We start from the raw sequence: 57671 nt of genomic DNA, 5'->3' as shown, positions 1-57671 counted from the left end.
GTGATGGAGAGGTCGTACAAGCCAGACTGATCTTCCAGCGGCTCCCCGGCCTGGTTAGCACGGTATATGTGCCCGTGCTCCAGCACATAGCCATTATAAGGAACTGTTTCGTGGTTGTCGTTATAGAAATTGTGAGACGAGAAAACTTTCAGTTCTCCTTTGTCTACCAGTATAACCGGCAGGTACAATACGGCCCCATCAGCGAAATGCCAGGTATAATCATCGGCAATGTGATGCGTAATCATGTCACCTGGCTTGAACTCTCCGCCTTCAACAGGTGCCTCAGCAAACGCAGTCAGCGTTAGGAAAGAAAACAATAGAACGAATAACCTCTTCATTAAGAATGATTTAGAAGTAATGTTTTAGAAGCAGCACTTACCGTTACTTCTGCTTTTTCAAATTGGGCCGCAAGTTACTCAACAAACTGTAAACTTCAAACCCAGTAAAGAGAAAATAAAAGGCAAAGAAGTTGAAAACGAACATCAAGCGGTTTTCTTTGAAGAAGTAAACGTACAGGGCCACCACCCCCAGGCTAAGCACCATCCGGAAGCCCATGGAGGCAAAGTAATACACATGCAGGTTTTCGGGGTCGTTCTTGTTCCCCAATGCTACAAGGTAATAGGTAAAGCCCGTAATAAATATGAAGAAGATAAGCGTGTACCACACAAGCGGATGCACCAGCGCATAACCTGTAAACTGCAGCAGGGCACCAATCACAACACAAAGCACAGCCGTAAGTATGGCCAGGTTTCGAAAGAATTTCACGTATACTACTTTTTATTGATAGATATGATTGTCAGCACCATTGTTCCTATCACTGCCAACAGCAGCAGCACAATGGTTATCCAAGGCTTCTCATTGCCCGCATAATCATCCAGCCACCGGCCTGCCCATGCTGCCAGCACCAGCGCGCCTATCATTTGAAAAGCCATACCGGAATATTTGACGTATGGCTTGATGCTGTCCCCGCGAGAGGATTTAGGCTTCTGGTCCGGTGTATTGTCCATGTCTGACAGGAATTTACAAAGGTACTTAATTTACAGTGAACTCTGCTGCTTGTACGTAAAAGCAGCATTCCGGGAAAGTATCGCCCGGTCTGAAACCATTTGTAATTTTGTATAGTTCAATAGCAGGCTGTAAAACAGTCCCTTGTTTACAATTGGCAGATTATTGTATTTTTGTAGGAGGTGCTTTGCATTTAAGTTGAAGGTAAGTTTTTAGGCTGCTTTGCCTCATACTTTAAGCATAGGCTACAACGTTTATACCTTATATAAAGTGCTAAAATACCCTGCACAGGCTACTACCTTGAACAAAAACTCACTGCACATACTCTTTCTTCTGGTTGGTGTGCTGCTGGCGGCATGCTCGGTGGAGCGTAATAACCCGCTAAGCAAGACCTACCACAACACCACAGCGCGTTATAACGGCTACTTTCTCGCCAAAGAGAAAATGCGCCTGATTGAACAAGGGCTGCAGGAGCAGATGCAGTACGATTACAACCAGGTACTTTCCCTTTACCCTACCATCGACTCTACCACGGCGAAAGCCTTTGAGGCGGACTTAGAGGATGTGAAGAAAAAAGCTTCGCACCCCATCCAGTACCACCAGAACAGCAAGTGGATAGACAACAGCTATATTGAAATAGGCAAGGCAAACTATTACCAGCTGAACTTTGCAGAGGCTGTGCGCACCTTTAAATATGTAAATGCCACCAGCAAGGATGCCAATGACAGGCACGAGGCGTTGGTGTGGCTGATGCGCGCCTTTATGCAACTGGATGAGATGGAGAACGCACAGCAGGTGTCGGAGTACCTGCGCAAGGAGCGCCTGAACAGAGCCAGTGCCCGTGAATTATACCTGGCACGGGCACATTACTACCGCCTGCAGAACGACACAGCGCGGGTAATAGAGAACCTGGCGCTGTCGCTTCCCAATTTTGAAGAAAAAGATGACCAGTCGCGGGTGCGGTATACACTGGCCCAACTCTACCAGCTTACAAAACAGAACAAGGAGGCTTACGCGCACTACAGCAAGATACTGCGCCGCAACCCGCCTTACGACCTGGGTTTCTTCAGCAGGCTGAACCTGGGGCAGGTATCTGAACTGTCGGATGAGCAGGATAAGGAGCGTATTGCCGGCTATTACCAGAAGATGCTGAAGGACGATAAGAACCTGGAGTACCGCGACAGGATCTACTATGAGATGGCGCAGTTTGAGCTTCGCCAGCAAAATTATGATAAGGCGCTGGCACTTCTGCAGCAGTCGCTAAAAACAAAAGGAAACCAGTCTAACCAGAAAGCCTACAGCTACCTTTCGGCGGGAGTGATTTACTTTGATAAGTTGCAAAAGTATGAGTTAGCCGCGGCTTACTACGACAGTGCCGTGCAGGTGTACCCGCAGCGCGCGCCGGAGTATGAGGCTGTGGCCGAAAGACGGGATGTGTTGGCTGATTTCGCGAAGCAGTACAGCACCATTCAGACGCAGGATAGCCTGCAGCGCCTCGGGCGGATGAGCGAAGCAGAGCGGGTGCAGTTTGTAGAGGCGCTGGTGCAGCGTGAAGAGGAGGCCCGCCAGCAGGAAATGGCACTGCAGCAGGAGCGACAGCTTTTGGCTGAGAAAGAAGGCAACAGAAATAACAACAGACGTGCTCAGGAGAGCGATGCCTTTGCAGCAGCAAACAGCACAGGCGGCGTGTGGTATTTTGATAATCCTACGGCCATGGCCTCCGCGCGGGCTGAGTTCGTGCGCCGGTGGGGCGACAGGCCACTGCAGGACTTCTGGCGTAACCGCACCCGTGGCGAGGCCGGTAGTAATCCGGCAGATGTGGCACTTGCCCCTGTGCCTGCAGCAGCTCAGGAAAACCAACCGTCGCCGGAGGAACGTGCATCGGCTCAGCTACAGCAGTACCTGAGGGATATCCCGGTGACAACAGCTGATATGCTGCGATCGGAAAAGCTGGTAGAAGAGGCGCTCTTCCGGCTGGCCAACATATACGCACAAAACCTGAACGACCAGGAGCGGGCTATTCAGGCATACCTGCAACTGCTGCAGCGCTTTCCAAAATCAGAGCACGCCGCAGAATCTTACTACAGTTTGTACCTGCTCTACGGTAAAGCTAGAGGTGCTGCACAAAGGCAGGTTTACTACAATAAGGTAAAGCAGGAGTTTCCAAACACTACCTACGCCCGTTTGCTCGATGATTCAGATTTCATGTCGAAAAACGCAGCTGAGAACCTGAAGGCGCATGCTCTTTACGACTCCGCTTACAGCTTTTATGATGGAGGCGAGTATGAGAAGACAACAGAGATACTGAACCAGGTCATCAGCCAATACCCGCTGAACGACATTCAGGACAAAGTAGCCTTTCTGAGAACGATGGTAACGGCCCGTACGCAGAAGCCGGAAATGCTACGGCAGCAACTGCAGCAGTTTAAAGCGGCCTACCCTAAAAGTCCGCTGCTGCCACAGGCTGATCAGCTGCTGGCAACCTATCAGGATTTAGAAAAAAAGAACTTGTTGCGCCAGGAAGCTCCTGCCCCGCCAGAACCAAAAGAACAGAAAGCAGCTGTCGCTTTGACTCCGGAGGAAAAAGTTAGCACAAATATTGCTACTGCTACAGCGTCGGTAACTGCTACGCCGCAAATACTGCCGCCTGCCCCTGTGGCACAGCCAGAGGAGGCAGAGCCACAGCAGCAACCGCAGGACGAGCCGAAGAGCCCGGTAGCAGCAGCAGATGCACCTGCTGTTGCTGCTGAAACGCAACAGCCTTTTGCTGCTGCCACAACAGCTGCAGTACCAGCCGATTCAGGAAGCACGACAGTGCCTGCCGCTCCGGCTGCAGATCCGCTGGCTTACGATGCGACGGGTGATACAGCTTTTTACTTTGTGCTGATTTACCCAGCTGATGCTGCTGCTTTTAAAGATGTACAGCCGAAATATGAGAAGTATAACAATACCTATTACAGGAATCAAAACTTAACGATAGATTCTGTTGCTTTATCAGACGGGAAAGCAATGCTGCTGATGCGCACTTTTCATGATCCTAAGCTGGCACTGACTTATAACATAAAACAAAAAGCACCGCAGGCTCCTGTAGGTAGAATAAGAGGAGTAGATTTCACTACCTTTGTCATCTCTTCTGCTAACTATCAGAAGTTTCTGCAGAAAAAAGACCTGGAGGCTTACCTGGCCTTCTTTAAAAACAATTATTAAGTAAATGGCTACGCGTCAAAAGAAATCTGCACCCACTACCTCCAATAAAGTTTATCCCAAAGTAATTTCTGCGCTATGGTTGTTCTTTGTTGGCGGCCTGGCCCTGTTTATCCTGTATCTATATGCCGTTAGTATCAACTTCCTGAACCTGTTTGGAGAGTTGCCTAGTACGCGTGCGCTGGAGAATCCTAAAAGCGAACTTGCATCTGTTGTGTATTCTGCCGACAACGTGCAGTTGGGAAGCTACTTCCGCGAGAACCGCACCCCGGTAGAATACGAAGACCTGCCCGAGAACCTGATTAATGCCCTGATAGCGACCGAAGACATCCGCTTTGAGGAGCACTCTGGCATAGACCCGGAGGCAATGGCGCGTGTAGCTGCTGCTATTGTTACAGGCCGGTCAAAAGGAGGTGGTAGTACCTTGACGCAACAGGTAGCAAAGAACCTTTTCAGAACGCGTGGTGATGAGTTGAACAACGGCGTGCTCAACGATGTGCCGGGCGTTCGGACACTTATTCATAAGACAAAGGAGTGGCTGATGGCTGTGAAGCTGGAGCAGTCTTATACCAAGCGGGAGATTCTGGTGATGTACCTCAACATCTTTGAGTTTGGTAGTAATGCTTTTGGTATAGAGTCTGCATCTAAAACCTTTTTCAATAAAAAACCAGCGCAACTGGAAGTACAAGAGTCTGCTGTGCTGGTGGGGCTGTTCAAAAACCCTACCTACTATAGCCCCCGCTATAACCCTGAAAATTCAAAACGCCGTCGCAATGTTGTGCTGTCGCAGATGGTAAAGTACGGCTTCCTTGACCAGGCCGAATACGATAAATTAAAAGACAAGGACATTGACCTGGATTATAAGGTAGAGAACCAAAACGTTGGCCTGGCTCCTTACTTCCGCACCGAGGCCAGCAAGTTTCTGCGCCAGTGGTGCCGCGAAAACGGCTACGACTTATATGGCGATGGCCTGAGGATATACACCACCATCGACTCCAGAATGCAACAGTATGCTGAGCAGGCGGTGGCTGAGCACATGAAGGAACGCCAGAAAGCATTCTTTGCACACTGGAAAGGCCGAAACCCTTGGGTGGACCAGAATTACCAGGAAATCAAGAGCTTTCCGCAGCAGGCCATCAAACGGACTGCACGTTACCGCAGCCTGCACCAGCTGTTCGAAGGCAATGAGGACTCTATCAATTTTTACCTCAACAAGAAGATCCCAATGACAATCTTTACCTGGGACGGTGAAAAAGAGGTGATGATGAGTCCAATGGATTCGCTGAAGCACTATAAGCATTTCCTACAGACTGGTTTCATGGCCATGGAGCCTCAGACCGGCCATATTAAAGCCTGGGTGGGAGGTATCAACTACAAGCACTTTAAGTACGACCACGTGAAACAGGGAGCACGGCAGCCTGGTTCCACGTTTAAGCCTTTTCTGTACACGGCGGCCATTGAAAGTGGCTATTATCCGTGCTATGAGGTGATTGACACGAAAGTGTGTGTGCCGCTGCCTGATGGTACGCAATGGTGCCCTGATAATGCAGATAACAAGTACAGCGGTGAGAAGTATACGTTGCGCAGAGCCCTTGCTGAGTCTGTCAATTCCATTTCTGCTTTCCTGGTAAACAAGCTGGGAGCTGAAACGCTGGCTCAGACAGCCAGACGCATGGGTATAACTACGCCGCTTGACCCTACGCCTTCCCTTGCCTTAGGTGCAAGTGACGTGTCGCTTTATGATATGGTGGGTGCTTATGGTACTTTCGTAAATGGCGGTACCTGGGTAGAACCTAACTTCATTACCCGGATAGAAGATAAGCACGGGAACCTGATTTATGAGCACACCCCTAAAACAGTAGAGGCGTTAAGTGAGGAAACTGCCTACATGATGGTGCACATGCTGAAAGCTGCTGCAGAGCCGGGTGGTACCGCCTACTATGGCTTGCGCTACCGTAATGGACTTAAAAATGAGATTGGTGCCAAAACCGGTACTACCCAGAATTATTCTGATGCCTGGTTTATGGGTGTGACACCAAATCTTGTTACTGGTACCTGGGTGGGTGGTGAAGATCGTTCTATCCACTTCAGAACGATGAGTGAAGGCCAGGGTGGTAAATTAGCCATGCCTATCTATGGTGCTTTTATGCAGAAGGTGTACCAGGACAAGTCCTTGGATGTATCTAAAGAACCGTTTCCTAAACCTTTAGCGCCTTTATCTGTAGAATTAGATTGTGCCAAGTACAATCAGGGGGTACCGTTAGACTCTACTGATCAAGATGAGTTTCTGAACCTCCCGACAGAGATTGACTTGGACGCTGAGATCTAAGACTAATGTTATATGCCAGCGAACGAGAAGCTGAAGGAGAAGATATCGCACCTGCCGCACAAGCCCGGCATTTACAAGTTTTTTGATGACAATGGTATTATTTATGTAGGCAAAGCGGTTGATATCAGGAAGCGTGTCAGCTCCTATTTCAACCGTTCTGCCCAGCATAATAAGAAAACACTCAAGCTCGTGTCCCAGATCAAGGACATTGAGTTTACCATTGTGGATACCGAAGCAGATGCTTTCCTGCTGGAGAACAACCTCATTAAGCAGTATCAGCCTAAGTACAACATCCTGCTGAAGGACGGGAAGACTTACCCGTATATCTGCATCGTGAACGAGCGTTTCCCGCGTGTTATCAGCACCCGCAATAAGTTGAACGATGGTTCGCGTTATTTCGGCCCTTACCCTAGCATTACCACCATGAATGTGGTACTGGACCTTATCCGGACGCTTTACCCGCTTCGCACCTGTACCTATAACTTATCTCCGGAGAATATAGCAGCCGGCAAGTTCAAAGTGTGCCTTGAGTATCATATTGGTAACTGCAAAGGCCCCTGCGAGGCTTTGGTGGATGAAACTGAATACAATGCCGCCATTTCGCAGATCAGGAACATTCTTTCTGGCAACCTTTCCGTTGCTAAGAACTACTTCAAAGAGCGTATGGCCGCCGCCGCAGCGGATTATCAGTTTGAGCAGGCACACCAGTTTAAGCAGAAGCTGGACATGCTAGATGATTTCCAGGCCAAATCCACTGTTGTGTCTAACACGCTTTCTAACATTGATGTTTTTACCATTACCAGCAACGAAGACTGTGCCTTTATCAACTACCTGAAGGTAATGAACGGCTCTATTATTCTGACGCAGTCGCTGGAGATACAGAAGAAGCTGGATGAGGATGACGCTGACATACTTGCCTCTGTGGTTGTACAGTTGCGGCAGGAGTTTGAGAGTACTTCCCGTGAAGTTATCACAAATATAGAGTTATCGCTTCCGCTGGATAACATTACTATCACCTATCCGCAGATTGGTGATAAGAAGAAACTCCTGAACCTTTCGCTTAAGAATGCCCTGTACCTGCGCAAAGAGCGTGAAAGCCGCCAGGAGAAGAACAAGGACCTGAGTGAGAAGCGTGAACTGCGGGTTCTGGAGACCCTGAAGAAAGATTTGCGCCTGACAGAACTGCCCCGGCAGATTGAGTGCTTTGACAACTCTAATTTTCAAGGGGATAATCCAGTGGCGTCAATGGTATGCTTCAAAAACGGAAAGCCCAGCAAGAAAGACTACCGCCATTACAATATCAAGACTGTAGTTGGAGCCAACGATTTTGAATCTATGTACGAAATCGTGACGCGCCGCTACAGGCGCCTTCTAAATGAAAACCAGCCGCTGCCACAGCTCATTATCATTGATGGTGGTAAAGGGCAGTTAGGAATGGCTGTTAAGGCGTTGAAAGATCTTGAGCTATATGGTAAGATTGCTGTTGTTGGCATTGCCAAGCGCTTAGAGGAAATATTTTATCCCGGAGATACTCTCCCGCTATACATCGATAAGAAGTCAGAGTCCTTAAAGCTGATTCAACGCCTGCGGAATGAGGCCCATCGTTTCGCTATTACCTTTCACCGCAGTAAGCGTGATGCAGGTACTTTAAAAACAGAGCTTACCGATATCAAAGGCTTAGGCCCCAAAACTGCTGAAGCTCTTCTTGCCAAGTACAAGTCGGTAAAAAAGCTGAGAGAGTTGTCGCAGGATCAATTGGCTGAAGAAATAGGAAAAGCGAAAGCCGCCACGCTCTATAGTTACTTTCACGAGCCCAAGGAAGCAAATTAAGTTTAGCTTTCCTTTAAAACTCTCTGTAGCATAAAAAAAGAGGGCGACTCAACCGAGCCGCCCTCTTTTTTTATATGCCTCTTTGTGCTGTTAATAGCTCCAAAGGCTGTACTCATACTCTATAAGTGCTTCAAGTGCATCCTGTGCAGCCAGCAATCCTTTTCTGCCACCACCGTAGATATCCGCAAGGCCTCTGTCGCCAGGGTTAGAAATTTTAGTGATGTAAGAGCTGAACAACCATAAATCGAAGGCATCAGCCAAGTTCTTGTGCTGTGCATCGTTCTGTGCGTTGTACCAAATAGCCATTTCTGGGTTATTACGGAATATACGCACCAGGTCATTCATCCTGAAAGATCCTACTGTCTGTTCAAAACCCAGCGGGTTTAGTGTAGACGGCACTTTAATGCTGATCGTCTGGATATCGTGGTACATGCGCGAACGCTTTTTATCAAATACCACATTTTCCTTCAGTTCCAGCAGATACAGTTGCTTTGGAAAGTACTCGTTACTTACCGGAGTTGATGATGTTGCAACGGCGTCACTGCCCAGGGCTGCTCCCCATGCATCCAGCTCCTCCTCCTGTTGCTGCTGCCCAAAACCTGCTGCAATCTCTTCTTCGCTCAGGCCACCACCAGATTCCTTTGGAGTCATATTCGCTATGAATTCCTCACGTGTCAATGGTGTGTTAACAGAGTCAGATTTATAAGCTGTCAGTTCACCGCTTTTCACCGCATTGATGATGATTTTGGTGATCTCTCTGTTTTCTGAGAACATTGGCTTGTTCTGCTTTTCACGCAGGTCTATTTTACGCCAAACTGTTTTCTTGAACAGAATATCTGATTCCGGGATTGGTCTTGCTGAAGGGTTGCTTGCCGTTGTATTTGAAACCTGTTGTGCCATTGCACCTACAGACATCATAATACCAGCTGCTACACCTATTGCTTTGATTAGTTTCATACTCCTAGTAAGCTTCTAAATTTTAGTTTAGTGGTACTGTAAAGTTACCTTCCACACCGTTTACGTCAACAGCTTCCCCTTTGTAGTTCAGACGCTTCACGTCAACTATCTCCATTACCACTCTGTCTCCTTTGTTTGCTTTTGCAGCAAAGCTGGTCAGGTTAGCAGTTGGGCCATTTACTGTTGTCTGATCGATTGGTTGGTTATTTCTAACCAGGTAAGCATTCCACTTTGTTACTCTATAACGTGCTTCGTTAGGCAATAATTGCTTGAAGCCCTCATCAGGTACTGCCTGTATTTCTACAGCTCTGAATGATGCAGCCGGAACACCACGTTTGAAGTCCAGTGGTTTTCCATTCACCAACGCTACAAGCTCTGGTTTTGGCAAAGGACGAACTTTAAAAGTTTCCTGTCCGATTGCGTTACCACCGCTGCTCACGTTGATTGTTACCTGTGTTGAGTTAGGAATAATGGTTACAGCACCTTTCTTAGCACCTTTGATGGCAGCACCACCGCTTGCGCTAAAGCTTGGGTCATACACAGCACCTAATGCAGGAACCTGGATGTTCAGCTCGTTCGCGCACTGGAAATACAGTGCCTGTACTGCTGCAGATTGTACCTGTATTACAGGCTTTGCTACCACATATTCTTCTGTTACAGTGAACGTAGTGTCACGACCGTTTTGGTTGATTGTCACTTGGCCTTTCCACGTTTGCTTTGAGTTACCGTCTGCATCATAGTTAGAGGCCGATGCTACGAACTCTACCTGTCCCATGCCATTGGCAACCTTTACCGGCTTGCCCTGGAAACTCATTTTAGGAACGATGTTGTCAGAAGAGGCAGCGATAAACATGTCTGCCTTATACTTTGTACCAGCTGCTACTGTCTTTGACTCAGCACGGGCCATTGCAAAGATTTTCTCAAACTTGATGATGTCAGCACCAACTTCTGCTGCAAGCTTCTGCAAGGCATCAGCTTCATACTTCAGTATCTCATTCTCTTTCTGAGAAAGTACAGCCAAAGCAGCCACTAATGGTGTCTCTTCGAAGTTTAGCTCAGCAAAATCTTTGTTCTTCTGGTTAGGGTCCTGACTTGCTATCGGATCTTCTGAACCATCTCTGGCAAGCTTATCTGGCATGCCTGGGTTATACTGCTTCAGGTACTTGGCATAGCTGTTTAACTTGTCTTTCAACTCGTATGCCAAGCCGTTGTTCTTGTTTGCAGCGCCAATCATAGTGTTGGCTACAATGTCATTTGCTTCAGGGTTTGTGTAGCCGTTGTCTTCTACATTTTTGCCCCCTGTTTTCTCAACCAGCGTCTCACGAATACCCTGAATATAAGTAACCATTTCCGCTGTTTGCTCACGTACTTCCTGTGCTTGTTTCAGCACACGCTGGTCATTTGCAGAAGGATTCTTGTTTTCTGCAATGGCAGCTCTGATATTGGATACGACCCCGGCATTATCTGTTCTTGTTCTCGCATTCACTTCCTGCAAACTTTCGTCCAGGAACTGAAACTTTAACAGGATAGCCGAGCTCACATTTAAGGCAAGCATAGCGGTCAGTACGAGGTACATCATACCGATCATCTTCTGCCTTGGTGTCTCTTTTCCTCCAGCCATTTTATACTATATATAAACTGTTGTTTTCTTTGTTGATTTATAGAACTGAACCGGAATTAGCCTCTCATTGCTGTCAGCATGTTACCGTACACCGTGTTGAGGTTGTGCAGGTTCTGCGTTAAGCGAGATACTTCTTCTTTGAACTGTGCTGTATCCTTGCTGGCATCTGTTAAGTTCTCCATTGCCATGCTTAGGTTACCGTAGAACTTGTTCATTGCTTTCAGGTGGTTGTTTGCATCCTGAAGTTCCATCTCGTAAACAGCATTCAGTGCGCCCAGGTTCCTTGTCATGTTCTGTACCTGACCGTGGTACTCCTGTGCATCTACTGTAGAGCCAGCCATTTGTGCAAGGGCATCAGCAGTAGTAGCATATGCTTTGTTAATCTGGCCTAGCTGGTCTGCAGCAGCTCTAACTTTTACATTATATTCTTCAGTAGCGGCAGTTGCCTGGCTCAGGTCAGCTAATTGAGCTGTTGTATCACTCAATCTGTTCAGGCCAAGACCAAGGTTGTTAATTGTTTCTGGTGTGATGTCAGCATTACGCATCATCTCATCCAGTTTGCCAGTGATGGATGGCCCTTGAGCCACTGCTGCAGCCGGAACAAGTCCTTCGCCAGCATAATCATCGGCTAGTTGTGGGTATACTCTGGCCCAATCCGGTTCGTGTGGTTGTGGCTGGAATGCACTAAGGAAGAAGATAACCGCCTCCGTAAGCAGACCTACTATAAGCATTTCGTTTGCAAAGTCCCAGTGTTGGATTTTGAACAATGCACCCACGATTACGACAGCAGCACCAATACCATAAATTTTGGGCATTAACACGTCGAACAGGAAATTACGACCTCTAGCTTTGCTCATTTTGTTTTCTGATTAATTGTGAACGTTAAAAAAAGGGTTGAAAAGGGTTTGTTTAATTTGGTTATAATAATTTTATCTGAATTCATTACCGGAAGATCTTCCCAGATATATCATCGTGTTTCGGAAGCCTATATAAGATCTGGCTGAATCCTGGTATTCGAAGTTACGCGTACCTGTCTCCAGGAAATATGCGATGTCTTTCCATGAACCACCTCTTACCACTTTGCGCGGCTCGTTAGGGTCATCGTACACAGGGTTCAAATCCCACGTAATCGGAACACTTGCTTCAGCATAAGCATCTGAACACCACTCTGCTACGTTTCCGGCCATATCATATAAACCGAAGTCGTTCGGGAAGAACTGTGCAACCGGGGCTGTGTAAGTAAATCCGTCGCTGTAGTAATCGCCACGGCCTGGCTTAAAGTTTGCCAGCAGACAGCCTTTTGCATTGCGCAGGTATGGCCCGCCCCAAGGGTAAACAGACATGTCACGACCACCTCTGGCAGCATATTCCCATTCTGCTTCTGTTGGCAGACGGAACGCTGGCATTGGTGCCATTCCATTTTCTGTGTTTGCCTGGTTTTTGTGCTTTGTGCGCCACTCGCTGAAGTACTTGGCTGCAAACCAATCTACCCCAACTACCGGATAATCGTCAAATGCCGGGTGAGAAAAATAGTACTCCATCAAGGGGTCACCCATATGATAAGTATAGTCCCTTACCCAAACTGTCGTGTCAGGATACAATTGAGACATCACATATTCTTCTCCTAAAACATCCAAAGAATCTTGCAGCATCACATTGATGAACTGGCGGTATTCGTTGTTAGTGATCTCAGTTTCATCCATATAGAAGCCACCAATCGTCACTTGCTTGTTCAGGTTGGCCATTGACGCTGCTATATCCTGATCTGCCTGGCCCATATGAAAAGTACCACCCGGACAGATTACCATGCCGTAAGGCACAGCCTGTGGATTGTACTCTGGACGGTCCTCTGCTCCTACAAGGTCTCCCTCGGGTCCGCGTCCCATTCCACAGCCTGCAAGCAGTATCACCGCCAATGCGAATGTAGACAGCTTAATTAGTTTGTTCATGATGACTATTAAAAGAAGTAAAAGTTTCGATTATAATTGATAATTACACTTTGACAGGTGTAGCAAATATATAAGAATTACAAACAAATAAAAAAACAATTAGCCGCATCCCGTAGTTATAATTTCTAAACGGGATAAGAGGCTGATTATTATCCTTATAAATAACAAATTTTTTCTGCCCTGTTTGGCTTTTTTATCCGTAAACAGTGCAATATTGAGGGGTGCTCTGCCTAACTATTTAGTAAAATAGTAGCGCGGAGTTCTTACGGGTGGTTTAAATCTGATAACTGGCTCTGGCAGTCGGTAATTCAGCATCACCTCATGCGAGGTAGCTGCTTTCGCCGCCGGGTTAAAAGTAGTCAAATCTATAGCATAACCTACTCGTAGGGCATTGTCCTGAAACAGAGATACTCCCACAAGCGCACTAACAGCTTCTTCATATCTATAATTCAATCCTGCCCAATATTTTTCCTGAAACATCACCCGGCCCCCTACATCAAAGGAGAAAACCTCCGTGTCGTGCTTCAGGAGGAGGGTTGGCGTTACTGTCACATCTGATGTCAATGCATAGTTATATCCTGCTGTTACATAAATATGGTTTTCCCCCAACAGCGTTCCTGCGCCTGTTCTGGTAGAGTCTGCAAACTCGTATTCCGCACGCAGTAGGTTGGATACACCACCGCCTGCATAAAATGTCTCGGACTGATACCATAGGCCTGCACCCAGGTCGAATTTTGTGTCCTCGCTGTTGAACGGTACATTCGGGTCGCCGCCATCTATTGCCCTGTAGTTTCCCTTTCTGTAGTTGTTTACATTGCCCTGCACACCAATTCCTAGTCTGCCGGATTCTCCTATATTAATATGGTAAGCGTAAGATACGGCAGCCGTTAGCACAGTCGTGTTGCCTATCCTGTCGCGCATCAGGTTTAATCCAACACCGCCATGCAACAGGCGCAACGGTGTGCTGGCTGTCAGTAAAAGTGTTCTGGGTGCTCCGCCATCGTCAAAAGAAGGATCATAACCCAGCCATTGGTAACGGTATATAGAAGTGAACTCAGGGCGATTCGTGATGCCGGCGTAAGCAGGGCTAATCTGCATGCCATTAAACCCATAATGTGTAAACTGAGGTTGCTGCTGTGCCATTACTGCAGGTGCACACATGAGCAGGAGCAACATCAAAACTGGTAGAAGCTTTTTCATAGGCCGTGGCAACATGGCGAAGTATGGTTGCAGCGTGTTCGGATAGGCACCCGCTGTCCAAATATAGTTATTAAACAGTTAAACGCAAACGCTGACTATATTCGTATAGTGTGCGTTTGCGTTTAAGTAACTATGCAATACAGAGATAAAGGTTGCGTTAGGCGCTTACTTTTTTAGGTGCTGCATCTGGTTCTGTATGTACACCTCGATGGCCCCCGTCATGGATGGCGCATTTGGCATAGGTGCTTCGATATCAAGTTCCAGGCCGGCGTCACGCACTGCTTTGGCTGTTGTAGGCCCAAAGGCTGCGATGCGGGTATTGTTCTGCTTGAAATCAGGGAAGTTTATGAACAGTGAACTGATGCCAGACGGGCTGAAGAATGCAATGCAGTCGTAGGTCACATCATCCAAATCAGAGAGGTCGGCAGCTACTGTTTTGTAAATGATGGCCTCTGTGTGCTTGATTTTGTTTGCTGTCAAAAACTCCGGTATGTCTTCTTTGCGGATGTTAGAGCAAGGGAACAGGTATTTCTCGTTCTTATGCTTCTTGATTACCTCAAAAAGATCCTTCGCTGTTTTCTCCCCCACAAACAACTTGCGCTTGCGAAGCGTGATGTACTTCTGCAGGTAGTATGCCGTCTGGTCAGAAATACAGAAGTACTTCATGTCAGCAGGCATTTCTATTTTACTTTCCTGGCAGATTCTGAAGAAATGGTCTACCGCGTTACGGCTGGTGAAAATGACAGCCGTATGCGACAGAATATCTACCTTGTCTTTCCTGAACTCTTTAAAAGGCACTGGCTCTACCTCAATAAAAGCCCTGAAATCAACTTTGATGTCATACTTCTCCGCTATAGAGAGGTATGGCGAGTTATCGGTTGTAGGCTGGGGTTGTGTAACCAGTATTGTCTTAATCGGAATTTTGTACCTTTCAGGGTTTGCAGTGCCCTTTGCGTTGCTTTCAGCCATAGTCAGTTGGAACGGTTGTTAAAATTTCACCTGCTGCAATACCCGCTGCTAACGCCGGTTTGTGTTAATAAAAGTTGAAAACGATCAACTTTAGCATTATGGCCAGCGGAATTACTTCTGTGGCGCAAAGGTATGAAAATAAATGCAAATTTAGTACAGGGGCTTTTTTATTTACTGTTGTAAACACGCGCAGCGTGGTGATTACCAGTACGAATGATACCGCAAGGTTTGAAATTAAAAGAATTGTCTCCGGAATGGTGGTGTATAGTGCCAGGTACAGGAGCATAACGAGCGGCAGAAATATTCCCAGAAATAGCATCGATCTTATAAATTCCCGATACTGTAATTGCACTACCTGCTCGAGCCCAAAAATAAAACCCATAATTTTCAGGAAAAGGTACTTGAGCAGGATGATAATAAATATAAGCAAAGTGTAAAATATTACTTTGGTTGTAATATCGGCCTCCGAGACAGGAAAAAGACGGTTAAACAGCTGTATCTGCTGCACATTGGTATGAATGGCGGCAATAAGCAGCGCCAGGGTAAGCGAAAAGGCCAGCACAAACAACAAGCTTGAGAGCGAACCGATGGGTTTCGCCAAAGCGCCTTCTTCCAATGCATTGGTATTGATGAAAGAGTCAAGCCGAAACAAACCGCTGAAGTCATTCGGGAAATTCTTCCGGAGCGCACCGTATGCCAGCCCAATAACCAGCAAAAACAAAATAAAAGCATTTTGATTCACGTACTCGCGCATCCGGATGGAAAGGGGGCGTTCGTGTAGCTCGCTTGCCTGTTCCGGAAAGCGCGGCTGGTTCTGGAAAGAGCTGATGTTGGGCTGCTGATACGGATGCCACACAGTCAGCAGGTATTTACCTTCAATAGGGGCGACACCTTTGCTGTGCTTCGCCAAATCAATGGTGTAGTTGGCAGAAAAATTGGCCTTGAAGATAAGCTGGTTGTTCAGAAACAGGCAAAGGTCCTTTGGAGCAGTAAAAAGAATATTGAATGGCTGTGCCTGCGTAATATTCAGCCATTGGTGCAGCGCATTATACCCCGAATGCCTCCCGGCTACGTAGGGCATCAACTGCGTTCCATTGTCCCGCTGTATCATCCAGTCGGCTGTGATAGTGTTTTTCTGCTCCAGGGGCAGGATCTGCGCCTGTGCGGGCCACAGCCATGTGATACTGTATAAGAAGAATAAGAGGCTAAGCCTTAACCTTCGCCTTTGGAATACTTTGTGCACTATGTGATTTATAAACTCCCAGAAACACACTCAACACCACAGAGAAAGCCAGTAGTACCATCATGATTTCCTGATTGCCCCAGTTGCCGAAACTCACTACAAACGCAATAATCAATAAATTGATCATACCGAGAATCAGAACTGTGCTGATTTGGTTAAAGCCCATTGCCAGCAGGCGGTGGTGGATGTGGTTTTTGTCAGGAACGAAGGGGGAGGAGCCTTTCATGATACGGATAAGCGAAACACGCAGCGTGTCGAAAAGAGGCACAAAGAGAATACCCAGGGCCACAGCAGGAGATGCCTGCTCAGCCCGCATCTCAATGAACTGAATGGCCAGAATGGAAACAATGAAGCCGCAAAGAAGCGAGCCGGTGTCTCCCATAAAAATAGAGGCCTTATGAAAGTTGTACCGCAAGAAGCCAAGCACCCCGCCAATGAGGCAAAAGGCAACAGCTGCATAATTGCTGTAAGCAGCGCCACCAAACAGGTAGAAATAGAGCCCGAAGGTGCTGGATGCAATCAGCACGAGGGTGCCTGCCAAGCCATCCAATCCATCGATCAGGTTGATGGCATTCGTGATGCCGATAATGACAAAGAATGTAAAGGCATAGCTCAGGCCTATAGGCAGTTCTCCTATGCCAAAGATCCCTTGAAAGCTTGTGATACGAATATCTGCCATAAACATGACAATTCCCGTAGCCAAAAGCTGCACAGAAAACTTCTTTAACGCTGAAATGGTGATGAGGTCGTCTTTCAGGCCAATGAAGAAGAGGATAATGCAGCCCGCGAGTAGCTGTTGCACACCGTTATCGAGGTTGGTGAAAATGGTAAGTGCCGACATAAAGCCTGCAAACATGGCCAGTCCTCCTAAACGCGGCGTAAGTTCTGCATGCACAGTTCGGAGGTTTGGTGTGTCCAGGATGTTTTTGAGATGCGCTACTCTAATAATAGACGGAACAGCGAACATGGCAATAAGAAAAGCCCAACTGGAGGCAAGTATGAGGGGTAAAATTCTCTGATCCATAAGCACCAAAATGGAAGTAAAGAGCAGGGTGTACCTTTACTTCTTAAAGTTAACAACAGCACAATCTCTCTTTAGCCAGTGGCTAACAGCGAGGTAAATATACAGCATTTTTGTATAAAAAATAGTTAATGTTTTTGTCTTGAAATCTGCACGGGTGAAATTTAGCTCAACTTACGAGTGTAGTACCCCCTGCATCTGCAGCATACTTATTTCAATCAGGTTGTCTTCCTGTATAGACTCCGGCACGAATACGAACTTCTTATCAAAAATCTGCCTGTCAATGTAGTAGCTCACCCAGTATTCATTGTTGATATGGAAGATGGATGGATCAATCGGCTCAATCTGCACAAAGCTCTTTGCCTCCACGCGCTCAAACATATGCCGCAGCACCGATGTCTTTACCTCGTTTCCGTCCATAACGCCATAGCCTTTAGAGGCTATCAGCACGTTCTCTACTGCAAAGGCATTGTTATTAAGTAAATAAACGTTCCAGATATCTTCCCCGGACTCACTAAGGGAGGTCGCTATCGCCACTGCGATGCCCTCTACTGCTCCAAAATCAATGTCTTTCTTCATGTACTGCTGTGGTAATAGTGGCGCCAAAAAGGGCTGCCAAGTGCTTTTGTAATCTTTCCTCCACCTCTGCCAATGGCACCTCATGCCCCAGTTCCTTTGCAAGTGAGGTTACCTGCTTATCGGAGATGCCGCAGGGCACAATGTTGTTGAAGTAACTGAGGTCCGTGTTGACGTTGAAGGCAAAACCGTGCATCGTGACCCAGCGGCTGCACTTCACACCCATGGCGCATATTTTGCGGGGGTTGCGCTGCACCTCGTGGTCCAGCCACACACCTGTAAGTCCCGGAATGCGGCCGGCGCTGATGCCGTATTCTTCCAGCGTCAGAATGATAGCCTCTTCCAGAAACCGCAGGTACTTGTGTATGTCTGTGAAGAAGTTTTCCAGGTCCAGGATTGGATAGCCGACAATCTGACCGGGGCCATGGTAGGTTATGTCGCCGCCACGGTTTATCCTGTAATAAGAGGCCTTCTTCTCCTTTAGTCCGTCTTCGTTCAGGAGCAGGTGCTCCTCATGGCCGCTTTTGCCCAGCGTGTACACGTGTGGGTGTGAGCAGAACAACAGGTAGTTTGGGGTGGGGCGCTGTGCACCCTCTTCCGCTTTTCGGTTTTGCACCTTCAGCTCCAGAATGCTGTTAAATATTTGCTCCTGGTACTCCCACGCCTCTTTGTAGTCCATCAGGCCGAGGTGCTCGAATTTTATTTCAGTATTTTTCTGCACGCTATTTTTTTGAAAGTTCGCCTTTCAGATAATTAATGTTATCAATGCTGTCTGGGTCCACGCCATTCAGCTCGGCCAGGTAAACCGATACCCAGTCAAACATGTGGATAAGGTGGAACGCCTGCTCCAGGAAAGTAGCCCCACGGGCTTCCATCTCCAGCACATCCTGCACCTTTCCTTCAAAGATTTTCTTTGTCAGGTCCATGCGCAAACGCACACGTGTGTGGTCGTAACTGGTCTTGATGAGCAGCACTACCATTTGGCTGAACAGGCGCTCCGGATGCTGCCAACCCACAATCTCGTTGTAGTTCATCTCCGGGAAAACATTTACATGGCTCAGCTGCTTTGCATTTAAGTTAATTTGCTGCTGAAAACGAGCTGCCACAGGTCCCATTGCGTCGCTAACGTAAAGCATCGGCAGCTTATTATAAAAAGCATTCGCCAAGGCACTGGCCTGCACCTTAATGCTTCCCGACAACTCCTCCAGTAGGTTTATACTCTGCCTTACTTCTGTTTTAAAAGTATTATCCAGCAGTTCGGCATGGTGCAGCAGGTACAGCATCAGTACGACAGAGTAGCCAAGGCAGGCTCTCGGCTGCTGCGATTCACCGGGTATGATAATGAAAGGCATGTTGTTGTCCTTGGCTAGGCGCAACAGCTCCCCGCCAGAGGTAACAAAGCAAACAGAAGCGTCGCTGCGCATGGCGGCTCTTACTGCTGTAAGCGTCTCCTCTGTGTTTCCGGAGAGAGAGGAGGCAATAAAGAGGGTGTCCGGCCCCACAAAGGATGGCACCGCGTAGCCTTTGTTCACTACCACGGGCACAGAAAGCTTGTCGGCCACATAAGCCTGGATGAGGTTGCCTCCAATTCCGGAGCCACCCATACCTGCAATTACTACATTATTATACTTAGGGCCGGAAAAGTTAACAGTGGCCTTCCCCCCGATATCCATCGCATCGCGCAGCTGCTGTGCAAAACCCTCAACGAGTTGCTTCATAATTCGTCTTTAATTCTGATGAACAATCATTTAATCTCAGACTGATGCAAATTACGAGATAATTAATGGCTTCTCAAAAGAACACCCACCTCCACACCGGGCTGGCCGGTGAAAACCGCGCTGCAGCCTACCTGCAGCAGCAGGGTTATTCCATTGTGCGAAGAAACTACAGGCACAGGCGTGCCGAAGTGGACATTATTGCACAGAAAGAGAACCTTCTGGTTTTTGTTGAAGTCAAGACCAGAAGTACTGATAGGTACGGATATCCGGAGGAGGCAGTTAACTACAGGAAGGAGACGATGATACTAAACGCTGCGCAGGCGTTCATTTATAAAATAAACTGGCAACACGACATTCGGTTCGACATCATAGCCATCACCCTGCACGCGCCTGTCACTATACACCATATAGAGGATGCCTTTCATTAACGCTGCGCCTGAGAGCGCCTGTCCAGCTTGTCTTTCTCAAATATAAGCGTGCCGTGGCGGTCATATTCCTTTACCAGGTAAGGCTCGAAGCGCTGGTCATAAACTGTTTTGGGATACTGGAACTCGTGATGACGCCGGCCCCGGAAGTCGTAATAGTGAATCCAGGTGCCTATTTTGCGGCCTTTCTCATACTGCCCGGACCACTGCACCTGCCCGTTTTCATAGAAGCGGTAGTACGTGCCCTGCACTTCGCCGTAGGCATATGGGATTACTTCTTTGATTTTTTCCTGATTGCTGTCGTAGTAAGTGACCACCGCATCGCGTACAAAACCCTTCTCGTAATGCTCCTTTCCTACTAAAGTGCCTTCCTCGTCAGGACGATACTTTTCCCAGCGCAGATGTTTGGTGCCTACATAAAAGTAGCCTTCCTCTACTGTCTGCCCGTCAATCTTCTTTACGTAAGGGCCATGCAACACTTTGTAGCGCGATTGGTCTACCTCGTTGCTGCTGGTGCGGTACAATTTGCGCTTTTTGGTATCGTACAGGTACTTTGCAGGTGCATACGGATTGGGGGCTTCGTGCTCGGGAAGGTAGCTGAACGTCTCCAGCGTCTCGCGGGAGCCACGGCCTGATTTTATGAAGCCGCGCTTTACCTTATAGCCCAGGAAGTAGCGTTTGCTTTGTTTCTTCTTTTTTTTCTTTTTGTTGCCTTCCTCAACATCCTCCCTCTCCAGGGCTTTCCTGACTTCTACATCAGGGTTGATAGTGTCTGCAGAGGCAAGGGCACTGTCAATCTTAGTGCCTCCCTTCAGCCGTGCCTGGTTCAGGTTATAATCGCTGTTCCACTTCGGTTGGCCGCAACCGCCTAAGGTAAGGAGTCCTAGTCCTGTCACAAAAGTCAACGCCAGAAGTACAGAGTGCCTCATGTTCAATATTAGTGAATTTTTAAACGTTAAACTGTCAGATGGCCGGTTTAGCAGAATGTACCTGTAATAACTCAGCCATTGCGTCATTTAACCACTACCCAGGCAATTAATATAGTAAACGTAAAGATGAACATAAATCATATAAGCACCAATACGTTGATTTGCCCTATAACTTTACCTGTGGCGGGTTAGTTTCATGAGCAGTGCCATTAAAAGCAAAAAAGGCAGCACCCAACGGGTACTGCCTTTTACTGTAGGTATAATTTTAATTTGTACTATCCGCTGTTATTCTTTCGTCATGAGCTCAAAGCTGCGCTTTACGAAAGAGGTAAGGGCTGCGCCAGAAAGCATGTTCTGCGACAGCAGCGCCAAATCAAATGCCTGACGGGCCACGGCTGCTTTGTTATCGCCATCAGCGTTCAGCACGCGCTGGTTCAGCGGGTGGTTTGCATTAATGGTTACGTTGTACGTATCCGGCATGTCGCCCATGAACATCATGCCACCGCCACCGGTTCTGTTCATGTCCTTCATGCGGCGCATGAACTCAGGCAGCGTAATCACCACCGGTGCATCGTCCGGAGACAGAGGCGCCACTTCAACGTGCATGTGCTGGTTGTTGATAGCCTGCTCGTAAGTGGTCTTCAGCTCTTCCTTCTCCTTGTCGTTCAGCACGCTCTCCTTTGTCTCGTCACGCTCAATCAGCTTGTCGATGGTTTCAGAGTCTACGCGCTTCAGCGTGGTTTTCTCCAGTTTCTGCTCCAGCATACCAATAAAGTGGCTGTCAATAACAGAATCCAGCTTCAGCACATCATAGCCCCTGTTTTGGGCGGCTTCGATAAAAGCATGCTGCTTGTCTGCATCCGTTGTGTACAGCAGTACCAGCTGCTCACTTTTGTTTGTCTGGTTTGCCTGTACCAGCGCCTTGTATTCTTCTAAAGTATGGTACTTGCCCTCAGTGTTCTGCAGCAGCACGAAGTCTTTTGCTTTCTCATAGAACTTGTCATCTGAAAGCATGCCGTACTTCACAAACACGTTGATGTCGTCCCAGGTCTTCTCAAACGTCTCGCGGTCTTTCTTGAAGATATCGTTCAGCTTATCCGCTACCTTCTTGGTAATATAGGTGTTGATTTTCTTTACGCTGGAATCAGCCTGCAGGAAAGAGCGGCTAACGTTCAGCGGAATGTCCGGCGAGTCGATGATACCGTGCAGCAGCATCAGGAACTCCGGCACTACGTCTTTCACCTCGTCGGTGATAAACACCTGGCGGGAGTAGAGCTGGATTTTGTTGCGCTGCAGCTCAAAATCGTTCTTGATTTTAGGGAAGTACAGGATACCTGTCAGGTTAAACGGGTAGTCTACGTTCAGGTGAATCCAGAACAGCGGCGGCTCAGAGAACGGGTACAACTCCTTGTAGAAGTTTTTGTAATCCTCGTCTGTCAGGTCGGCAGGCTGCTTTGTCCAGATGGGGTTCGGGTTGTTGACTACCTCGCCCTCAAACTCTACCGGCACCGGCAGGAACTTGCAGTATTTGTCCAGGATGTTGCGGATGCGGGCTGTTTCCAGGAACTCGTCAGAATCCGGGGCAACGTGCAGAATAACGTCAGTTCCGCGGTCTTCTTTCTGTGCGTCTGTAATTGTAAACTCTGTGCTGCCATCGCAGGTCCAACGGGCCGGTTCAGCACCTTCCTGGTACGACTTTGTCACGATGTCCACACGGTCGGCCACCATAAAGGCAGAGTAAAAGCCCAGACCGAACTGACCGATGATTTGGTCTTTGTCGCCAGAGGCATCTTTAAAGCGCTCCACAAATTCAGACGCTCCTGAAAAGGCTATCTGGTTAATGTACTTTTTAATTTCCTCCGCTGTCATACCGATACCATTGTCGGATATCGTGATGGTGCGCTCGTCTTTGTTAACGGCTACTTTTACTTTCAGCTCGCCCAGGTCGCCTTTATACTCACCGACAGCTGCCAGACGCTTTACTTTCTGCGTGGCATCTACGGCGTTACTCACCAACTCACGCAGGAAAATCTCGTGGTCAGAGTATAAAAACTTCTTGATGATGGGGAAAATATTCTCGGTGTGAATCGAAATATTACCTCTTTCTTCCATGTTTATACTGTATATATTTTGAAAAATCTTTTTGCTCGACAGGATACTGTTGGCATAGGGCTTTCAAATCCTGTTCCAGAGCGGCGGCTGCAGCACTTTTGTGACAGGTTGTCAGAAAAGTGCCCTGTAAAGGGGGAGACTATGCCCGAAAAGCTGCTGCCAGGGAACATTCCGGCGATACATGCAGTAGAAGAGGTGTCTAAAATGCAGGACAAAATTGCTGCAAATGCAACATTGTGGAATTAATTGTACATTTGTAGAGGTTCAAGTATAGAAGTGCAGCTCTTCCTGAGATATATCGCCCTGTTTCTGCTCCTGCTTTTCTGCAGGGCCATGGTACCGGATGCTCTTTTGCTGAAGATGCACCCGCACACCCACACGGTGCATACCGACCACACCGACACACACAAAGCCCAGGTCGGCCTGAAGCACAAGCACTGCCCGGTAGAGGATGTGTTTGGCAAACCTTATCAGGGAAGCTTTCCTGCGCTTGAATTTAAACCTGTTGTACATCGTGCTGTCTATGTCGTTCGCTATACCGGCACGTGGCACAGCATACCATATTCTTCTGCCTTTCTTCGGGGCCCACCTTTAACTTAGTTTTAGCTTGTTTGCCCATTTTGTCTGACCGCGTCATCCCGCACTTTATTATGAGTGTGGCGCCGCAGGCATAGGCATACTTAAAAATTCTACTGTAATAACCCTCCTTAGCTTGCTGTATCTTTTAGAACAGGTAGCTGAAACGGGTTTGGCAGAAGCTTCTGTAGTTTTTGCCGACTATAGCTAAAATTTAAGCCGTGTTTATTTCCAAATTCTTTCAGCAGATTGTGCTGCTGATATTCTTTTTCCTGGCCATGCAGGTGCAGCCGGCACTGGCACAGCTCTTACCCCCTCCAGACCCCGAAACAGGGCCTGAGCAGGACTGTGGACTTACTTTATCCGGGAAGGTGCTGGACCATGACACCCGCGCTACACTGGTGGGAGCCACTGTGTCTATTCCGGCGCTTCATCAGGGTTCCACGGCGGATGAGTATGGGAATTACCATTTCCACCACCTGTGCCAGGGTACTTATACCTTGCAGGTTACCTATGTGGGGTACGAGCCGGAAAGCTTTACCATCCGGCTGACAAGTTCCTCTGTCAGGGACCTGCCGCTACATACAGCAGCCAGAACACTGGGCACAGTAGAAGTGACAGGGCAGCATCTGCAGGAGCAGGCGCAGTCGTCGCAGACGCTGTCGGGCAGGGAACTGGCGGAGACGCGGGGCCGGTCGCTGGCAGAGTCGCTGCGGGGCATAGCCGGCGTTACCACCATTCAAACCGGCCCGACTATTTCCAAGCCTGTTATACATGGCATGCACAGCAACCGTGTGCTGCTGCTGAACAACGGTGTGCGGCAGGAGGGGCAACAGTGGGGTACAGAACATGCCCCGGAAATAGACCCCTTTGTGGCAACAGAGATGAAGGTAATAAAAGGTGCTGCCGGTGTGCGCTATGGTGCTGATGCCATTGGCGGTGTGGTAATTGTAGAGCCACCCGCACTGCGCGCTGCTCCTGGCGTGGGCGGTGAAGTGAACCTGCTGGGCAGCACCAACAACCGCCAGATGGTTGCGTCGGCTACGGCAGAAGGCAATTTTGCCGGTATTCCGCCACTAAGCTGGCGCCTGCAGGGTACCGTGAAGAAAGCCGGTAATACCCGCACCCCAGACTATTACCTGGAGAACACGGGCTTGGAGGAGCAGAACTTTTCGGCGGCACTGGGTTACCAGAAAGAGTCGTTTGGCGGGGAGTTGTTCTACAGCCAGTTCAATACAAAGCTGGGCATCCTGCGGGCCTCTCACATCGGTAACCTGACAGACCTGAACTATGCGATTGCGCGTGGCCGGCCGGCCGGCGCCGAAAACGTGGGTTTTACCTACCACATCGGCCGGCCCTACCAGAACGTACAGCACGACCTGCTGAAGGCAAAAGCCTACCTGCAGACTGGTGAGGCGGGCAGGCTGGAGTTTATATACGGCTGGCAGCGCAACAGGCGGGAGGAGTACGATGTGCATGGCTCTGTAGCCGACAGGCCTGCGCTTTACCTTAACCTGAACACGCATACCACAGAGGCCATCTGGGAACATAAGCCCTTGGGTAACTTTTCCGGCTCGGTGGGAGTGAGCACCATTTACCAGCAGAACACCTACAAGTACAGCGATTTTCTGCCTTTCTATACGGGTATAACGGCCGGCGCTTTTGCCATTGAGAAATGGCGCAAGGACAGGCTGCAACTAGAGGCGGGCCTCCGCTACGACTTCAGGTACCTGCAGGTGAAGCGATTCTCTGCCAACCGGGAGCTGTTAAAGCCGGAGTTTAATTTCAACAACGTATCCGGGACACTCGGGGCTTTGTATGATGTGGGGTATCACCTGACCTTTGGCCTGAGTGCCACCTCCGCCTGGCGGGCACCCAGTGTGAACGAGCTCTTCAGCAATGGCGTGCACCACAGCGCCGCCACTTACGAGATAGGTGACCCGGGGCTGAACTCGGAGCAGGCGTATAACTTTGAGGCCTCCGTGAATTACTTCGGCAACATTCGCCTGAACGGGCAGCTGAGCCTCTACCACAATTTTATTAACAATTACATCTACCTGTCGCCGCTGGCTGAGCCTGTGCTTTCGATACGGGGCGCATTCCCGGCTTTCCGGTACAGGCAAACGAATGCGACGTTTAGTGGAGTAGACCTGAACCTGCAGTACAACCTGCTGCCTAACCTGATTATAGACTCTAAAACAGCTATTGTGCGTGCCAGAAACACCGTGGCAGATGATTATCTTATCAACATCCCGGCTGACAGGTTTGACAACAGCTTGCGCTATGAGTTCAACCATGCTTCAGATAACAGGGGGCGCTTTTCAGGAACGTATGTTTCTTTAGGAGGCACCTATGTGGCAGAGCAGACGCGTATACCGGAAAAAAGCGACGAGGACTTTGCGCCGGCACCGGGTGCTTACTTTCTGATGCATGCGGAGGCGGGCACTACGGTCATGTTAGGAAACCAGCCACTGGAAGTAGGTATAACAGGCAATAACCTGCTCAATACCACTTACCGCGATTACCTGAACCGCTTCCGTTATTTTGCCGACGAAGCGGGCCGCCTGATCATGTTCCGTGTGAGGGTGCCGCTGGATTTCAGTAAATCTTAAAAATCAATTTATCTAACACCAGCAGCATGCTGGTGTATCATGTAACTTATTTTTTACCAATTAAACTTTACCAAAATTTATCAACGTATGAAAAATCTATTCAGACCTTACCTGACTGCTTTTATGATGGGTTCTTTGCTGTTTGCTTCTGCCTCTTGCGGTGGCAATGAGCCAGAGCCAACAAACGATGAAGAACTGATCACCACTGTTACCATAACACTTGTGCCTGAAGGCAAATCGCAAAGTGTGACTGCTATTTTCAGTGATCCAGATGGCCCGGGTGGGAATAACCCTACTATCCAGACACTGAACCTGGAGCCCAACACAGTATACAATGCCACTCTTACCTTCTCTGACGAGAGTAAGACGCCACCGGTGGATATCACAGAGGAAATAGAGGAGGAAGGTGATGAACATGAGATATTCTATCAGGCCTTGAATGGCCTGAATATAACTTCTGTTCAGAAAACAGATATGGACGCCAATAACCATCCGATTGGGTTGGAAGCCACTATTACGACTGGCGCAGCAAGTTCAGGTGTACTCCGTATCACTTTAAAACATCAGCCCGGCCTGAAAGGAAACACCAGCAACATTGCATTGGGTGAAACTGATGTGGAAGCTGACTTCCCAACGGTAATTCAGGAATAACCGAGCGTAAATGAAATGAAAAAGGAGGTGTCTTGAGCTGGCACCTCCTTTTTTTGTCTTCATTTTCTACGCCAGCAGCTCTATTGCTTTATTGATGCGCTTAACTCTAGTTTCGGGCCTCTTCGCCTCCAGCACAGCCATTACATATTCTTTGCGGTGCGTAAACGCCAGCTGGTTGAATTGCTCCAGCAAGCCTGCCTCCTCCAGCGCCTGCTGCATGTCTTCGGGTACGGTGACTGTTTTTGTTTTCCTGTCTATGCCTGGCATATCCACTCCAAAAGTAGAGGCTTCTTTACGCTCTGACTGGTGCCTGAACCGCAGCGCCGACCACGTTTCGTCTATGGCAATCTGCCTTACACCTGAGTAGCCCAGGGCCAATATAGTTTCCCATCCGTTGTCACGATTCAAGTTTGTTTTTATGCCCGATGTTTTCTTCGGGTAAGCAATCCAAAGCAATGCTCCCGGTTTCAATACGGCAATAGCCTGTGGCCTAAACTTCTCCAATTCCTCCTTACTTTGCACAAACAACTGCACCGCGTCGTAAGTACCCACTGCAGGAGTCTCATCGGCACGTTAAAAATATATCCTTCCGCTGACAAGGTTTGCGCAAATGCTTCCGGAGCGTTCAGGAGCAACAGGTTGTGGCCGGGCTTTAACTGTAATTTCTTAGTTAAATCTTTCATATAGAGAAGTTTTAGATGCCACAACGGTACTTGTGCAGCCGAAGCCCGTAGTGTAGCAACGGTAAAGGCTGCACAGGGTTATGCAATAGTTTTATTTGACCAGCTCTTTTTGAAGCAGTTCCCGCAGCTCGTCTGCTGTAGGATTGAGGGCAACAATGACCCCTTTCTTATTAACAAGCACAGTGCCACCGCCACCAGCATAGTCGTACTTCTGCCAAATGCCATTCTGGTCATTCAAATCAATTAAGTTTAGCCAAGGGTACTTATCTCTTTCCATAGCTTTTTTAAACTTATCCGTATTTTTGAACTCTCTGGCGATGCCAATGACGGAGAATCCTTTGTCTTTGAACTCTTCATAAACAGGAATCATATTCCTGCTGATTTTGATGCAGCTTCCACACCAGGAGCCCCAGAAATCAAGGAGCACATAATCATCCTTAATCACCTTGGAAAGCTTCACTACTTTCCCTTCCAAAGTAGGGGCAGAGAAGTCAAAGTATTTGCCCCCAACCTGTAGGCGCTCACGGCTTTCCATCTTATTGCGCACCAGTTCGGTATAAGGGTGCTTTGGAAACAGCTTTGAAAAAACAGAGGCTCTTTGTGTAGCTAATACTTTAGAATAGTTTCGATTCATCAGAAAGTCTGCCGTGAACATGTAATAGCTAACTAATGTAGGATTAGAATCAAGGTAATTATTCTTCCAATCACCCTGCTTTTTATAGAACTTTTTCATCTCCATTCTAATGGAATCAGCTTCAGGACTTTCACCTTCCCCCTCTTCGTACAGTGCTCTTAATTGTTTCATTAAAGGCTCTATGTAAGGAGTAACTTCTTTCTCAAGATGGGTATTGTAGCTCTGCCAGTAGTCCTGTAACTGCTTGTTTAATTTACCACCTTCTATTTTATTATTATCTCCCTCCATCATAGGGTAAAGCGTGAAGAGGACTTCTCCATTCTCGGGAAAAAACTCGATGCGGCGCCACGTACCTTTTTCAAGCTCATCTTCAAAAATCAATTGATAGACTTCAGGTACAGTGGCAGTGAATGTGTACTCGAAAACGTTGTTCACGATAGGAATCACCACATGCTTAGAACGTGCATCATCTGTCCCTTTGTGCAGGAGTATGTTCTTACTGTCACTATTAATGATTGTTCCTTTAATAGTGCAGGTAATTGGCTTGGCATGAACTGTAGTTAGTACAGACACAAATATTAACAGGAGTAGGGCTTTAAGCTTTTGATTCATAATTCCATATGTTGAGGTGGACAAATTGATTTTTTACATCCTGACTAAAGCCTCCTTCAAAGGAAGAGGAACAATGGCTTTGTATTACATTGCCTTTCAATAAGGGCAATGCAATATCCTCTGTTAGTTTCTCAACTTAAAAAAGTAGTATAAAAAGCTGCTCCAATGGAGCTGAATATAACTATTTCCTCCTTATATACAACTATACAACTCGAAAGCTTAAGAGATGAGGGGATTTTCTTCATATAGGGAATTTTGCATAAACTACTGTGTATACAGGGCTATTCAGTTTAGCCGCCCAACGGGTGTTGTATAAACGTAGCCGGGCTATCGAATATACTATATTTAATCATGATGATGTAGTTCTTCCGGCTTTATATCGTTAGCTACCACTGCTTTGCTATTTTCGCTACAAAAGCTATCTTACAAGATAGAAAAGCGACTATATCTATGGCTGAAGTAAAAGCTTCCTCTGAGAAGAGTGTCCTCTTTAATGCCTCTGTCATCGTGGCGGCACTGGGTTATTTTGTAGACATCTACGACCTGGTGCTTTTTAGCATTGTCCGGATCCCAAGCCTGAGAGATTTGGGTGTTACTAGCCAGGAGGCACTGCTGGAGGATGGTGTGATGCTGCTGAACATGCAGATGGTGGGCATGCTGATTGGTGGTGTGGCTTGGGGTGTCTTAGGAGATAAGCGTGGGAGACTGTCAGTACTGTTCGGGTCTATCTTTCTCTATTCAGTAGCGAACATCCTCAACGGGTTCGTGAGCAACATCCCTATGTATGCTTTCCTGCGCTTTGTAGCAGGGCTGGGACTGGCAGGGGAGTTGGGGGCCGGAATCACGCTTGTGAGTGAGGTGCTGCCGAAGGAGAAGCGGGGCTATGGCACTATGATCGTGGCGACCATTGGTATATCCGGTGCCATATTAGCCGGTTTTGTGGGGGAGTATTTTGGCTGGCGCACCGCCTACTTTATTGGCGGCGGCTTGGGCCTGCTGCTGCTTTTCCTGCGGATTGGCGTGTACGAGTCGGGGATGTTCAAGAATGTGAAAAGTGCTGCTCATGTTACACGTGGAAACTTCCTCAGCCTTTTCTCTAATGCCAGGCGTTTCTGGAAGTATCTCAAGTGTATCCTGATTGGTGTGCCTATCTGGTATGTAGTAGGTATCCTGATTACTTTCTCCCCGGAGTTTGGAATAGTACTGGGTATAGAAGAAACGGTATCGGCGGCCCGGGCTGTTTCCTCCTGCTATCTTGGCCTTGTGGTCGGGGATTTTCTCAGCGGTTACTTAAGCCAGCGCTTTAAAAGCAGGCGAAGTATTGTGCTTGTCTTTTTGCTGCTTACGGCTGTTCTTATAACGGTCTATTTACTCAGCAGTGGATTGTCTATAAACCACTTCTATTTGCTGTGCGCGGCTCTTGGTCTTGCCAGTGGCTATTGGGCTGTGTTTGTTACCATCGCGGCAGAGCAATTTGGTACTAACATCAGGGCTACCGTTACTACCACCGTGCCTAACTTTGTGCGTGGTGCCGTAGTGCCGCTCTCCTTGTCTTTCGAGGCACTAAAAGACGGGTGGGGGCTGATACCAACAGCGATGGTATTGGGTGCTATAACCCTGGCTATTGCAGTGGCCTCCATTCTAACTTTGGAAGAAACTTACTCTAAAGATTTGGATTACCTGGAGCCTGTAACCTAGCAATGCAGCACCAAAAATAAATTTTAAAGGAGAGTTTAAATTTAAGTAGTTAATAATCTGTGCTTTAATAGTTGCTGTAACGGAAGCAGGAGGTTAAGCAGAAACAATTTTTTTGTGGAAGAAGTAATATTATATATAAGGAATCTAATATATATAAGCCTTCTATGAGTAAGATTTCTGCCTCCGAAAAATCTGATTTAACCCTGATAGCAGCTTTGTTCTTCCTGCTGCTTCTTTACATCGCCCATAATGCATATGTAGGGAAAGAAGTGCCGGCGCAGCCGCAGGGCGGCACAAAAGCTGTGATAGCAGCAGAAAGCCCTTGTTTAACACAGTTCTGAATTTCGCTGTTGATGAGGCTTGGTTTCCAGCCAGCTATAGGCCAGGCACAACAAATACTGCGCAACGACCACCTGCATCGGGGCAAATTGCGTAATTTTGTATATGATCTTGTACAACATAACAGTAAACATAGAAAACAGTGTGGCCCAAGAATGGCTACAGTGGATGAAAGAGGTGCATATACCGGAGGTAATGAGCAAGGGTTATTTCCTGAACAACCAGGTTGCCCGGCTGATAAACGAGATAGATAACGGCGGCACAACATATGCTGTGCAGTACTACTGCCGCAATATGGAAGACTTGGAAGAGTACCAGCGCGACCATGCCCCGGCGCTTGATAACAAGCACCTGGAGCGCTACGAAGGCAAATTTGTTGTTTTCAGCTCTATGCTGGAGGTAATAGGCACCGATGTAGAGCGCACGCAGCAGTAGTAACAACTGAATTAGTTATGAAAAAAGGCCGTGATACAGTTTTTATTTGCTGTACCACGGCCTTTCTCTTTGCCTATAGGCAGGCTTACCCTTCAAATTCCTGGATCTGCTTTTCGGTAAGGGTGCAGTTAATCCATTCAGCATCCAGTTCGGCGCCTATGTTTTTGTAGAAAGCAATAGCGGGCTCATTCCACTCCAGCACCTGCCACCTGAAGCGTTTGGCTCCTAAGTCTTTTGCTTCCTGTGCCACCGCCTTAAAGAGCTTCCGGCCTATACCGGCACGACGCATTTTTTCCGTCACTACCAGGTCTTCTAAGTAAATTGTCCTCCCTTTCCAGGTAGAATAAGCGATATAATACAAAGCAATGCCCACAATGCCCTCTGCCGACTCAGCCACAAAAAGCTTGTAGATCGGGTTCTCGCCAAACCCATCCCGCTCCATGTCTTCCAGTGTATTGGTTACCTCCAGCGGGGCGCGTTCAAACTCTGCCAGCTCCACAATCAGGGCGTGCACCTGTGGCAAATCATCGATGTTACCTTTTCTTATTTCTACTTCCATTCTAATTGGTGATTGTTATTTGTTGATTGTTAGTAGTTATGTGGTTAAACCTGTGAACTGTTTTCCACCCTCCTCACTTTCTAACTCTTAAAATTTCTGACTTTTTAACTCCAGATCGACCTTGCCTGCACCAGTTCTTTGCCTGTTTCCTGGCTGCTGAGTTTGTGCAGGTATACGTCATTTTCTTCAGCCGGCGCTACGGCTGATATAACGGTGTCTCCTAAAACAGCCTCGGCCCGGAAAACAATGTCTATCTCCCGTAGCTGCTTTTGCTCCAGTAGCTCTGTTGGGAGCGTGTCCAGGGCCCACTGTAGGTATCTGGTGTTCGTAACGTGGCGGTTCAGGTCAATGTCGTGCCAGCGGACAGGTATTTGTTCCTCATACGTAGCCTCCAGTAGTTGCGGTAGCTTGCCCTTTGCAAAGGGCAAAGGCTCCTGCGTTGGCACTACCTCCAGTGCGGTGATAAATTCAGGTAAAGACACCAGCTGGCGCTTTGCCATATCCATGACCAGCCACACACTTGTCGCCTGGCCCAGCAGCTCCTGGTCAGCGCTGTAAATACGGAAGTCGCGGTGCATAAAAATGCGCTCCCGCCCGGAGGCCCATGTCTGTACGGTTATTTTCTCGCTGTGCTTTGGGTAGCGGAACATTTCCACGCGCAGGCGCTGCAATATCCAGGTCATATTTTGCTCCAGCAGGTCGTACATAGAAATGCCGAGGGTAACGGTATTATCCCAGGCTGCTTCGTGCATGTAACTGATAAGAGCTGGTAAGGTAGCCTGCCCCCGGTAATCTATCTCGTTGGAGCGGATGGCGAATGCGCTCGTGCCTCCTGTTGCTTTCATAGTTTAAGGTTAGTGGCTCGCAAAGGTAAACAAAAAAGCCGCCCCCCTGAAACAGGAAGCGCGGCTAGAGTATGAATGTGTCTTATATCGGGCTACTGAACCTCATACGGATCAATACCCATGTTTTTGTAGATAAAGGCATAGGTGTCGGCGTACTCCTGAATAACCAGCGACGTTGGCTTGCCTGCACCATGGCCTGCACGTACATCCACGCGAATCAGGTAAGGGTTGCCTGGTGCACCTTTTGCCTGTAGCTCAGAGATAAACTTAAAGGAGTGTGCAGGTACTACACGATCATCATGATCGGCGGTTTTTACCAGTGTAGCCGGGTATTTTACGCCTTCCTTGATATTGTGCAGCGGCGAGAACGCGTATAGGTTCTGGAACTGAGCCGCATCGTCAGAAGAGCCGTACTCCGGTACCCATGCCCAGCCTATCGTGAACTTATGGAAGCGCAGCATGTCCATCACACCCACGGCAGGTATGGCCACTTTGGCCAGTTCCGGGCGCTGCGTCATAAAGGCGCCTACCAGCAAACCTCCATTTGAGCCACCTGCTACTGCAAGCCTTTCGGAGGAAGTATAGCCCTGGTCAATCAGGTATTCTGCAGCCGCGATAAAGTCATTGAATACGTTTTGCTTGTTCGGCGTCATGCCCGCTTTGTGCCAGGCCTCGCCATATTCACCGCCACCGCGCAGGTTCGGCATGGCGTAAACGCCACCGTTCTCCAGCCACAGCATGTTAGCAATGCTAAAGCCCGGGGTCATAGAGACGTTGAAGCCGCCATAAGCATACAGGTAGGTCGGGTTCTGGCCATTCAGTTCCAGTCCTTTCTTGTGCACAATAAACATTGGCACTTTAGTCCCGTCCTTAGAAGTATAGAATACCTGCTTTGTTTCGTAGGCGTCGGTGTTCACGTTCACTTCGGTTTTGCGGAAGAGCGTTACCTTGTTGGCCAGCACATCATAGCGGTAAATGGTGGGTGGAGAAGTGAAGGAGGTGAAGGTGAAGAACACTTCTGTATCCTCTTTCTCGCCGTTGAAACCACCTACAGTTCCGATACCCGGCAGCTCCACGTCGTTCACCTTCTTTCCAGTGTTGTCATATACCACCACCTGGCTGGTTGCGTCTTTCATGTAAGTCACAATAACGCGGCCTCCTACCATAGACACACCCGTAATTACGTTCTCGTTTTCGGGTACTACTGTTTTCCAGTTTTGCTCCTGTGGCTTTTTTGGGTCGATGAGCACGAGGCGGTAGCGCGGGGCGTTCTTGTTCGTCATCACCAGCAGCTTATCGCCCATGTTGTCTACCACATTGTACTCCGACTCGAAGTTCTCCACAATAGGCTTGATACTTGACTTCGGGTTCGTCAGGTCTTTATAATATAACGCATTGGCACCGCTGGCCCCTTCTGATACGTTCAGTATAAGGAAGCGCTCATCATCAGTGGTCTGCCCGTAGAAGTTGCGCAGCGCATGCTGCTTGTCTTCGTAAATCAGCTGGTCCTGGCTCTGTGGCGTGCCTACCTTGTGGTAGTATACTTTATGGTACTCGTTCTTATTCGCCAGCTTGTTGCCTTCTGTCGGGGCATCGTAACGACTGTAGAAAAAGCCGTCTTTATACCAACTCGGTCCGGAGAACTTCACCCAATCTAGCTGGTCGTCCAGCTTCTTACCGGTGGCAGCCTCCATTACATGGTAGGTGTTCCAGTCTGATCCGCCGCTGGAGGTGCCGTAGGCTACATAGCGGCCATCCTCAGAAAAAGCCAGCGCCGTAAGCGCCACTGTGCCGTCTTCTGAAAGCTTGTTCGGGTCGAAGAATACTCTTGGTTCTGCCTCCAGTGTTTCCTGCACATACAGCACACTTTGGTTTTGCAGGCCGTTGTTTTTATAGAAGTAGTACTTGCCGTTTTCCTTGAAAGGAGCACCATACTTCGGGTAGTTCCAGATCTCCGTCAGGCGGGACTTTATCTTGTCCCGGAAAGTAATATCCCCCAGGTACTCCTGCGTTACCTCGTTCTGTTTTTCTATCCACTCATCTACCTCCTCGTTGTGCGTCTCCAGCCAGCGGTAAGGGTCTGCTACCTTAGTTCCGAAGTAATCGTCGGCGTGGTCAACTTTTTTGGTGTCAGGGTAATCTAATGCTGTAGCAGCCGAAGCGGTGGTAGCAGCGGCCGTGGTGGTGTTTTCTGATGTCATGCCAGTAGCGGTTGTATCGGTTTGCGTTGACTTACATGCCGAGACGGCCGTGAAGCCGCCAGCCAGCAACAATACTGTTGTTTTCTTCATAAAGGCTACGCCTGTTAATTTGTTTAAGGTATAGTTAAAGTGAATCGGGCAATATACGCATTTTTTGATGGACTTACCTGTAACAGCACGTCGTGCAGCTGTTGTTCCGGGCATCTGCAAGCCAAGGGTTTAGCAGCAATCTTTCTAGTCCTAGGTTAGTACAAGCTATGTTTATAGTCGTTACTTTTGCCAGCTTTTTTGCGCAGGCGGTAGCCAAAATGCACCAGGGCAAGTATAACAGACACATAACAAGGCACGAAAGCATATGATTGAAGAGCTGGAAAACGAAAAACTGCTTCAGAAGTTTGAGCAGATAGCCGACAGGCTGTCGGAGAAGGGCTATGCCATTGTAGATAATTTCTTGGAGGCGCAGGAGGTGCGAAACCTGCTGGAGGTGCTGACACATCACCAGGAGCAGGGCACGTTTAAGAAAGCGGGTATCGGGGCCTCGGACCAGTTTCAGGTAGACAAAGAGGTGCGCGGCGATTATATCCGCTGGATTGAACCACAAAATGCGCTGCCTCCTACACAGGTGTTCCTGGACCGCATGGATGAAGTGATGCGCTACATTAACCGCACCTGCTACCTTGGCCTGAAAGATTATGAGTTTCATTTTACGGTATATCCTCCGGGCACCGTATACCAGCGCCACATTGACCAGTTTAAGACCAACGATCACCGGAAGCTGTCTTTTATCTGCTACCTGAACGAAGACTGGCTACCGGAGCATGGCGGTAACCTGCGCCTGTACCTGCCAAAGGAGAACGGGGAAGAGGAAGAAGTCGATATTCTGCCGATAGCCGGCCGTCTGGCCTGCTTCCGAGCCGACCTTATTCCGCATGAGGTACTGGTAGCCACCCGCCACCGCTACAGCCTCACCGGCTGGATGCTGGACCAGTTGAAGGAGCTGACTTTCTTGTAGGAAAGCTCCTGCAGTGTACCAACAAAGGTTATTCTTTTTTAATCTCTTAGGTGGTGAGGCTTTTTAATGATTATGTGCTTGCAGGAAATGTGTTACTTATTGTTGTAAATAACGCTCTTGCTTTCAAGAGTAAATCGGTGTTCCAGCCAGCTATTTACTCTTCTGACTATTGGCTTCTCAAAGTATAAATAACTGATGCTGCTGCATAATAGCGTAATCAAGAAAATAAAAGAGACCAGCAAAAGTGCATTGTCAGTAATATTGAGTTGATGGTTAGCTCCTGATATGTACCGAATCAACATCCAATGAAATAGATAAAAGCCAAAACTAATATTGCCTAAGAAGACGGCTGATTTGCTTGTAAGAATATTACTTACCAGTCCTTTCTGAAAATAAATTACCGAAATGACCAATACTGCTGGAGGCCAGTAATACACTGAGTAACAATACACATTAGCCACCTTATGGTGTAGAACTAAGAAAGTAACAAATACACCTATCGTACAGCATTCTAAGAGAGTGCCAACAGGAGTTGTTACTTTAAGCTTTAGATCTTTTAGAATGGCATATAAAGCTATACCAATTGCAAAGTCCAGTAGCCTCGTGAACGGGTTTGTATAAAAGGTGTAGTGGCTAAGGGTTATTGCATCTGCAGATGCCAGGCCCACAAACAGACCAGCACACAATAATGTTAATCCTCCAAAATAAAGCTTTCTTGATGAAGAGACAATATGTGCCAGTAACGGGAACATAACATAAAAGAACATTACAGCTGAAATACTCCAAGCAGGAGCATTAAAGTAAGTCTCTATTTGTGGGTAAAAGCTCTGTAGCAACAGTATATTTATGGAGAGGTTCTTTAAGAAAGTCCCAACGATAACCTCCTCCCCATTCGAACTCATACTATAAAAGTAGTAAGGTAAGTACAGCAAAAGCGTAATGAGGTGGAGCGGATAAATTCTGGTAATTCGCTTGATCAAAAATTCTTTCCACGAAATAGCTCCCGAAAGCAGGCTGCCACTGTAAGCTTTTGCTAAAATAAATCCACTAAGAATAAAAAAAAGCTTACTCCAGCTCTTCCGTCTACAAATGTTTGTTCAACGGGCCAGTTCAAGGATGGATAGCTTCGTAATATAAAAGCTGAATGGCTAATAAAAACTACAATAGCAAAGAAAAATCGAAGCGACGTGAGGGGCTTAATCATTTGTATATAACAATATTCGGGAGGTTATAGTCAACCATAATCATTGCCCAAAATTAATCTCGGTACTGTCGCCGATGTTAAGGCTGTGGCTGAAGCCTTTGAAAGAGGCATCGCTGCCGATGATGGAATCCTGCATCACGGCAAAGCGCAGCTCAGAAAAAGAGCCGATAATAGAGTTGCTTAGGATGCAGTTTTCAATGGTCGCATTGTCGCCGATGGCCACGTTGGGCCCGATAATGGAATTATAAATGGCGCAATCGCTGCCGATGCTGACAGGCGGAATGATAATACAACTCGGATAGTTCTCGCTGAGGTTCTGGTGGCGGAATTTCTGGCGGTTCAGTAAGGTGGCGTTTGCCTCCAGCAAGGTTTCTTTGCGGCCACAGTCAAACCAGTGGTCTACGCTCCACGTCACCATTTTCTCCCCCTTCTTCACCATGTGCATCAGCGCATCTGTGAGCTGGTACTCTTCCTGTGTGCGGATATCTTCTTTAATGATGTACTCCAGTGAATCTACCAGTTTCTGCGGCTGCACAATTTTATAAAGCCCGACCAGGGCAAAATTGGACTTCGGGATTTTAGGCTTTTCTACCAGTTTGGTGATAAACTCATCTGTTCCCACCTCTGTCACACCGAACAGAGAGGGCTTGGCAACTTTTTTTACTCCTAAAACAGAATATGGTGCCTTTATGATGGCCTGCAGATCGACGTCTACAATGGCATCGCCCAGTATTATCAGCACGCTCTCTTCCTGCGCATAGGTGTGGCGGGCAACCCACAGGGCATGGCCCAGCCCCTCCCGCGGCTCCTGTACCACAAACTCCACATATATCTGCGGATACTTGCGGCGCACGTAGTGTTCTACTTTCTCACCTAAGTAGCCAATCACGAAAACAAAGTCCTGTATGCCCGCCTCCAGGAGTTTCTCTATAATGTGCCCCAGGATGGTATTATCCGCCACAGGCACCAGCGATTTTGGCTGGGTGTGCGTGTGTGGTCTGAGTCTTGAGCCTACGCCTGCTACCGGGATAATTGCTTTCATATAGAATACGTTTCCTGCAATATATTAAAATATACCTGTCATTTCAACGGGTGCAGTTACATCGGGTTCCCTGATTTTTTAAGATTAAAGCTTACATAAGGTACATTGCGGAGTAAGGTGCAGGTAAGAAGCCAACACCCCTGTTATTCCCGCACAGTTTCATCCCCCCTCTGGCAGTTGCCAATACGGGTGGAACAGCAGGTTTATCCGTAAAAGGTTATATGTTATTTTCTTCATGTTTTACTGCCCTGCTTAACACAGCTTTCGTAAATTCGTACTCATATCGCCTGCAATGGCTACACGTAACGTATATAAAAGCTTACTAACACCCACTTATGAAAAAACTGTTTTTTTACCTGATCGGATTTGTAATACTCGCCTCCCAATCTTCCTGTGGTTATAACACCATGGTGCAGAAAGACGAGACGGTAGAGGCGCAATGGGCAAACGTGCAGAATGCATACCAGCGCCGCGCCGACCTTGTGCCTAACCTTGTAAACACTGTGAAAGGAGCCGCTGACTTTGAAAGAGGCACACTGACGGATGTGATTGAAGCCCGTGCCAAGGCCACCAGCGTGAACATCAGCCCGGATAACCTGACACCGGAAAACATACAGCGCTTTCAGCAGGCACAGGGCGAGTTGAGCGGGGCGCTCAGCAGGCTGCTGGTGTCTGTAGAGCGTTATCCGGAACTGCGGGCTAATCAGAACTTCCTGGAGCTGCAGGCACAGCTGGAAGGCACTGAAAACCGCATCTCGGTGGAGCGGCGCAAGTTTAATGAGGCCGTACAGGATTATAACACCACCGTCCGCTCTTTCCCGAACAACCTGATGGCTGGCATGTTTGGCTTTGAGAGAAAAGGACACTTTGAAGCAGACCCTGGCGCCCAGCGAGCTCCTACTGTACAGTTTTAAATTGTTGGTTGCCAGTGATGGTTCTAACACGCCCAATCACTGGCAATCAAGCTATCAAAATTCTGACCTATGCCAAGAGACACTATAACCCCAGCTGACGAGAAAAAGATAATAGCTGCCATACAGGAAGCCGAAAGCAACACCTCGGGAGAGATACGGGTGCATGTAGAAAGTAACTGCGAAGGCGATGTGCTGGATCGGGCTACAGAAGTTTTTGCCGAGCTGCACATGCACCTGACAAAGCAACGAAACGGGGTGCTGTTTTATGTGGCCCTCGAAGACCATCAGTTTGCCGTTCTGGGCGATGCCGGTATCAATGCCATTGTACCGGATCATTTCTGGGAAGACATCACTGCTGAGGTTATCAGGCACTTTAAACAAAAAGAATATGCGGAGGGGCTGGCAAAAGGTATTCTGATGGCTGGCCAGCAACTGAAAGCGCACTTCCCTTACGAAACTAAGGGCGACATCAACGAACTGAGCGACGATGTCTCGTTCGGAGACTAACCATACTTATGAAGCACACCTTACTCCTATTCTTTGTTTTACTGAGCTTTGCCGCCTTTGCTCAAAACAGTGATTTCCCTCCACGTCCTAGCCCACCCCGCCTGGTGAATGACATGGCAGACATGCTGAGTGCCGAAGAAGAGCAGGCCCTGGAACGGAAACTGGTGAACTACAACGACACCACCTCCACCCAAATCGCCATCGTTACCCTTGCATCCATCGGGGGCTACGATGCTAACCAATACGCTGCTGAATTAGGCGAGCGCTGGGGTGTAGGCACCGGCCAGAACGACAATGGTCTGGTGATACTGGTGGCCAAAAATGAGCGTAAGGTGGCAATTCAGACCGGGTACGGGATGGAGGAATATGTGCCGGATGCTATTGCCAAGCGCATCACAGAGCGTACCTTAAAGCCCAATTTCCAGCAAGGGGCATATTATAAAGGGCTTGACGAAGCAACGAGTCTTATCATCGGGCTGGCCAGCGGGGCTTACCAGGGAGACCCTACGGCTAACCGCGGTGAGCAGGAAGGCGGTCCATCGCTCGGCTTTATCATTATCCTTGTCATTATCGTTGTCTTCATTCTTTCCAGAATGGGAGGCGGGCGTGGCGGCCGTGGCGGCGGGAGAAGATACTCCCGTACCTTTGGCGGCCCGATTATTGTGCCTGGCGGCTTTGGTACCTTCCGCTCTGGTGGTGGCATGTTTGGCGGAGGAGGCGGTGGTGGCGGCTTCGGCGGCTTCGGAGGTGGCTCCTTTGGCGGTGGCGGTGCCAGCAGCAGCTGGTAACTTAAGAAGTAAACTGAGCTGCTTGAAGTGGGAGGCAAGAATAGAAGCAGAAAACGGCTGTTGCTACTTATTTGTTTTAGTAGAGCCCTCTTGCGTTCGACACCATTACATATAGTATACTAACAACGGCTACCCCCGCACCAAAGCCACCTGCCACTTTGCCTATTTTGCGCCGGTGGGCCTGCTCTTCATATGAGTTCCGGTAAACAGGATCTTTCAGCAGGTGGCGGTTTGGATTATAGCCGGATTCCACATTGGGCCGCACTGTAGAAATAACCGTGCCTGTGGCAAAGCCAGCCAAGGGGTTGAATATAGTAGAGCCCATCGTGGTCCAGAAAACGCCCTTCCCTTTATAATACGCTTTTGCATCCAGCCTTGCCTGCAGTATAAGCTCTTGCCTTTCTTGTAAGTCAAGCGCTTCCTGCTCAAAACTGACTTCAGGGGCGCTTGTAGGGTTAGAAGCATTCATTCGCTTTACATGCGCTACCTCCTGCCGGGGCAACGTGTAAACTGGCCCACTGGTATCGTTAAAAAAGCGGTATACAACTGTATCAGCGCCTATATGCACTACTTTGCCTATAATTTCGCCACCGCTTTTCGTTAAAATAAGGTCTTGGGCGAGTACTGCGGTGCACAGCAGGTAGGCTGGCAATAAGAGCAAAGCTTTAAGTAATCTTGTCATAAATGAAAGAAGTTTTACGCGGATCAACCATTTCTACCGCCGCTGCACTTTTACGAACACTGTTGCATTTAGATATATTAATTAATTGCTATTTGTGTTTTTGTTTTATAAGAGTTAAAAAAATCGCTGATTAATTATAGCTCAAAGCATAATTGATAGGGTTTATAAATAATTTTTTCCTTTTTTGCCGTTATAGGAACTTAGTGGCCTCGGGGCTTCTTTTAGAGGCAGAAGAAAGAAGTATGAAAGTATTCAGGGATAGCACCAAAACAAAGGTAATATTAGGCTTTGGCTTGGCTTTGAGCATTGTGCTTGCTGCCATTAACCTTACCTATACCAGCTTTACAAAATTACTTAACTCCGTGGAGGTGCTTTCCAGGCCAAACAATAAGCTGGCGGAGATGCAGTATACGCTGGCTACTATCTCCACAGCAGAAAGCTCCATCAGGGCCTACACCTTAACAACTAAAGAGGAGCATTTTAAAGCTTACCTCAGCCACCTCGACACAATCCGGAGCCAGATTGACTCGCTGCACTATCTGATGCGGCACAACCCGGAAGAACTGGCGCAGGTAGATTCCATTGCTTCCCTGTTAGAGGCAAAACGGGAAAGCCTGGAGCGGTATGTTGCCCTGAAAAAAGAACAGCAAAGCCTCGACTACTCTGTAAAAGCGATGCGGCAGATAGCCTCCACTGTAGAGGAACAACCGCTCGCCACTACCATCAAACAACATACCACCACCACCATATCCGACAGGCTTTCCAATATAGAGGAAGTAACTCTTCCGGTTCAGCCAGATGAAGAAGAGCCGAAGGAAGAGAAGCGCGGTTTCCTGAACAAGATATTCTCTAAAAAAGAGAAAGAGGAGCCCAAGCCAGCGCCGCCGCCAAAAGTAATTGTGCCGCAGCTTAACGTTACCCAGGAGATAAAGATAGATACCAACGCCACCGCCACACCGGTAGCGCCACTGGCCAAGGTGCGTCGTATCCTGCACAACGTGCAGCGGGAGTCGGATCAAAAAAGGGAGCTGCTGCAGGCAAAAGAGCTGGCGTTGCTGCAACAGGACAAGCATATCATGGACCAGGTGCGCAGCATGATGTACAAGCTGGAGCACAATGAGCAGGAGCGGATGCTGCAGAACTCGCGGCAGGCCAGAGCAGTGGCTAAACAGACCTCTATGGTGCTGTTGCTGATAGGTATTTTTGGTCTTGTGGCTGGTGTTGCCTTTATCGTCCTCATTCTCCGCGACCTCACGCGCAGCAACAACTATAAAACCAAACTAATTAAAGCGCAGAAAGAAGCTTTGCAGCTTGCCCGGGCAAAAGAAGCTTTTGTTGCGAATATGAGCCACGAGATGCGTACGCCGCTCAATGTTATACTGGGCTTTTCGCAGCAACTGCGCCACACGCCACTGCTGCCACAGCAGGAGGAACACCTGCAGGCTGTGAACGGGGCGGGAGAGCACCTGCTGCATATTGTAAACGATGTGCTGGACCTGTCTAAAATTGAGGCAGGAAAACTGCACATTAACCACACGGTGTTCAGCCTGAAGCAACTTTTAAAGGAGGTAGAGCAGGCATTTGCCCTGAAGGCTTCCGGCAAGAGGGTGCATTTTCTGTTCAGTACTGATGAGACAATACCAGACACCCTGCAGGGCGATGCCCTGCGCCTGAAGCAGGTGCTTTTCAATCTTGTGGACAATGCCATCAAGTTCACACATCATGGGCAGGTGGTTGTAAGTACAAGGCTCAAGAGCATGCGCCGCACCCGGGTGGTGCTAAGCCTGGCAGTGGCTGATACAGGTATAGGTATTGCGGAGGAACGGATACAGCATGTGTTTGGAGAGTTTAACCAGGCTGACAGCTCCATCCTGCGCAAGTATGGTGGCACAGGGCTGGGGCTTTCCATCAGCAAGAAGCTGGTCGACATGCTGGGTGGTACACTTTCAGTACACAGCACGAGCGGTAAAGGCACAACTTTTACTTTAGTGCTGCCACTGCAGGTGAGCAAAGTTGCCTTGCCTGTGGCTCCTGCCAGTGTTGTGGCACAGCCTGCCACCTTCCAGGGGCTCAGGGCGCTCGTGATTGATGATGATGCCTATAGCCGCAAATTGTGTGAACTCATCTTAAACAGATGGGGCATGCAGGTGCACCTGGCAAATGATGGGCAGGAGGCCATGGAGCAGGTGCTCCAGCATAAGTTTAATGTGGTGCTGACGGATATTCAACTGCCGGGTGTGAGCGGGAAAACAGTAGCCCGTAACATTCGCAAGCATGATAAGGAAGTGCCTATTTTAGCGCTTACCGCTAACATCCTGAGCAATGATGAGGGCTTCTTTGATAATTCAGCTATCACAGGGCATCTTCTGAAGCCATTTACAGAACAGGAGTTGCATCAGAAGCTGAGCAAGGCCCTGCCACTGCCGCCCGAGGTTCCGGCGCCGGTGCTTACGGAGGAAGCTGTGCCGCAGCAGCCTGTTGGCCAGTTGTACGATTTGAGTGAGATGCGCCAGTTTACCGGACCCGACAACGAAACCCTGGCCGCTGTACTGGAGGTGTTGCTGGCAGATCAGCGGCAGAATCTGGAGGATTTAACTGCCGCCGCTGCCGGGGAGCAGTGGGAAAAAGCAGCCAATGTAGCCCATAAAATGCTGACTGCCTTTAAACACCTGAAGGCACATACCGTAACAGCAGACCTGCTGAAACTAGAGCAGGTATTACATACCGGCACAAAGGACAGCAGTAGTTTACAGGGAACAGTGGCGAAGGTACAACAGCATGTACCTCTGGTGTTAGTAGCACTGCAGCTGGAGGCTGAAAGTCTTCAGGTTGATACACCGCAGCCTGTTTAACTAAGCATCTATATTATATAGTTTCAGCTTGTTATAGAGTGTCTTGCGGTCGATGTTCAGTAAGCGCGCGGCTTTGGACTTGTTGTATTTTACCCGCTCCAGCATCTGCAGGATCATTTCCTTTTCGTTGCGCTCATTTATGCTTTTCAGGTCTGTTTCAGGGGCAACTGTAGGTGTGCTCTCCTGCACAGCCGGTGCAGGGGCTTCGGCTGCAGGCGTTTCGCTCAGAATCTCAGCAGGCAGCTCCTGTAAAGTTATGATCTGCCCTTTTGCCAGCAGCACAGCCCGCTTCACTACATTTTTCAGTTCGCGCAGGTTGCCCGGCCAGCTGTAGGCCTCAAAAGCTTCTGCCGCTGCTGTGTCGAGGCCAGCCACATTTTTCTCCATCTCCTGGTTTGCCTGCTGTATAAAGTAGTTTGCAAATAAGAGTACGTCCCCATCCCGCTCGCGCAGTGGCGGTACATTAATTTTAAACTCGTTCAGGCGGTGGTACAAGTCTTCCCGGAACTGCCCGTTCGCTACAGCTTGCTGCAAATCCTCGTTTGTGGCGGCCAATACCCGCACGTCCACATCCAGGTCGGTTGTGCTGCCAATTTTGCGGACTTTGCGCTCCTGCAGGGCACGCAGCAGCTTTACCTGTATCTCATACGGCAGGTTGCCAATCTCATCAAGAAAAATGGTGCCGCCTTCGGCTGCTTCAAACTGCCCCTGCGTATCCTTCATGGCTCCTGTAAAGGCTCCCTTTACATAGCCGAACAACTCGCTTCCTGCTAGCTCTTTAGACAGTGCGCCGCAGTCAATGGCCACAAAAGGCATGTGCTGCCGCTTGCTGCGCGCATGAATCATGCGGGCTACGTATTCCTTGCCGGTGCCACTTTCACCTTCTATTATCACCGACAAAACAGTAGGAGCAACCAGAGAAATGAACTCTTCTATCTGGGCTGCCTGAGGACTTTTTCCCTGTACAAACTGCTGGCTGCCTGCCACTGTAGCAGGCTCTGTTTCAGCATGGGCTTCCGCTTTTTTATGCAGGGCATTCTGTATAACCAGCAGCGTTTCGTCAGGGTTGATGGGTTTTGTAATATATTCAAAAGCCCCCATCTTTATGGCCCTGACAGCCGTCCGGATATCAGCATAGTGCGTCATCAGGATAACGGGAACGTTCTCGGCAAGTATCTTTATTTGAGGCAGCAGTTCCAGGCCGTCTTTGTCGGGTAGCCTGAAGTCTGTCAGCACTAGGTTAAAAGATGTAGACCTGAGCAAACGTAGTCCGTCGTTGGCCGTGAACGCAGTTTCCACCTCATACTGCTGCCTTTTCAGGAAAGCCTTGAGCATGAGGCAAAAAGCCGGGTCATCATCAATAAGTAATATTTTTGGCATAGATATGTACAACAGTCTTGCAGCTGTTTTTGTAAAGCTGCAATTTGGCACTTAAGTAACGACAAAGTTAAGCTGATTGTTCTATTCTTGCTTTTACTTATTGCTATCTGTTGTTAAGATTTGCTTTTGTGCTATGCCAGACGCTCTTTGGTAGCTAAAATAATATATAAAGATCTTTAAAAAAGGAAAGCCTCCGTTCATGCGGAGGCTTTCACCTGGATTTAGGCTGAACTCACTAAAATGGGTTTATTCTAATAGTGTTACAACATCTCTTTCAAGAGCTGTACATCCTGTATCGGTGTGGTTCCAAAACAAGTTACCTGAACTCCATGGTAAAAAGCGCCACGGTTGTGGGTTTCTATCCTATTGTGGTGAGTTAAGCCAGGGAGTTGTATATACCTTGTTATTCCTGGCCCGCTACCGCTTTGCCTTCTTCGTCGAAACGGGCAACGGCGCGCTTCTGCTCTGCGTTTGTGAAGAGAATCTCATAAGTAGGCTTAGCAGCGGCATCCTGTGCAACTGGTGCCACTCTATACACCTCACTCACCTGCCAGTCTTTCAGGGCATCGTTTTTCAAGGCTTTCTTAACGCCGTCAGGCAACTCTTCTGCAGTAATCTGCTGCTTGCCTGGGTCCTGCTGCGTTTGCTCTGTGGCCTGTGGCTGCTGTGTGGATGGAGAGTTATCAGACTGGGCATTGGCTTCTAAAGAAAATACTCCCATTGCTGCGAATGCAATTGCAAATACGGTTGCTTTTTTCATCTTAATCTGTTTTTAAAGTAAGTGTGGTATTGTTCTGCCATTCCCATATGTGATAACTGTGCCAGGAAATAAAAAGATGTTATAACATGTTGCAGGCCTGCGAATTATGCTTCCGGGGCTGAACCCAGAAGTTTATGAGGCAGGGGCAGAACTGTAGAAATATTCTACAGAATATAGAATTCCACCCCAGAATGGCCGGCGGCAGTGCGCAGGGCCTGGACAGGCAAAAACATTTTCCCTCCTCCTTACTTATAGTAGAGAGCAGCAGCGGTAGCTGGTCGCTTCACTTCGGTTGCTGAAAATTCTTTACCTTTATACCATGAGTGAACCACGAAAAAAACTATTTCTGTTAGACGCGATGGCGCTGATATACCGGGCGCACTTTGCCTTCAGCAAAAACCCGCGCATCAACTCCAAGGGCATGAACACCGGCGCCGCCCTTGGCTTTACCAATACGCTGGTAGAGGTACTGCGGAAAGAGCAGCCAACCCACATCGGAGTTGCCTTCGACTCCGCGGCCAAGACCTTCCGACACGACAGCTTTGCTGAGTACAAAGCCAACCGGCAGGCGATGCCGGAAGATATTTCCATTGCTATTCCATACTGTAAAAAGATAATAGAGGCCTTTAATATTCCGGTGCTGATACTGGATGGGTATGAAGCAGACGATATAATTGGCACTATGTCCTGCAAAGCCGAGAAAGAGGGCTTTGACGTGTACATGATGACGCCTGACAAAGACTACTGCCAGTTGGTAACGGAGCATGTGTTCCTGTACAAGCCTGCCTTCCTGGGCAATGCCGTGGAAGTGTGGGATGTGCAGAAGGTGCTCGACAAGTGGGAGATTGAACGGGTGGAGCAGGTAATAGATATACTGGGCCTGCAGGGCGACGCTGTGGATAACATTCCGGGTATACCGGGCATCGGCGAGAAAACGGCAAAGTCGCTCATTCAGCGCTTTGGCTCTGTTGAAAACCTCATTGCCAACGCCGATGAGCTGAAGGGAAAGCAGAAAGAGAACGTGGTGAACTTTGCAGAACAGGGGATGATGTCAAAAGAACTGGCTACCATCCACTGCGATGTGCCGCTGGAGTTTAACCCGGAAGCGCTGCGTTATGATGGCCCAAACGAGGAGCAGATAACAGAGCTGTTTGCAGAACTGGAGTTCCGGCAACTGGCTCAGCGCGTACTGGGGCAAAGTCTCGCATCGGCTGTAACGGCACCTGCTGCCAAAACAGCACGCAAAGGCAAAGCTGCAGACCAGAACCAGACTTCGCTGTTCGGGGCTGCCGCTGCTGCAGCAGTAGACACCGCAGTGGCAACAGAAGAGCAGGTGCCGGCCACGCTGCAAACCATCCACACCACGCTGCACGACTACCACCTCATTAACACGCCGGAACTGCGCCAGAGCCTGGTCAAGTACCTGCTGAAGCAGGACGAGGTGTCTTTCGATACAGAGACGACAAGTGTAGACGCCATCACGGCCCGACTTGTGGGCATGTCGTTCTGCTACCGTGCCGGAGAAGCGTATTACGTGCCTGTGCCGCACAACGACCAGGAGGAGGCAAAGCGCATAGTGGCCGAGTTTAAGCCGGTGCTGGAGAACCCAAACATCGCTATGGTTGGGCAGAACATCAAGTACGACATCCTGGTGATGAAGAACTACGATGTGGAGGTGCAGGGGCCGATTTTCGACACCATGCTGGCCCACTACCTGCTGGAGCCCGAGATGCGCCACAACATGGACGTGCTGGCAGAAACCTACCTCCACTATACGCCGGTGCCTATCACCGACCTGATTGGTCCGAAAGGAAAGAACCAGAAAACGATGGCCGACCTGGAGCCGGAGGAGATAAAGGACTATGCCTGCGAGGATGCTGACGTGACGCTGCAGCTGAAGCATTATTTTGAGCCACTGCTGCAGGAGCAGGGCCTGATGAAGCTGTTCCGGGATGTAGAGACACCGCTGGTGCAGGTAATTGCCGATATCGAAAAGGAAGGCATTAGTATAGATTCTGATGCGCTGGCAGACATATCGATGCAGCTGGAGTCCGAGATTACCAGTATAGAAAAACGCATTTTTGAGATAGCAGGAGAGCACTTCAACATTGGCTCTCCAAAGCAGCTCGGCGAGATACTGTTCGACAAGCTGGAGCTGCACGGGAAAAGCAAGATCAAGAAAACAAAAACAGGCCAGTATGCCACCGGCGAGGAAATCTTGTCGAAGATGGCTGGGGAGCATGAGATTGTGCGCCTCATACTGGAACACCGCGAGCTGTCGAAGCTGAAGTCTACTTACGTGGATGCGCTGCCGCAGCTGGTGTGTGAGCAGGACGGAAGAGTGCATACGTCCTTTAACCAGGCAGTAACGGCTACTGGTCGCCTCAGCTCCACCAACCCGAACCTGCAGAACATTCCTATCCGGACAGAGCGCGGGCGCGAAATACGCAAAGCCTTTGTGCCCCGCAATAACAAGCACTTGATCATCTCCGCGGACTATTCCCAGATTGAGCTCCGCATTATGGCCGACTTCAGTGGCGATCCTACCATGAAGGGAGCTTTTAAAAATGGCATTGATGTGCACGCCTCTACCGCCAGCAAGGTGTTTCACGTGCCACTGGAGCAGGTAGATAACGAAATGCGCCGCAAGGCCAAGATGGTAAATTTTGGTATCATCTACGGCATCTCTGCCTTTGGGCTGGCTGAGCGCCTGATTATTCCGCGGCGTGAAGCAGCGGATATCATTGAAGCCTATTTCCAGGAGTTCCCGGCGATAAAGGAGTACATGGACAGCACCATCGAAAAAGCCCGCGAACTGGAATACGCTGAGACACTGCTGGGTCGCCGCCGCTACCTCCGCGATATCAATTCCCGGAACCAGACAGTGCGTGCCTTTGCCGAGCGCAATGCCATCAACGCCCCCATACAGGGAACCGCCGCCGACATCATCAAGATAGCGATGATTAATATTCAGGATTACCTGAAGAAGGAGAAACTGCAGACACGCATGATCCTGCAGGTGCATGACGAATTGCTGTTTGATGCCCCGAAAGAGGAGGTCGAGATTGTAACGCCAAAGATTGTAGAGCTTATGACAAACGCACTACCATTGAGCGTGCCGATGGAAGTAGGCCTGGGTGTAGGCGAAAACTGGCTGGAGGCGCATTAGTGACGGGATTAAATATATTGTCTGCATCAGGATTTTCAGGATGAAATAAATTTACAGAATGGCTGTAGCTGTACTTTAAAGCAACTTGCTCATTCTGAGATTTTTATATATAACTCATACATCCTGTTCATCCTAAGAATTCTAAAAATCCTGATGCAGACAAAAAAAGCACCTCAACCTGAGGTGCTTTTTTAATTGTATAAATCTAAACTTTAAAATCTTTACGGGAAAAGAACTGCTCTGTACTGTGTTACATCCACAGTAGGTATCCTGGAGTTATAGGTTGAGTTGACAGACTTTATCATTTCATTCGCTACAATCGCATAGCCTCTCGGTGTCAGGTGCACGCCATCCAGAGAGAAAAGGTTGCCGGAAATAAAGGCAGGCGAGTAGCCAACGTTGTTATTGCCAAAGCCAGTCTGAATCGAGTTAAAGTAAGTATTAGCATCCCACAAAGCAAGACCTGTTGCTTCAGCAGTTGCTTTGATAATATTGTTGAAGGAAGTGGTAGCAGCTTTAACAGCATCTTGCTCATTCACATCCAGTAGCAGTGCGCTTGGCCATGGGTTACCTGCCGAAAAACCGAACATCTGGGTTGTATCGATGCTATAGTTTAGCAGCAACTGCGCCAGAGTAGCTCTTATAACCAGAGGGTTGGTCTGGCTGGGGCTCACCTGCTTTGCCAGGTCTCTCCAGTATTTACCTGTAGGCTGGCCTAGCAAAGGAGCATAAGGAGCACCTGTTAAAGTAAACAGCACGCCATCCTCAGCGGCATTGATCTGAGAAGTCAGGAACTGAACTCTCTCTTTGCCAGCCCCCGTGATCGCCACCATGCCGGGTACGTTGTTCGTGGTCAGGGTATTTTTGATTTGCGGCCCAACTGTTGTAAAGAATGGGATTCCTGTTACATTCGGGATAGTGGCCAATATCCCCTCCTGTCCGTTGACAGTAAGAGCAGTTACCAACTGGGTGTAATTGGCGTCGAAAGTATTCACCGGTGTGATAGCGTTAGATGCAGCGGCAGAGGCACCTCCTGATGTCGCGTAGCTCAGCACATCGTTGTTTCCCAGCCACAAGCTGAAGAACGTATGGTCAGTAGACTGCTGCACACGCTGCAGGTATGTCTGCCCTGCCTGGCTTTCAGGAGTGATACGCTCAAAGTATGGGTTGCCTTGTGTGCTGCCATAACCCTGTACGTTGATATCGGCTACTTTCAGGCCCGGTACACCTAAGTTCTGAACAGGGTCAGTAAATTTTGTGAAAAGCACCGGGCTGGCGCTTCTGATGGCACGGTTCTCAGTAACTGTTTCTGTGATAGGACTGCCTGTGGCTGTAAAGCCTGTAAGGCGAAGGTACCCGGAGCCATTACGCTGATCCTCAGTAAAAAGTGGCTGGACGAACTCTCCTCCACCCACTTCCTCGAACTGATTTGCAAGAATAGCAGGGTAGGAGTTTACCTGGCCTTCACGGTACAGGCCGTTGTCCTGGAAGCCGGCTGTAAGTGAGTTGCCTACTGCCAGGTACTTTGTGAAATCAGCCTGGCCTGAACTGGCAGCCGGTGCATCAATCTCAGGATCACAGCTGGTGAGCAGCAAACCAGCAGAAAGGGCTAATAAGCTGGATTTATATAGGTGTCTTTTCATATACTTAAGGGAGAATTAAAATTTGAAATTTAAACCAACACCCGGAATGTAGGCAACAGACTTGTAAGTACCGGGGATACCGCCAGACAAGGCGCCTGTGTCAGTTCTTTGCTTTTTGTTGATGTACAGGAAGGAGGCATCAATGCTGAAATTATCGGAAACAGCAACCCCAATACCTGCAGACAAGCCCAGTGCATCGGAATCAGGTGTCTCAGGGGTAAGGTACCCTTCCTGCACAGGCGTGCTGTCATAGTAAGCACCGCCACGCAGCGCCACTGCATCTGCTAGCTTGTACTCCGCGCCGATACGGTAGATGTAGGCGTCCTCGTAATTGCGGGCATTCTCAGAGAAATTGGCTCCGTTCACCTCTGCTGTATAGTCGAAGCGGAGGCTCTCATAGGCGCTCCAGCCTACACGGCTCACGTCTACAGCCACGGTTAATCCATCAGTTGGCATAAAGCCTACACCTAAGGTAAGCGTTGAAGGTAAAGGAAGCTGTGCGTCAAACTGCGTGCCTGCCGGGAAACGGGAGCTGATAGACGGGGCAACCGTAAAGGTAGCGTCGCCGCCTTCCACTCTCATGTCTACTTTTGAGCGGTAGTTCAGGCCCACAGAAAACTGTTCTGAAGGTTTAAAGAAGATGCCCGCGTTAAAGCCAACACCGCTTGCATTTCCATCCAGTTCTGCTTTGCCATACTCTCCCTGCTGATTCTGCACCGGAATGCTACGTTGCAGGTTTACACCACCTACTGCGTACACAAAGCCCACACCCACACCAATCTGGTCGGTTATCTGGTAGCTTAGGGTAGGCTGTATGAATATAGCTGATAAGGAAAGCTCATTTAAGCCAAACCGGCCGCTCCACTGGTCACCCCATACTACAGAAGAACCAAACGGCGTGTACACACCTAAGCCCGCCTTCAGTTTATCGTTTATTCCAAACACGCCATAGAACTGGAAAGGAGTCCCCAGCGGGTTGTCCGTCATTTCCTGAACACCGCTTGGCTCAGGGGCCCGGTAAGCGATTTTGGCCATAATGCCGGAAGCACCAATTGTCACACCGTTCTCACGCAGGTAGCTCATGGCGCCTGGGTTAAAGAAAATACTGGATGTTCCGGTCTGTATACCGGTGCCGGTGTGGCCCATACCTATCTGGCGCTGACTGGCCAGGTTTACCTGGTACCCTCCCGCCATAGCGGAAGCTGAGAGCAAAGTGCCGCCTAATAAGGCTAAAATTTTACTTTTCATAAACGCGTAATGTATAATGTAGGGTGATGATTCGTCTAAACAAATATATCGCTAATGCTGCTACTGGCAATATGTTTTTCAAATATTTTTTGATTTCGGTCGAAAAATGAAAATGGCCTTCCAAACCAGTGCAGCGACAGGTTTTCACGCTGCTTAAAGAAGTATAAATATTGCAAAAAGATTGTCTGTTTAGCGGCTCTTCTACATCAGAAAACAATGTTTCCGCATCGCTTCAGGGCAAAGCTGGCATGTGCTGTTGCTGCTGTAGGTAAAGTATAATTTTATCCTGCCATTTCGTCTATCTTATTCAGCTGCGCTACGTTTAGAAACCTTCGGAATCAAAAATGAGGCTTATGTACGATGTGATTATTATAGGGGGCGGACCGGCCGGGCTTAACGCAGCAATGTTATTGGGGCGCTCCAGGCGAAAAGTTGTCGTGTTTGATGGTGGCCAGCCCCGGAACCGCTGGGCCAGGAGCATGAACGGCTTCCTGTCCAGTGACGGCGTGAACCCGCGTGAGTTTATAGAAAAAGGTAGGTCAGAGCTGGTAAAGTACGGGGTTGAGCTGAAGGATATGGAGGTAGCGTCTGCTACCTACAGTAAAGGGCAGTTTGTTGTAAACGATGCAGCCGGCGAGGTGTACCACTCGCGCAAACTGCTGCTGGCCACAGGCCTGAAAGATAACTGGCCGGAGGTGGAAGGCTTCGAGGCTTTCTATGGCAAAACCGTGCACCACTGCCCTTACTGCGATGGCTGGGAAAACCGAGACAAGGCAATTGCTGTGTACGGGAAAGACCGCAGCGGCATTGGGCAGGCGCTGGCTATGAAGAACTGGAGTAATGATATAACCTTGTACACGGACGGTACAGACAAACTGCTGCGCGATGACCTGGAGTTGCTGGAGGCAAACGACGTAAAGGTTGAGAAAAGAAAGGTTTTACGCCTGGAGGGAGAAGACGGCAACCTCCAGCACATCGTGTTGCAAGACGAGGAGAGGCGTGCACAGCAGGCAATGTTCTTTTCAGAAGGCACTAAGCAGCAGTCTAACCTGGGAGAGATGCTAGGCTGCGAGTTTACAAGCAAAGGGGTCATAAAAACCCGCCGCCAGCAGCAGTCGAATATACCGGGGCTTTATGTTGCCGGAGATGCCGCCCGTGATGTACAAATGGTCATAGTGGCGGCCGCAGAGGGCGCCAAAGCGGGTGTTGCCATCAACATGGAGCTACAGCAGGAAGACAGAAAGAAAGTGGGCTAAAGCAGCTCCAGGCTATTCAGAAAGCGCTACTTCTCGGGCATAGCCCTGGAGGTAGCGCTTTCGTTTTGCGGTACCGGCTGAAACAGGTGTTCCCGCAGGCAATATCGGTAGCCGTGCACCAGCAGGTGCATTTTCAGGTTCTCTACTGCAATCGGCTCATTTTCCTCTACATCCCGGGTATTAGAGAAGCGGATTTCACTGGCATCTATAATGGTTACTACTCCTGTCCCAAACACCTCTACCTGGTCTCCTTCTTTTATGATGATGCCTGTTTCTTCGCTCAGGCCTATACCCACATATTCAGGGTCATGGGCAACAGCATGAGCCAAGCGGCCAAAGCGGCCACGTTCTGCAAAGTGAGAATCGATGTAGACGTTTTTGATAAAAGAGCAACCCTCTGTTGTTTTCATCTCACCCTTGATGAGCGAATAATGGCCATAGCCGTTATAAATCATCCGATCCGACATCACTGCTGCACCAGCGCTTGTACCTGCTATAATGATGTCTTCGGTGCGGTAGCGGTGGCGCATGGTATTGAGCAGCTTTGTACCGTTCAGGAAGTTTGCGAGCCGCACCTGGTCCCCACCTGTAAAGAAGATGACGCTTGCCTTGCCAATGCGCTGTAGGTTCCCGGCAGTGTCGGCAGGGTGCTCTTCGTCTATGTGCATGAAGTGCACGTTATGGCAGCCTAACTCCTCAAATGCCTCTTTATAGGCATTCCCGGATTCTACCGCATCTGAAGGCTGGGGAGTGGCTGTGGCTATCACTTCAATATGCGAGGTTAACTCACATATATCCGACCGGATCAATTTTATCAACCCATCGTCATCTCCTCCTCCCAATGCAATTAGTTTTCCTCTTACTTGTTCCATGCTCACGTTTACACACAAAGATGTACCTTATACTGCGTGTGGTGCTGCCGGGTTGAGGCAAAACAGGAGTACGTTCAACTAATGTTATAGCTTTTTGCTGCACTTTACATCAAGGAAGCAGCAACTCCTCCTCCTGAAAGGGTTGCGCTTGCCGTTCCGGCACGGTGCCATCCGGCAGCTGCCACGGCCGCTGCGGCGCAAACGGCATCATTAAGAGGTGCTTTGCAGACTGTTCTTTCGGGTCGCGGTACGATGGCACGCCGATGGTGATTTCGTCCTGCGGCACATTAAGGCGTAACGAACGGTGCAGGCGGTCCCAGCAGGAGAAGATAACAGAGAAGTTGCTGTTGGTTTCCCGGGCCACAATAGAGTGGTGGATGCCGTGCATGCGTGGCGTTACCATCAGCTTGCACAGCTGCCGCTCCACCCTGTAAGGCAACCTTATACTAGCATGGTGAAAAGCAGTGCAGCCCTCAAAAATGACCTCATAAAAAAGCACCAGTGGCGCAGGTATACCTAGCAACGCAGTAGCAGCGCTACGGTAAGGCACAGAGGCAATGTTTTCCCCTATATGAAAGCGCCAGGCAGTGGAAAGGTCCAGGTCCAGGTCTGCATGGTGCACGTTGTGGAAGCGCCACAGCAGGTCTGACCTGTGCAGCAGCACGTGCCAGAGGTAGTTGGTGTAATCGAGCAGCAGAAACCCTGCAGTATAGCGTGCCCATTCAGGTAGCGGCAGCCGCCTAAGCAAACCAAACCTGTATTTACTGGCTTTGTGTGCAGCGGCATACATGCCCGGTACCAGCAGCAGCCGCAAAGCAGGCAGAGCTGCTGCTGCCACGCTGCCATTTTCCAGGAGGCGCTCAAATTTAGGGCGGGTGCGTGTACGTAGCTGCCGCTTCGCCTCCAGCACAAACAGTGCTGCGGCGGCTACTCCAAGGAGCGGCATGCCTATTCGGTCAAACTTCGGGAACATGATTTTCATTACCCTAAGCTACCGCTAAAGCTCCTGTTAAGTTACGGCGGCCATGCCCTTGTAAAGTGGCTTTTTCAGAAAAAAGGAGGAGCCGCCAGAGCTGTCGGTATCCTTGAAATCTGAACATGTTCGGTAGCGAACAATTAAGTGTTCGGCACCGGACACTTTTTGCTAGGGAATATATCTCAATTTTATAGCTAATTAATTGATAATAAACGTATTGTAAGTATTGGCACACTTCATGTAATCTGCTAAAAAGAAATAAAAAAAATCATAGCGCTACCAAGCAACCTTTTACCCTAAGTTATTATCTATTAGAGCAGAACATAAATAAAATGATAACCTTTAAATAGTACGACCATGAAAATCATAATCCTTCTTTTCGCCTTCGCATTCGGTATGGGTGCCAATTTCAAAAAGTCAGCAAACGACTTAAGGGAAATCTCCACAAGAAATGAGATGAACCAAAACCAAAGAGAACTTAAAAGATACCAGCACTACCCTAACCTGCTGCCAGAAGTAGAGGTTATTGCGCCTAGCTCATAACCCTGCTTCCCTGCCAGCAGATGACTTGAAACAATTAAAACGCTATAAAAAATACTACTATGAAAATTATCATTCTTCTTTTCGCCATTGTACTTGCTTTCGGAGCAACAGTTAAAAAGTCAGCTTCAGACATGAAGGAAATAAGTGCCAGACAGGTGCTGAATGAGTACAAGCACCACGGCAATATGCTGCCGGTTGTGGAAATTACTGCTGTGCGTAGTTAACAGTTCGTCTAAAACCATTTAAGAAAAGAGTACCGCTTGCCGCCATTAGTCAAAATACAACTATGAAAATTCTTGTTCTTTTATTCGCTCTGCTACTTGCTTTCTGTTTTGCCTGCAAAGACATCCTCGACCAGCGCGAACTCTTAGCAGAACGTCAGCAGTTGTTAGCTGCTGCGCAGGAAGCCCCAACGCAACCTCAGACTATAGCTACTATATAGCAGCTACTAAATAGCCTGGGGTTGCAAAAGCAGCCCTCCCTAATTTAAAAAGCAGGAGCAACAGTGCGATGTTGCAAAAGCTGCTTTTTCTACCAGAAAAAAATATCTTTTTTAGTGGCTATGCCTATAAATAAGCTGGTAAAAGGAATATTATACCTTCCAAAGCCATGTTGCATTACAGGCTCGTGATACCTTTTATGGCCGAAACACCTTCTTTAATTTTACATAAGCTTAACGGGAAAAGCACATCAATCAAGCCTTAAGCGTCAGTGTATTAGGAGGAGAGTGAGGCAGGTAAGGTGTGGCAGAGCAGGCAGGCTTCTTTTATACTTCCCGGTGCCTGATGGTTGTGCTACAAACACTGGATGTACGGCTTATGTTGCTGTGCCCATGCCAAGGTTTCAGCACTGTTGATAAATCCTGCTGTGTGGCTGAAGCAACGTACTTTTGCTGCTTAAAGCCGCTCTGGCGGACAGGAAGGAGCAGGCATAAGCAAGTCCCGGTTTACTTTAAAATAAACAGAAAGAAGAAGAGCAAACCCCTTTATTGATTACCAACTTCAACTGTCTGGTAGCAGGCTTTGCTGGTTATTTTAGATAAAGCTGTGGCTACCCCTGCCACAGCCATAATGAAAACGAACTTAAACAGCTACAAGAGCCCGCTTTATGCTCGCTGCCAGACAAAGCTCAACTTCTGAAAAAAGCCCGGACCCCACCGGGCTTTTTCTTTTTTAGAACCGTTTACCTGCAGTTAGCCTGAACGAAGTTTCATTGGTGCTGGCAAGATTAATTATCGTCTTTGTCTTTAAAGATGTCGAAGATGCCGGGCCTGTTGCTTTGGTTCTTCTTTTTCTTGTCGTCCTGCTTGCCAAAAGGCCACAGGCTCTTCTTCTCTTTTTTCTCCTTTATAATCACGTAACGTATAGAAATACCCGAAGAAAGCTGAATCCAGTCTTCGTGGTTGATGTGGAAAGCAGGCTTCACATCGGCGGAAAGCAGGAAGGGCAGGCCATTCACCTTATACTCTACGCCCAGTATCGCGTCTCCTCCCGTAAACACGCCCCTGTCTTTCAGGTTGCCGATGTGTGCCCCCGCGCCCAGGTAGTAATTAAAGCGCTTGCCCAGTAGCGGGAAATGCCACTCATACAGGCCTGTCACGCTGTAGTCGCGGGCGCCAACGGCTGCGATAGCCTCTATAGTGCCCTGATCATGCAGCTTCTGTTGCAGGGTTATCCCAAAGCGGTCACTCTCAATGCGCGCGCCGGCTGCTGTTCTATACTTCTGTGCCTCACTTACTACACTCAGCCCGCAGAGCAGGCACGCTATCAACAATACTCGTTTGTACATAAACTAAGGGTGATAATTTTATAGCAGTGGCAGCAAATACCTTACCTGAAAATCGGCTTCAGGTTTGTTTTTAAAGGCCTTTGCAGTTACCGCTACTTTATA

Annotated in this window: 51 protein-coding genes (1 of these 51 only partly in view); 19 read left to right on the top strand and 32 right to left on the bottom strand. The window is 48.6% G+C overall.

Translation table 11 applies throughout. The features are described 5' to 3' along the window. The 3 genes in view from atpB to ACYVB1_RS21355 are tightly spaced (at most 43 nt apart) and all read right to left on the bottom strand, a layout consistent with a single transcriptional unit that may run on beyond the window. Positions 1-338: the beginning of a F0F1 ATP synthase subunit A gene (atpB, locus tag ACYVB1_RS21365; RefSeq protein WP_460925852.1), read on the bottom strand. The gene continues 697 nt to the left of window position 1, outside the view; 338 of the gene's 1035 nt are visible here — the first part of the coding sequence; its start codon is at positions 336-338; its stop codon lies off the left edge, out of view. Positions 339-381: 43 nt separating this feature from the next. Then, the gene (locus ACYVB1_RS21360) at positions 382-765 is read right to left on the bottom strand and encodes a hypothetical protein (protein ID WP_460925851.1); all 384 of its coding nucleotides are present in this window, start codon (positions 763-765) and stop codon (positions 382-384) included. Between the two features lie 5 nt (positions 766-770). Then, positions 771-1007 (bottom strand): AtpZ/AtpI family protein, encoded by a 237-nt coding sequence (locus tag ACYVB1_RS21355; protein WP_460925850.1) that lies wholly within the window; start codon positions 1005-1007, stop codon positions 771-773. A 268-nt stretch (positions 1008-1275) separates the two neighbouring features. On the opposite strand from ACYVB1_RS21355, the gene porW reads away from it, so the two are divergent. The 3 genes from porW to uvrC are packed head-to-tail and all read left to right on the top strand — an operon-like array spanning position 1276 to position 8368. After that, positions 1276-4212 (top strand): type IX secretion system periplasmic lipoprotein PorW/SprE, encoded by a 2937-nt coding sequence (gene porW / locus ACYVB1_RS21350; protein ID WP_460925849.1) that lies wholly within the window; start codon positions 1276-1278, stop codon positions 4210-4212. 4 nt (positions 4213-4216) lie between these two features. After that, positions 4217-6538 carry a penicillin-binding protein 1A gene (locus ACYVB1_RS21345; protein ID WP_460925848.1) on the top strand — a complete coding sequence of 774 codons (2322 nt, stop codon included), beginning with the start codon at positions 4217-4219 and terminating at the stop codon, positions 6536-6538. 12 nt (positions 6539-6550) lie between these two features. Beyond that, complete coding sequence (uvrC, locus tag ACYVB1_RS21340; protein ID WP_460925847.1) at positions 6551-8368, top strand: excinuclease ABC subunit UvrC; 1818 nt, start codon at positions 6551-6553, stop codon at positions 8366-8368. A 90-nt stretch (positions 8369-8458) separates the two neighbouring features. Here uvrC and porN read toward each other — a convergent pair whose 3' ends face one another. The 11 genes from porN to ACYVB1_RS21285 all read right to left on the bottom strand — a co-directional run bounded on the left by porN (position 8459) and on the right by ACYVB1_RS21285 (position 19622). After that, the gene (gene porN / locus ACYVB1_RS21335; RefSeq protein WP_460925846.1) at positions 8459-9325 is read right to left on the bottom strand and encodes a type IX secretion system ring subunit PorN/GldN; all 867 of its coding nucleotides are present in this window, start codon (positions 9323-9325) and stop codon (positions 8459-8461) included. Positions 9326-9347: 22 nt separating this feature from the next. Beyond that, positions 9348-10946, bottom strand: a complete 1599-nt coding sequence (porM, locus tag ACYVB1_RS21330) for a type IX secretion system motor protein PorM/GldM (protein ID WP_460925845.1) — start codon at positions 10944-10946, stop codon at positions 9348-9350. 56 nt (positions 10947-11002) lie between these two features. After that, the gene (porL, locus tag ACYVB1_RS21325; RefSeq protein WP_460925844.1) at positions 11003-11803 is read right to left on the bottom strand and encodes a type IX secretion system motor protein PorL/GldL; all 801 of its coding nucleotides are present in this window, start codon (positions 11801-11803) and stop codon (positions 11003-11005) included. Positions 11804-11875: 72 nt separating this feature from the next. Beyond that, positions 11876-12895, bottom strand: a complete 1020-nt coding sequence (porK, locus tag ACYVB1_RS21320; RefSeq protein WP_460925843.1) for a T9SS ring complex lipoprotein PorK/GldK — start codon at positions 12893-12895, stop codon at positions 11876-11878. A gap of 234 nt (positions 12896-13129) precedes the next feature. Further along, entirely contained in the window at positions 13130-14095 is a 966-nt protein-coding gene (locus ACYVB1_RS21315) for a PorP/SprF family type IX secretion system membrane protein (RefSeq protein ID WP_460925842.1), read from the bottom strand. Between the two features lie 165 nt (positions 14096-14260). Continuing rightward, positions 14261-15064 (bottom strand): uroporphyrinogen-III synthase, encoded by an 804-nt coding sequence (locus tag ACYVB1_RS21310; RefSeq protein ID WP_460925841.1) that lies wholly within the window; start codon positions 15062-15064, stop codon positions 14261-14263. 64 nt (positions 15065-15128) lie between these two features. Next, entirely contained in the window at positions 15129-16307 is a 1179-nt protein-coding gene (locus tag ACYVB1_RS21305; RefSeq protein ID WP_460925840.1) for a DUF4271 domain-containing protein, read from the bottom strand. Continuing rightward, positions 16270-17331: an MraY family glycosyltransferase gene (locus ACYVB1_RS21300; protein WP_460925839.1), complete on the bottom strand. Its 1062-nt coding sequence runs from the start codon at positions 17329-17331 to the stop codon at positions 16270-16272. Before ACYVB1_RS21300 ends, ACYVB1_RS21305 begins: the two co-directional genes overlap by 38 nt. A gap of 171 nt (positions 17332-17502) precedes the next feature. Further along, positions 17503-17907: a hypothetical protein gene (locus ACYVB1_RS21295; protein ID WP_460925838.1), complete on the bottom strand. Its 405-nt coding sequence runs from the start codon at positions 17905-17907 to the stop codon at positions 17503-17505. Continuing rightward, positions 17891-18583, bottom strand: a complete 693-nt coding sequence (gene lipB / locus ACYVB1_RS21290) for a lipoyl(octanoyl) transferase LipB (RefSeq protein WP_460926076.1) — start codon at positions 18581-18583, stop codon at positions 17891-17893. The genes ACYVB1_RS21295 and lipB overlap by 17 nt, the downstream gene beginning before the upstream one ends. A gap of 43 nt (positions 18584-18626) precedes the next feature. Next, complete coding sequence (locus tag ACYVB1_RS21285; protein WP_460925837.1) at positions 18627-19622, bottom strand: bifunctional phosphoglucose/phosphomannose isomerase; 996 nt, start codon at positions 19620-19622, stop codon at positions 18627-18629. 65 nt (positions 19623-19687) lie between these two features. Here ACYVB1_RS21285 and ACYVB1_RS21280 point away from each other — a divergent pair, with 65 nt between their 5' ends. Next, a complete protein-coding gene (locus ACYVB1_RS21280) occupies positions 19688-20050 on the top strand; it encodes a YraN family protein (protein WP_460925836.1) in 363 nt (120 codons plus the stop codon). Here ACYVB1_RS21280 and ACYVB1_RS21275 read toward each other — a convergent pair. From ACYVB1_RS21275 to ACYVB1_RS21265, 3 genes are all read right to left on the bottom strand, one after another. After that, complete coding sequence (locus ACYVB1_RS21275; protein ID WP_460925835.1) at positions 20047-20976, bottom strand: toxin-antitoxin system YwqK family antitoxin; 930 nt, start codon at positions 20974-20976, stop codon at positions 20047-20049. The genes ACYVB1_RS21280 and ACYVB1_RS21275 overlap by 4 nt on opposite strands. 285 nt (positions 20977-21261) lie before the next feature. Beyond that, a complete protein-coding gene (htpG, locus tag ACYVB1_RS21270) occupies positions 21262-23088 on the bottom strand; it encodes a molecular chaperone HtpG (RefSeq protein ID WP_460925834.1) in 1827 nt (608 codons plus the stop codon). Between the two features lie 264 nt (positions 23089-23352). Beyond that, positions 23353-23640, bottom strand: a complete 288-nt coding sequence (locus tag ACYVB1_RS21265; RefSeq protein ID WP_460925833.1) for a hypothetical protein — start codon at positions 23638-23640, stop codon at positions 23353-23355. 245 nt (positions 23641-23885) lie between these two features. On the opposite strand from ACYVB1_RS21265, the gene ACYVB1_RS21260 reads away from it, so the two are divergent. Both ACYVB1_RS21260 and ACYVB1_RS21255 read left to right on the top strand, forming a co-directional pair. Next, a complete protein-coding gene (locus ACYVB1_RS21260; protein ID WP_460925832.1) occupies positions 23886-26276 on the top strand; it encodes a TonB-dependent receptor in 2391 nt (796 codons plus the stop codon). An 87-nt stretch (positions 26277-26363) separates the two neighbouring features. Then, complete coding sequence (locus ACYVB1_RS21255) at positions 26364-26927, top strand: hypothetical protein (protein ID WP_460925831.1); 564 nt, start codon at positions 26364-26366, stop codon at positions 26925-26927. Positions 26928-26993: 66 nt separating this feature from the next. Here the strand turns inward: ACYVB1_RS21255 and ACYVB1_RS21250 are convergent, their stop codons facing one another. Both ACYVB1_RS21250 and ACYVB1_RS21245 read right to left on the bottom strand, forming a co-directional pair. Next, positions 26994-27479 (bottom strand): YdeI/OmpD-associated family protein, encoded by a 486-nt coding sequence (locus ACYVB1_RS21250; protein WP_460925830.1) that lies wholly within the window; start codon positions 27477-27479, stop codon positions 26994-26996. A 222-nt stretch (positions 27480-27701) separates the two neighbouring features. After that, positions 27702-28856 carry a redoxin domain-containing protein gene (locus tag ACYVB1_RS21245; RefSeq protein WP_460925829.1) on the bottom strand — a complete coding sequence of 385 codons (1155 nt, stop codon included), beginning with the start codon at positions 28854-28856 and terminating at the stop codon, positions 27702-27704. Positions 28857-29306: 450 nt separating this feature from the next. On the opposite strand from ACYVB1_RS21245, the gene ACYVB1_RS21240 reads away from it, so the two are divergent. The 3 genes from ACYVB1_RS21240 (at position 29307) to ACYVB1_RS21230 (ending at position 31328) form a co-directional block, all read left to right on the top strand. Continuing rightward, positions 29307-30554: an MFS transporter gene (locus ACYVB1_RS21240; RefSeq protein WP_460925828.1), complete on the top strand. Its 1248-nt coding sequence runs from the start codon at positions 29307-29309 to the stop codon at positions 30552-30554. A 164-nt stretch (positions 30555-30718) separates the two neighbouring features. Next, positions 30719-30895 (top strand): hypothetical protein, encoded by a 177-nt coding sequence (locus ACYVB1_RS21235; RefSeq protein ID WP_460925827.1) that lies wholly within the window; start codon positions 30719-30721, stop codon positions 30893-30895. A gap of 103 nt (positions 30896-30998) precedes the next feature. Next, on the top strand, positions 30999-31328 hold the full coding sequence (locus tag ACYVB1_RS21230) for a DUF4286 family protein (protein WP_460925826.1): 330 nt from the start codon (positions 30999-31001) through the stop codon (positions 31326-31328). Between the two features lie 85 nt (positions 31329-31413). On the opposite strand, the gene ACYVB1_RS21225 is transcribed toward ACYVB1_RS21230, so the two are convergent. The 3 genes from ACYVB1_RS21225 to ACYVB1_RS21215 all read right to left on the bottom strand — a co-directional run bounded on the left by ACYVB1_RS21225 (position 31414) and on the right by ACYVB1_RS21215 (position 35023). Next, a complete protein-coding gene (locus ACYVB1_RS21225) occupies positions 31414-31887 on the bottom strand; it encodes a GNAT family N-acetyltransferase (protein WP_460925825.1) in 474 nt (157 codons plus the stop codon). Positions 31888-31991: 104 nt separating this feature from the next. Beyond that, entirely contained in the window at positions 31992-32732 is a 741-nt protein-coding gene (locus tag ACYVB1_RS21220) for an acyl-[acyl-carrier-protein] thioesterase (RefSeq protein WP_460925824.1), read from the bottom strand. A gap of 92 nt (positions 32733-32824) precedes the next feature. Continuing rightward, a complete protein-coding gene (locus ACYVB1_RS21215; RefSeq protein WP_460925823.1) occupies positions 32825-35023 on the bottom strand; it encodes a prolyl oligopeptidase family serine peptidase in 2199 nt (732 codons plus the stop codon). A gap of 265 nt (positions 35024-35288) precedes the next feature. Between ACYVB1_RS21215 and ACYVB1_RS21210 the strand changes: the two genes are divergently transcribed. Next, positions 35289-35945: a 2OG-Fe(II) oxygenase gene (locus ACYVB1_RS21210; protein WP_460925822.1), complete on the top strand. Its 657-nt coding sequence runs from the start codon at positions 35289-35291 to the stop codon at positions 35943-35945. Between the two features lie 92 nt (positions 35946-36037). On the opposite strand, the gene ACYVB1_RS21205 is transcribed toward ACYVB1_RS21210, so the two are convergent. Both ACYVB1_RS21205 and ACYVB1_RS21200 read right to left on the bottom strand, forming a co-directional pair. Further along, on the bottom strand, positions 36038-37000 hold the full coding sequence (locus ACYVB1_RS21205) for an acyltransferase family protein (protein WP_460926075.1): 963 nt from the start codon (positions 36998-37000) through the stop codon (positions 36038-36040). Between the two features lie 189 nt (positions 37001-37189). Next, positions 37190-38191, bottom strand: a complete 1002-nt coding sequence (locus ACYVB1_RS21200; protein ID WP_460925821.1) for a sugar phosphate nucleotidyltransferase — start codon at positions 38189-38191, stop codon at positions 37190-37192. Positions 38192-38526: 335 nt separating this feature from the next. On the opposite strand from ACYVB1_RS21200, the gene ACYVB1_RS21195 reads away from it, so the two are divergent. The 3 genes from ACYVB1_RS21195 (at position 38527) to ACYVB1_RS21185 (ending at position 40400) form a co-directional block, all read left to right on the top strand. Then, positions 38527-39105 (top strand): LemA family protein, encoded by a 579-nt coding sequence (locus ACYVB1_RS21195; protein WP_460925820.1) that lies wholly within the window; start codon positions 38527-38529, stop codon positions 39103-39105. 69 nt (positions 39106-39174) lie between these two features. Beyond that, a complete protein-coding gene (locus ACYVB1_RS21190) occupies positions 39175-39612 on the top strand; it encodes a TPM domain-containing protein (RefSeq protein WP_460925819.1) in 438 nt (145 codons plus the stop codon). An 8-nt stretch (positions 39613-39620) separates the two neighbouring features. Next, entirely contained in the window at positions 39621-40400 is a 780-nt protein-coding gene (locus ACYVB1_RS21185; RefSeq protein ID WP_460925817.1) for a TPM domain-containing protein, read from the top strand. A gap of 76 nt (positions 40401-40476) precedes the next feature. On the opposite strand, the gene ACYVB1_RS21180 is transcribed toward ACYVB1_RS21185, so the two are convergent. After that, on the bottom strand, positions 40477-41082 hold the full coding sequence (locus ACYVB1_RS21180; protein WP_460925816.1) for a hypothetical protein: 606 nt from the start codon (positions 41080-41082) through the stop codon (positions 40477-40479). 242 nt (positions 41083-41324) lie between these two features. Between ACYVB1_RS21180 and ACYVB1_RS21175 the strand changes: the two genes are divergently transcribed. Continuing rightward, positions 41325-43934 carry an ATP-binding protein gene (locus ACYVB1_RS21175; protein WP_460925815.1) on the top strand — a complete coding sequence of 870 codons (2610 nt, stop codon included), beginning with the start codon at positions 41325-41327 and terminating at the stop codon, positions 43932-43934. On the opposite strand, the gene ACYVB1_RS21170 is transcribed toward ACYVB1_RS21175, so the two are convergent. Together ACYVB1_RS21170 and ACYVB1_RS21165 are read right to left on the bottom strand one after the other, a co-directional pair. Beyond that, positions 43935-45314, bottom strand: coding sequence for a sigma-54-dependent transcriptional regulator (locus tag ACYVB1_RS21170; protein ID WP_460925814.1), 1380 nt, complete (start codon positions 45312-45314; stop codon positions 43935-43937). 403 nt (positions 45315-45717) lie between these two features. Next, the gene (locus ACYVB1_RS21165) at positions 45718-46074 is read right to left on the bottom strand and encodes a hypothetical protein (RefSeq protein WP_460925813.1); all 357 of its coding nucleotides are present in this window, start codon (positions 46072-46074) and stop codon (positions 45718-45720) included. Between the two features lie 319 nt (positions 46075-46393). On the opposite strand from ACYVB1_RS21165, the gene polA reads away from it, so the two are divergent. Continuing rightward, complete coding sequence (polA, locus tag ACYVB1_RS21160; RefSeq protein ID WP_460925812.1) at positions 46394-49243, top strand: DNA polymerase I; 2850 nt, start codon at positions 46394-46396, stop codon at positions 49241-49243. Positions 49244-49464: 221 nt separating this feature from the next. Here the strand turns inward: polA and ACYVB1_RS21155 are convergent, their stop codons facing one another. After that, on the bottom strand, positions 49465-50886 hold the full coding sequence (locus tag ACYVB1_RS21155) for an SGNH/GDSL hydrolase family protein (RefSeq protein WP_460925811.1): 1422 nt from the start codon (positions 50884-50886) through the stop codon (positions 49465-49467). A gap of 15 nt (positions 50887-50901) precedes the next feature. Beyond that, positions 50902-52134: an OmpP1/FadL family transporter gene (locus ACYVB1_RS21150; protein ID WP_460925810.1), complete on the bottom strand. Its 1233-nt coding sequence runs from the start codon at positions 52132-52134 to the stop codon at positions 50902-50904. A 344-nt stretch (positions 52135-52478) separates the two neighbouring features. Between ACYVB1_RS21150 and ACYVB1_RS21145 the strand changes: the two genes are divergently transcribed. Then, positions 52479-53390 (top strand): NAD(P)/FAD-dependent oxidoreductase, encoded by a 912-nt coding sequence (locus tag ACYVB1_RS21145; protein WP_460925809.1) that lies wholly within the window; start codon positions 52479-52481, stop codon positions 53388-53390. A gap of 26 nt (positions 53391-53416) precedes the next feature. Here the strand turns inward: ACYVB1_RS21145 and ACYVB1_RS21140 are convergent, their stop codons facing one another. Both ACYVB1_RS21140 and ACYVB1_RS21135 read right to left on the bottom strand, forming a co-directional pair. Further along, entirely contained in the window at positions 53417-54262 is an 846-nt protein-coding gene (locus ACYVB1_RS21140; RefSeq protein WP_460925808.1) for a cyanophycinase, read from the bottom strand. A gap of 109 nt (positions 54263-54371) precedes the next feature. Continuing rightward, a complete protein-coding gene (locus ACYVB1_RS21135; RefSeq protein ID WP_460925807.1) occupies positions 54372-55244 on the bottom strand; it encodes a sterol desaturase family protein in 873 nt (290 codons plus the stop codon). A 351-nt stretch (positions 55245-55595) separates the two neighbouring features. Here ACYVB1_RS21135 and ACYVB1_RS21130 point away from each other — a divergent pair, with 351 nt between their 5' ends. The 3 genes from ACYVB1_RS21130 to ACYVB1_RS21120 all read left to right on the top strand — a co-directional run bounded on the left by ACYVB1_RS21130 (position 55596) and on the right by ACYVB1_RS21120 (position 56223). Further along, complete coding sequence (locus tag ACYVB1_RS21130) at positions 55596-55781, top strand: hypothetical protein (protein WP_460925806.1); 186 nt, start codon at positions 55596-55598, stop codon at positions 55779-55781. Between the two features lie 59 nt (positions 55782-55840). Beyond that, on the top strand, positions 55841-56005 hold the full coding sequence (locus tag ACYVB1_RS21125) for a hypothetical protein (protein ID WP_460925805.1): 165 nt from the start codon (positions 55841-55843) through the stop codon (positions 56003-56005). 62 nt (positions 56006-56067) lie between these two features. Further along, entirely contained in the window at positions 56068-56223 is a 156-nt protein-coding gene (locus ACYVB1_RS21120) for a hypothetical protein (protein WP_460925804.1), read from the top strand. Positions 56224-57008: 785 nt separating this feature from the next. Here the strand turns inward: ACYVB1_RS21120 and ACYVB1_RS21115 are convergent. Then, the gene (locus tag ACYVB1_RS21115) at positions 57009-57569 is read right to left on the bottom strand and encodes a hypothetical protein (RefSeq protein ID WP_460925803.1); all 561 of its coding nucleotides are present in this window, start codon (positions 57567-57569) and stop codon (positions 57009-57011) included. Positions 57570-57671 lie beyond the last annotated feature (102 nt).

Source organism: Pontibacter brevis, from assembly GCF_054779655.1.
Note: the sequence above shows the minus strand (reverse complement) of the source record. Positions and strands in the feature narration are given on the sequence as shown.

Coding starts and splice junctions, on each gene's coding strand:
- ACYVB1_RS21355 (WP_460925850.1), bottom strand. CDS start 1,007: ATGGACAATACACCGGACCAGAAGCCTAAATCCTCTCGCGGGGACAGC.
- ACYVB1_RS21345 (WP_460925848.1), top strand. CDS start 4,217: ATGGCTACGCGTCAAAAGAAATCTGCACCCACTACCTCCAATAAAGTT.
- uvrC (WP_460925847.1), top strand. CDS start 6,551: ATGCCAGCGAACGAGAAGCTGAAGGAGAAGATATCGCACCTGCCGCAC.
- porN (WP_460925846.1), bottom strand. CDS start 9,325: ATGAAACTAATCAAAGCAATAGGTGTAGCAGCTGGTATTATGATGTCT.
- porM (WP_460925845.1), bottom strand. CDS start 10,946: ATGGCTGGAGGAAAAGAGACACCAAGGCAGAAGATGATCGGTATGATG.
- porL (WP_460925844.1), bottom strand. CDS start 11,803: ATGAGCAAAGCTAGAGGTCGTAATTTCCTGTTCGACGTGTTAATGCCC.
- porK (WP_460925843.1), bottom strand. CDS start 12,895: ATGAACAAACTAATTAAGCTGTCTACATTCGCATTGGCGGTGATACTG.
- ACYVB1_RS21315 (WP_460925842.1), bottom strand. CDS start 14,095: ATGAAAAAGCTTCTACCAGTTTTGATGTTGCTCCTGCTCATGTGTGCA.
- ACYVB1_RS21310 (WP_460925841.1), bottom strand. CDS start 15,064: ATGGCTGAAAGCAACGCAAAGGGCACTGCAAACCCTGAAAGGTACAAA.
- ACYVB1_RS21300 (WP_460925839.1), bottom strand. CDS start 17,331: ATGGATCAGAGAATTTTACCCCTCATACTTGCCTCCAGTTGGGCTTTT.
- ACYVB1_RS21295 (WP_460925838.1), bottom strand. CDS start 17,907: ATGAAGAAAGACATTGATTTTGGAGCAGTAGAGGGCATCGCAGTGGCG.
- lipB (WP_460926076.1), bottom strand. CDS start 18,583: ATGGACTACAAAGAGGCGTGGGAGTACCAGGAGCAAATATTTAACAGC.
- ACYVB1_RS21285 (WP_460925837.1), bottom strand. CDS start 19,622: ATGAAGCAACTCGTTGAGGGTTTTGCACAGCAGCTGCGCGATGCGATG.
- ACYVB1_RS21280 (WP_460925836.1), top strand. CDS start 19,688: ATGGCTTCTCAAAAGAACACCCACCTCCACACCGGGCTGGCCGGTGAA.
- ACYVB1_RS21275 (WP_460925835.1), bottom strand. CDS start 20,976: ATGAGGCACTCTGTACTTCTGGCGTTGACTTTTGTGACAGGACTAGGA.
- htpG (WP_460925834.1), bottom strand. CDS start 23,088: ATGGAAGAAAGAGGTAATATTTCGATTCACACCGAGAATATTTTCCCC.
- ACYVB1_RS21255 (WP_460925831.1), top strand. CDS start 26,364: ATGAAAAATCTATTCAGACCTTACCTGACTGCTTTTATGATGGGTTCT.
- ACYVB1_RS21245 (WP_460925829.1), bottom strand. CDS start 28,856: ATGAATCAAAAGCTTAAAGCCCTACTCCTGTTAATATTTGTGTCTGTA.
- ACYVB1_RS21240 (WP_460925828.1), top strand. CDS start 29,307: ATGGCTGAAGTAAAAGCTTCCTCTGAGAAGAGTGTCCTCTTTAATGCC.
- ACYVB1_RS21235 (WP_460925827.1), top strand. CDS start 30,719: ATGAGTAAGATTTCTGCCTCCGAAAAATCTGATTTAACCCTGATAGCA.
- ACYVB1_RS21230 (WP_460925826.1), top strand. CDS start 30,999: ATGATCTTGTACAACATAACAGTAAACATAGAAAACAGTGTGGCCCAA.
- ACYVB1_RS21225 (WP_460925825.1), bottom strand. CDS start 31,887: ATGGAAGTAGAAATAAGAAAAGGTAACATCGATGATTTGCCACAGGTG.
- ACYVB1_RS21220 (WP_460925824.1), bottom strand. CDS start 32,732: ATGAAAGCAACAGGAGGCACGAGCGCATTCGCCATCCGCTCCAACGAG.
- ACYVB1_RS21215 (WP_460925823.1), bottom strand. CDS start 35,023: ATGAAGAAAACAACAGTATTGTTGCTGGCTGGCGGCTTCACGGCCGTC.
- ACYVB1_RS21210 (WP_460925822.1), top strand. CDS start 35,289: ATGATTGAAGAGCTGGAAAACGAAAAACTGCTTCAGAAGTTTGAGCAG.
- ACYVB1_RS21200 (WP_460925821.1), bottom strand. CDS start 38,191: ATGAAAGCAATTATCCCGGTAGCAGGCGTAGGCTCAAGACTCAGACCA.
- ACYVB1_RS21195 (WP_460925820.1), top strand. CDS start 38,527: ATGAAAAAACTGTTTTTTTACCTGATCGGATTTGTAATACTCGCCTCC.
- ACYVB1_RS21190 (WP_460925819.1), top strand. CDS start 39,175: ATGCCAAGAGACACTATAACCCCAGCTGACGAGAAAAAGATAATAGCT.
- ACYVB1_RS21185 (WP_460925817.1), top strand. CDS start 39,621: ATGAAGCACACCTTACTCCTATTCTTTGTTTTACTGAGCTTTGCCGCC.
- ACYVB1_RS21180 (WP_460925816.1), bottom strand. CDS start 41,082: ATGACAAGATTACTTAAAGCTTTGCTCTTATTGCCAGCCTACCTGCTG.
- ACYVB1_RS21175 (WP_460925815.1), top strand. CDS start 41,325: ATGAAAGTATTCAGGGATAGCACCAAAACAAAGGTAATATTAGGCTTT.
- ACYVB1_RS21170 (WP_460925814.1), bottom strand. CDS start 45,314: ATGCCAAAAATATTACTTATTGATGATGACCCGGCTTTTTGCCTCATG.
- ACYVB1_RS21165 (WP_460925813.1), bottom strand. CDS start 46,074: ATGAAAAAAGCAACCGTATTTGCAATTGCATTCGCAGCAATGGGAGTA.
- polA (WP_460925812.1), top strand. CDS start 46,394: ATGAGTGAACCACGAAAAAAACTATTTCTGTTAGACGCGATGGCGCTG.
- ACYVB1_RS21155 (WP_460925811.1), bottom strand. CDS start 50,886: ATGAAAAGACACCTATATAAATCCAGCTTATTAGCCCTTTCTGCTGGT.
- ACYVB1_RS21150 (WP_460925810.1), bottom strand. CDS start 52,134: ATGAAAAGTAAAATTTTAGCCTTATTAGGCGGCACTTTGCTCTCAGCT.
- ACYVB1_RS21145 (WP_460925809.1), top strand. CDS start 52,479: ATGAGGCTTATGTACGATGTGATTATTATAGGGGGCGGACCGGCCGGG.
- ACYVB1_RS21140 (WP_460925808.1), bottom strand. CDS start 54,262: ATGGAACAAGTAAGAGGAAAACTAATTGCATTGGGAGGAGGAGATGAC.
- ACYVB1_RS21135 (WP_460925807.1), bottom strand. CDS start 55,244: ATGAAAATCATGTTCCCGAAGTTTGACCGAATAGGCATGCCGCTCCTT.
- ACYVB1_RS21130 (WP_460925806.1), top strand. CDS start 55,596: ATGAAAATCATAATCCTTCTTTTCGCCTTCGCATTCGGTATGGGTGCC.
- ACYVB1_RS21125 (WP_460925805.1), top strand. CDS start 55,841: ATGAAAATTATCATTCTTCTTTTCGCCATTGTACTTGCTTTCGGAGCA.
- ACYVB1_RS21120 (WP_460925804.1), top strand. CDS start 56,068: ATGAAAATTCTTGTTCTTTTATTCGCTCTGCTACTTGCTTTCTGTTTT.
- ACYVB1_RS21115 (WP_460925803.1), bottom strand. CDS start 57,569: ATGTACAAACGAGTATTGTTGATAGCGTGCCTGCTCTGCGGGCTGAGT.